The organism is Stenotrophomonas sp. ISL-67 (genome assembly GCF_018612915.1).
GTDB lineage: Bacteria > Pseudomonadota > Gammaproteobacteria > Xanthomonadales > Xanthomonadaceae > Stenotrophomonas.
In genome coordinates, this window is sequence record NZ_JAGGRL010000002.1 from 1 (window position 1) to 57,671 (window position 57,671).

General features: G+C 63.9%; 48 protein-coding genes, 1 tRNA gene and 2 pseudogenes (1 of these 51 running past the window's edge). 20 read left to right on the forward strand and 31 right to left on the reverse strand.

Annotated features, from left to right (window positions below):
- Positions 1–17: 17 nt before the first annotated feature.
- The 4 genes from J7J08_RS03645 to J7J08_RS03660 form a co-directional block, all read right to left on the reverse strand.
- Positions 18–257: a hypothetical protein gene (locus J7J08_RS03645; protein WP_214901626.1), complete on the reverse strand. Its 240-nt coding sequence runs from the start codon at positions 255–257 to the stop codon at positions 18–20.
- Positions 258–490: 233 nt separating this feature from the next.
- The gene (locus tag J7J08_RS03650; protein ID WP_214901628.1) at positions 491–814 is read right to left on the reverse strand and encodes a hypothetical protein; all 324 of its coding nucleotides are present in this window, start codon (positions 812–814) and stop codon (positions 491–493) included.
- Between the two features lie 362 nt (positions 815–1,176).
- Positions 1,177–2,904, reverse strand: coding sequence for a type IV-A pilus assembly ATPase PilB (pilB, locus tag J7J08_RS03655; protein ID WP_214901630.1), 1,728 nt, complete (start codon positions 2,902–2,904; stop codon positions 1,177–1,179).
- Positions 2,905–3,054: 150 nt separating this feature from the next.
- Entirely contained in the window at positions 3,055–3,468 is a 414-nt protein-coding gene (locus J7J08_RS03660) for a pilin (RefSeq protein WP_214901631.1), read from the reverse strand.
- A gap of 359 nt (positions 3,469–3,827) precedes the next feature.
- Here J7J08_RS03660 and J7J08_RS03665 point away from each other — a divergent pair, with 359 nt between their 5' ends.
- The 3 genes from J7J08_RS03665 to coaE are packed head-to-tail and all read left to right on the forward strand — an operon-like array spanning position 3,828 to position 6,578.
- A complete protein-coding gene (locus J7J08_RS03665) occupies positions 3,828–5,087 on the forward strand; it encodes a type II secretion system F family protein (protein WP_214901632.1) in 1,260 nt (419 codons plus the stop codon).
- 7 nt (positions 5,088–5,094) lie between these two features.
- Positions 5,095–5,958 carry an A24 family peptidase gene (locus J7J08_RS03670; RefSeq protein WP_214901633.1) on the forward strand — a complete coding sequence of 288 codons (864 nt, stop codon included), beginning with the start codon at positions 5,095–5,097 and terminating at the stop codon, positions 5,956–5,958.
- A gap of 8 nt (positions 5,959–5,966) precedes the next feature.
- Complete coding sequence (coaE, locus tag J7J08_RS03675) at positions 5,967–6,578, forward strand: dephospho-CoA kinase (protein WP_214901634.1); 612 nt, start codon at positions 5,967–5,969, stop codon at positions 6,576–6,578.
- Between the two features lie 110 nt (positions 6,579–6,688).
- Here coaE and J7J08_RS03680 read toward each other — a convergent pair whose 3' ends face one another.
- From J7J08_RS03680 to rimK, 4 genes are all read right to left on the reverse strand, one after another.
- Positions 6,689–8,053 carry a HAMP domain-containing sensor histidine kinase gene (locus tag J7J08_RS03680; protein WP_214901635.1) on the reverse strand — a complete coding sequence of 455 codons (1,365 nt, stop codon included), beginning with the start codon at positions 8,051–8,053 and terminating at the stop codon, positions 6,689–6,691.
- Positions 8,016–8,693 carry a response regulator transcription factor gene (locus J7J08_RS03685; protein WP_017356179.1) on the reverse strand — a complete coding sequence of 226 codons (678 nt, stop codon included), beginning with the start codon at positions 8,691–8,693 and terminating at the stop codon, positions 8,016–8,018. The genes J7J08_RS03680 and J7J08_RS03685 overlap by 38 nt, the downstream gene beginning before the upstream one ends.
- A 144-nt stretch (positions 8,694–8,837) precedes the next feature.
- Positions 8,838–9,311: a hypothetical protein gene (locus J7J08_RS03690; RefSeq protein WP_214901636.1), complete on the reverse strand. Its 474-nt coding sequence runs from the start codon at positions 9,309–9,311 to the stop codon at positions 8,838–8,840.
- 240 nt (positions 9,312–9,551) lie between these two features.
- The gene (rimK, locus tag J7J08_RS03695) at positions 9,552–10,457 is read right to left on the reverse strand and encodes a 30S ribosomal protein S6--L-glutamate ligase (RefSeq protein ID WP_214901638.1); all 906 of its coding nucleotides are present in this window, start codon (positions 10,455–10,457) and stop codon (positions 9,552–9,554) included.
- Between the two features lie 255 nt (positions 10,458–10,712).
- On the opposite strand from rimK, the gene J7J08_RS03700 reads away from it, so the two are divergent.
- From J7J08_RS03700 to J7J08_RS03710, 3 genes are all read left to right on the forward strand, one after another.
- Positions 10,713–11,099 carry a hypothetical protein gene (locus J7J08_RS03700; protein WP_214901640.1) on the forward strand — a complete coding sequence of 129 codons (387 nt, stop codon included), beginning with the start codon at positions 10,713–10,715 and terminating at the stop codon, positions 11,097–11,099.
- Between the two features lie 104 nt (positions 11,100–11,203).
- Positions 11,204–11,572, forward strand: a complete 369-nt coding sequence (locus J7J08_RS03705) for a hypothetical protein (protein WP_214901642.1) — start codon at positions 11,204–11,206, stop codon at positions 11,570–11,572.
- A 2-nt stretch (positions 11,573–11,574) separates the two neighbouring features.
- Positions 11,575–11,922: an RES family NAD+ phosphorylase gene (locus J7J08_RS03710; protein WP_343237696.1), complete on the forward strand. Its 348-nt coding sequence runs from the start codon at positions 11,575–11,577 to the stop codon at positions 11,920–11,922.
- Positions 11,923–11,928: 6 nt separating this feature from the next.
- Here the strand turns inward: J7J08_RS03710 and J7J08_RS03715 are convergent, their stop codons facing one another.
- The 6 genes from J7J08_RS03715 to J7J08_RS03740 all read right to left on the reverse strand — a co-directional run bounded on the left by J7J08_RS03715 (position 11,929) and on the right by J7J08_RS03740 (position 17,687).
- The gene (locus J7J08_RS03715) at positions 11,929–12,282 is read right to left on the reverse strand and encodes a nuclear transport factor 2 family protein (protein WP_214901646.1); all 354 of its coding nucleotides are present in this window, start codon (positions 12,280–12,282) and stop codon (positions 11,929–11,931) included.
- A gap of 107 nt (positions 12,283–12,389) precedes the next feature.
- Positions 12,390–13,382, reverse strand: coding sequence for a VacJ family lipoprotein (locus J7J08_RS03720; RefSeq protein ID WP_214901648.1), 993 nt, complete (start codon positions 13,380–13,382; stop codon positions 12,390–12,392).
- 3 nt (positions 13,383–13,385) lie between these two features.
- Positions 13,386–14,186, reverse strand: coding sequence for a MipA/OmpV family protein (locus tag J7J08_RS03725; RefSeq protein ID WP_214901650.1), 801 nt, complete (start codon positions 14,184–14,186; stop codon positions 13,386–13,388).
- Positions 14,187–14,413: 227 nt separating this feature from the next.
- Positions 14,414–15,388: an aspartyl/asparaginyl beta-hydroxylase domain-containing protein gene (locus J7J08_RS03730; protein WP_251006409.1), complete on the reverse strand. Its 975-nt coding sequence runs from the start codon at positions 15,386–15,388 to the stop codon at positions 14,414–14,416.
- Between the two features lie 254 nt (positions 15,389–15,642).
- A complete protein-coding gene (locus tag J7J08_RS03735; protein ID WP_214901653.1) occupies positions 15,643–17,025 on the reverse strand; it encodes an ATP-binding protein in 1,383 nt (460 codons plus the stop codon).
- Entirely contained in the window at positions 17,022–17,687 is a 666-nt protein-coding gene (locus J7J08_RS03740; protein ID WP_214901655.1) for a response regulator transcription factor, read from the reverse strand. Before J7J08_RS03740 ends, J7J08_RS03735 begins: the two co-directional genes overlap by 4 nt.
- 501 nt (positions 17,688–18,188) lie before the next feature.
- Here J7J08_RS03740 and J7J08_RS03745 point away from each other — a divergent pair.
- From J7J08_RS03745 to hxsA, 4 genes are read left to right on the forward strand one after another with little or no spacing between them, the layout of a single operon-like run.
- On the forward strand, positions 18,189–18,491 hold the full coding sequence (locus J7J08_RS03745) for a hypothetical protein (RefSeq protein ID WP_214901657.1): 303 nt from the start codon (positions 18,189–18,191) through the stop codon (positions 18,489–18,491).
- Positions 18,488–19,981 carry a His-Xaa-Ser system radical SAM maturase HxsB gene (gene hxsB / locus J7J08_RS03750; RefSeq protein ID WP_251006410.1) on the forward strand — a complete coding sequence of 498 codons (1,494 nt, stop codon included), beginning with the start codon at positions 18,488–18,490 and terminating at the stop codon, positions 19,979–19,981. Before J7J08_RS03745 ends, hxsB begins: the two co-directional genes overlap by 4 nt.
- Positions 19,968–21,158, forward strand: a complete 1,191-nt coding sequence (gene hxsC / locus J7J08_RS03755; protein WP_214901659.1) for a His-Xaa-Ser system radical SAM maturase HxsC — start codon at positions 19,968–19,970, stop codon at positions 21,156–21,158. The genes hxsB and hxsC overlap by 14 nt, the downstream gene beginning before the upstream one ends.
- On the forward strand, positions 21,158–21,889 hold the full coding sequence (gene hxsA, locus J7J08_RS03760; RefSeq protein ID WP_285230661.1) for a His-Xaa-Ser repeat protein HxsA: 732 nt from the start codon (positions 21,158–21,160) through the stop codon (positions 21,887–21,889). The genes hxsC and hxsA overlap by 1 nt, the downstream gene beginning before the upstream one ends.
- 1,238 nt (positions 21,890–23,127) lie before the next feature.
- Here the strand turns inward: hxsA and J7J08_RS03765 are convergent.
- The 6 genes and pseudogenes from J7J08_RS03765 to J7J08_RS03785 all read right to left on the reverse strand — a co-directional run bounded on the left by J7J08_RS03765 (position 23,128) and on the right by J7J08_RS03785 (position 33,279).
- On the reverse strand, positions 23,128–26,973 hold the full coding sequence (locus J7J08_RS03765; RefSeq protein ID WP_343237697.1) for an RHS repeat-associated core domain-containing protein: 3,846 nt from the start codon (positions 26,971–26,973) through the stop codon (positions 23,128–23,130).
- 49 nt (positions 26,974–27,022) lie between these two features.
- A complete protein-coding gene (locus J7J08_RS03770; protein WP_214901665.1) occupies positions 27,023–29,668 on the reverse strand; it encodes a sugar-binding protein in 2,646 nt (881 codons plus the stop codon).
- Positions 29,669–29,939: 271 nt separating this feature from the next.
- Positions 29,940–30,953 (reverse strand): annotated as a pseudogene (locus J7J08_RS03775) (IS30 family transposase).
- A 52-nt stretch (positions 30,954–31,005) separates the two neighbouring features.
- Positions 31,006–31,200, reverse strand: a pseudogene (locus J7J08_RS13340) (integrase); the annotation flags it as partial.
- Positions 31,201–31,267: 67 nt separating this feature from the next.
- Positions 31,268–31,341 (reverse strand) — tRNA-Gly (locus tag J7J08_RS03780).
- A 108-nt stretch (positions 31,342–31,449) separates the two neighbouring features.
- Complete coding sequence (locus J7J08_RS03785) at positions 31,450–33,279, reverse strand: autotransporter domain-containing protein (RefSeq protein WP_214901667.1); 1,830 nt, start codon at positions 33,277–33,279, stop codon at positions 31,450–31,452.
- Between the two features lie 203 nt (positions 33,280–33,482).
- Between J7J08_RS03785 and thiS the strand changes: the two genes are divergently transcribed.
- From thiS to J7J08_RS03805, 4 genes are all read left to right on the forward strand, one after another.
- Positions 33,483–33,692 carry a sulfur carrier protein ThiS gene (gene thiS, locus J7J08_RS03790; RefSeq protein ID WP_214901668.1) on the forward strand — a complete coding sequence of 70 codons (210 nt, stop codon included), beginning with the start codon at positions 33,483–33,485 and terminating at the stop codon, positions 33,690–33,692.
- Positions 33,693–33,893: 201 nt separating this feature from the next.
- Complete coding sequence (locus tag J7J08_RS03795) at positions 33,894–34,688, forward strand: thiazole synthase (protein WP_214901670.1); 795 nt, start codon at positions 33,894–33,896, stop codon at positions 34,686–34,688.
- Entirely contained in the window at positions 34,688–35,422 is a 735-nt protein-coding gene (gene trmB / locus J7J08_RS03800) for a tRNA (guanosine(46)-N7)-methyltransferase TrmB (protein ID WP_214901672.1), read from the forward strand. Before J7J08_RS03795 ends, trmB begins: the two co-directional genes overlap by 1 nt.
- 27 nt (positions 35,423–35,449) lie before the next feature.
- Complete coding sequence (locus tag J7J08_RS03805) at positions 35,450–37,297, forward strand: SLC13 family permease (RefSeq protein ID WP_214901674.1); 1,848 nt, start codon at positions 35,450–35,452, stop codon at positions 37,295–37,297.
- Positions 37,298–37,454: 157 nt separating this feature from the next.
- Here J7J08_RS03805 and J7J08_RS03810 read toward each other — a convergent pair whose 3' ends face one another.
- Positions 37,455–37,805 carry a Rieske 2Fe-2S domain-containing protein gene (locus J7J08_RS03810; RefSeq protein WP_214901676.1) on the reverse strand — a complete coding sequence of 117 codons (351 nt, stop codon included), beginning with the start codon at positions 37,803–37,805 and terminating at the stop codon, positions 37,455–37,457.
- Positions 37,806–37,982: 177 nt separating this feature from the next.
- On the opposite strand from J7J08_RS03810, the gene J7J08_RS03815 reads away from it, so the two are divergent.
- From J7J08_RS03815 to J7J08_RS03830, 4 genes are all read left to right on the forward strand, one after another.
- Positions 37,983–38,258: a hypothetical protein gene (locus J7J08_RS03815; protein WP_214901678.1), complete on the forward strand. Its 276-nt coding sequence runs from the start codon at positions 37,983–37,985 to the stop codon at positions 38,256–38,258.
- A gap of 55 nt (positions 38,259–38,313) precedes the next feature.
- A complete protein-coding gene (locus J7J08_RS03820) occupies positions 38,314–39,024 on the forward strand; it encodes a fumarylacetoacetate hydrolase family protein (RefSeq protein WP_214902395.1) in 711 nt (236 codons plus the stop codon).
- A gap of 60 nt (positions 39,025–39,084) precedes the next feature.
- Positions 39,085–39,489 carry a large-conductance mechanosensitive channel protein MscL gene (gene mscL / locus J7J08_RS03825; RefSeq protein ID WP_214901680.1) on the forward strand — a complete coding sequence of 135 codons (405 nt, stop codon included), beginning with the start codon at positions 39,085–39,087 and terminating at the stop codon, positions 39,487–39,489.
- A 195-nt stretch (positions 39,490–39,684) separates the two neighbouring features.
- A complete protein-coding gene (locus J7J08_RS03830) occupies positions 39,685–41,106 on the forward strand; it encodes a M20/M25/M40 family metallo-hydrolase (protein ID WP_214901682.1) in 1,422 nt (473 codons plus the stop codon).
- A 143-nt stretch (positions 41,107–41,249) separates the two neighbouring features.
- Here J7J08_RS03830 and J7J08_RS03835 read toward each other — a convergent pair whose 3' ends face one another.
- The 10 genes from J7J08_RS03835 to J7J08_RS03880 form a co-directional block, all read right to left on the reverse strand.
- Complete coding sequence (locus J7J08_RS03835) at positions 41,250–42,689, reverse strand: alanine/glycine:cation symporter family protein (protein ID WP_214901684.1); 1,440 nt, start codon at positions 42,687–42,689, stop codon at positions 41,250–41,252.
- Positions 42,689–43,681, reverse strand: coding sequence for a transporter (locus J7J08_RS03840; protein WP_214901686.1), 993 nt, complete (start codon positions 43,679–43,681; stop codon positions 42,689–42,691). The genes J7J08_RS03835 and J7J08_RS03840 overlap by 1 nt, the downstream gene beginning before the upstream one ends.
- 596 nt (positions 43,682–44,277) lie before the next feature.
- The gene (locus J7J08_RS03845; RefSeq protein WP_214901688.1) at positions 44,278–45,111 is read right to left on the reverse strand and encodes a TrmH family RNA methyltransferase; all 834 of its coding nucleotides are present in this window, start codon (positions 45,109–45,111) and stop codon (positions 44,278–44,280) included.
- A complete protein-coding gene (locus tag J7J08_RS03850; RefSeq protein WP_214901689.1) occupies positions 45,104–46,621 on the reverse strand; it encodes an alanine/glycine:cation symporter family protein in 1,518 nt (505 codons plus the stop codon). The genes J7J08_RS03845 and J7J08_RS03850 overlap by 8 nt, the downstream gene beginning before the upstream one ends.
- A gap of 179 nt (positions 46,622–46,800) precedes the next feature.
- On the reverse strand, positions 46,801–47,337 hold the full coding sequence (locus J7J08_RS03855) for a GNAT family protein (RefSeq protein WP_214901690.1): 537 nt from the start codon (positions 47,335–47,337) through the stop codon (positions 46,801–46,803).
- The gene (locus J7J08_RS03860; protein ID WP_214901691.1) at positions 47,330–50,455 is read right to left on the reverse strand and encodes an efflux RND transporter permease subunit; all 3,126 of its coding nucleotides are present in this window, start codon (positions 50,453–50,455) and stop codon (positions 47,330–47,332) included. The genes J7J08_RS03855 and J7J08_RS03860 overlap by 8 nt, the downstream gene beginning before the upstream one ends.
- The gene (locus J7J08_RS03865; protein WP_214901692.1) at positions 50,452–51,639 is read right to left on the reverse strand and encodes an efflux RND transporter periplasmic adaptor subunit; all 1,188 of its coding nucleotides are present in this window, start codon (positions 51,637–51,639) and stop codon (positions 50,452–50,454) included. The genes J7J08_RS03860 and J7J08_RS03865 overlap by 4 nt, the downstream gene beginning before the upstream one ends.
- A gap of 410 nt (positions 51,640–52,049) precedes the next feature.
- Positions 52,050–54,110: a TonB-dependent copper receptor gene (locus J7J08_RS03870; protein WP_214901693.1), complete on the reverse strand. Its 2,061-nt coding sequence runs from the start codon at positions 54,108–54,110 to the stop codon at positions 52,050–52,052.
- 75 nt (positions 54,111–54,185) lie between these two features.
- On the reverse strand, positions 54,186–54,728 hold the full coding sequence (locus J7J08_RS03875; protein ID WP_343237698.1) for a DUF2946 family protein: 543 nt from the start codon (positions 54,726–54,728) through the stop codon (positions 54,186–54,188).
- 367 nt (positions 54,729–55,095) lie between these two features.
- Positions 55,096–56,079: a LysR family transcriptional regulator gene (locus tag J7J08_RS03880; RefSeq protein WP_214901694.1), complete on the reverse strand. Its 984-nt coding sequence runs from the start codon at positions 56,077–56,079 to the stop codon at positions 55,096–55,098.
- Between the two features lie 234 nt (positions 56,080–56,313).
- Between J7J08_RS03880 and cysK the strand changes: the two genes are divergently transcribed.
- The gene (cysK, locus tag J7J08_RS03885) at positions 56,314–57,273 is read left to right on the forward strand and encodes a cysteine synthase A (protein ID WP_214901696.1); all 960 of its coding nucleotides are present in this window, start codon (positions 56,314–56,316) and stop codon (positions 57,271–57,273) included.
- Positions 57,274–57,535: 262 nt separating this feature from the next.
- Positions 57,536–57,671 carry the start of an O-acetyl-ADP-ribose deacetylase gene (locus J7J08_RS03890; protein ID WP_214901698.1) on the forward strand. It continues 461 nt past the right edge of the window, so only the first 136 of its 597 coding nucleotides appear in the window; it begins with the start codon at positions 57,536–57,538; the stop codon falls past the right edge of the window.

Below are 57,671 nucleotides of genomic sequence, written 5' to 3' on the forward strand. Positions count from 1 at the left end.
ACAAAAGCCTGGGCGATTCACAACTCCTTCATGAACCGATCAAAGGTCGCCGCCTTTCTGGTCGGCGACAGATCTACGAGATAGTAGTCCGCAGTTCCCGAAAGAATGTCAGATGCGGCGCGCCTAGCGACGTTTTTCGTCTTCTCTATTGAAGCCTGGCCGCCACTCCATTGACCCAAGGAGACGATCCAGGACGAGAACCAGTCGGTTGAGAGCAAGAAGATGACGTCATCTTTCTCATCAAAATCATGAAGCAACTCAGTATCCTCGCGGCATGCTGGGGAGATCCCCGTAGGCCGCATCAAAAACCCCCGAGGGCAGGTAGCAACCAATCGAAAGTGTTTTTTCAATCACCTTCTTGAGTGTGTTCTGTCAGCTCCGAACATTGCCGAACCTGTGTTCACCGGCCAACGCACCAACATCGAGCTTGGCCAGACAAGACGTTACGCCACTGAATGATACTTTCACGGAATAGAGGTCTGAGGAGTTTTCAGCGACCATTGAAGAGCGCACTAAACAGCGGAACAAACCCAGTGGCCAGCAGCAAAAGAACAAAGGCAGCTAAGGATCCCACGTGGAGGAGTGCAACAGTAGCGAGCAACTTTCGCGATCGCCACTCCTTCAACGCAGCAAGGCAGGCATGGAATGCATCTCGCATGACCATGAGTTCCCTCGTGAGCAGGACCGGTAGAGCAGCAAATTGCTCTTCCGCCGCAGTCTTTTCCGGCTTCCGCCTGGAGATCACAATCGCGCATGTTCGGCTGAGTGCGTTGATCGCCATGCTGTAGACCATGTAGGGGACGAGCTCCTCCATCGGCTACAACCCACATCCGCAGTCGATGACTCGAGGCGCGCCATCAAACACTGAAAATCCCTTTGGATAGGCGTAAAGAGAAGCGTCAAACCCACCTTGACCGCCCCATGAGGCTTCGGAGCGTGCTGCCCCGAGAGTCAGGGCTAAATAACTTGCCCCACCACAGCGCCTGCCGCTGCAGATCGCATAACTAAATCCTTTTAGGGCGGTAAAGTTCCGGCGCCGCATTCCGTTACGTGCGAGTGACGCTTCGCGGATGATGCCATGTGCCGGGGCAACGATATGGAACTTCCCTCACAACAAGAGGCCCCACAATGCGGGGCCCCATGTAAGTCAATTGTTCCAGGACCGGGGCCGCTGAATCAATCCTTGGTCACCCGGTTGATCTCCGCCAGGCTGGTGGTACCCGCCGCCGCCTTCACCAACGCCGACTGCCGCAGGTCGTTGACCCCCGCACGCTGCGCCGCCTCGGCAATCTGGATGGCGTTGCCGCCGGCCAACACGATGACCGAAATTTCTTCGCTCATCGGCATCACCTGGTAGATACCAGTTCGTCCTTTGTAGCCTTCCGTGCACTCATCGCAGCCCACCGGCTCATACAGGGTGATGCCCGCATCCAGCTGGGCCTGGGTAAACCCTTCGGCCAGCAGCGCGTTGACCGGCAGATCCACCGGCCGCTTGCAGTTGCTGCACAAGCGGCGCGCAAGCCGCTGCGCGATCACCAACGTCACCGAGCTGGTGATGTTGAACGGGGCAATGCCCATGTTCATCAGGCGGGCGATGGTCTGCGGGCCGTCATTGGTATGCAGCGTGGACAACACCATGTGACCGGTCTGCGCAGCCTTGATGGCGATTTCGGCGGTTTCCAGGTCGCGGATTTCGCCGACCATGATGATGTCCGGATCCTGTCGCAGGAACGAACGCAGCGCTGCGGCGAAGGTCATACCCCGCTTGACGTTCTGCTGGACCTGGTTCACGCCGGGCAGGCGGATTTCAACCGGGTCTTCCGCCGTGGAAATGTTGCGTGTTTCATCGTTGAGGATGCCCAGCGCGGTGTACAGCGACACCGTCTTACCCGAGCCCGTGGGACCGGTGACCAGCACCATGCCGTACGGCTTATGGATGGCGTCCAGGAACAGACGTTGCTGTTCGGCCTCGTAGCCAAGCTTATCGATGCCCAGCTTGGCCGCACTGCCATCCAGAATACGCAGCACGACCTTTTCGCCGAACAGGGTTGGCAGAGTGCTGACGCGGAAGTCGATCTGCTTGGTTTTGGACAGGTTGAGCTTGATGCGCCCGTCCTGCGGCACGCGCTTTTCCGCGATATCCAACTGCGACATCACCTTCAGGCGCGCGGCGATGCGTTGGCTGAGCTTGACCGGGGCCTTGGCCACGTTCTTGAGCAGGCCGTCGATGCGGAAGCGCACGCGGTAGTCGTCTTCGTAGGGCTCAAAGTGGATGTCCGATGCGCCCTTGCGGATCGCATCGACCAACACCTTATTGACGAACTTCACCACCGGGGTGTCGTCACCCTTGGCATCGACGCCCGATTCGGTCGTGCCTCCGTCCTCGTCGCCGACCGACACGTCCAGGTCGCCCATGCCGTCATCATCACCACCGAGCGAGCCGCCCAGCGTGTCATGCTTGGACTGCCACTGCTCCAGAGTGCGTTTGATCTGGTCTTCATCGACCAGAATCGGCTCAACCACCAGATTGGTGTGGAACTTAATCTCGTCCAGCGAATGGGTCGGGTCGCTAGTTCCCACGAAGAGCTTGCCGCCGCGTTTGAACAGCGGCAGCACGTGGTGCTTGCGCAGCAGTTCCTCGCTGACCAGGCTGATGGCGCTTTGCCCACTATCGAAAACAGACACATCGAGCAGCGGCATGCCAAATTCAAGTGCGTTGGCGGCGGCAAGTTGAGCCGCAGTTACCAGCTTCTTCTCCGCGAACCACTGCGGTAATGGTTGTTTGGCGGACGCAGCCTTGACCATTGCATCCCGAGCTGCGCCTTCTTCAAGAGCTCCATCTTGAACGAGACGACGGGCGATACCGGTGATTCCGACTAGGTTCGCGGTAACGGCTGTATTCATGTCGCACTCTTTCCCGAAGTTGATCTTGGCTTCTAGCTAAGCTTAGCCCGGACAGCTTGCCTGCGTCCCGATTCAAAGCTGCTTTCGAAGGGCCAAAAAACAAATACCCCGCATCGGCGGGGTATTTGCTGCAAGCATCGAACCGATGAATCAGTTACGGCACTCGGTCGGGACGAACTTGTGGTCGATGTCGGTCGAGCACACCCAGGTCAGCTGACCATTGCCCGCATCGGTGGGGGTCAGGGTGATATCGCCATCAGCACCCGGGACCGCCGAAGTTGCGGTGATGATACCTTCGTCAGCCACGGTGATGCCCGACACGTACTTGGTGGCACCCGGGAAGGTGTAACCCGAGTTCGCGGCGGTCACGTCGGCCAGATCACCCAGCGAAGAAGAGGTCTCCGACACGGCCAGCTTGGCCGGCGCAGCCATCACGATCACTTCCGACACCTTGGCGCGGGTGGTGTAGTCCTGGTAAGCCGGCAGTGCGATGGCGGCCAGGATGGCGATGATCGCGACAACGATCATCAGTTCGATAAGGGTAAAGCCCTGCTGCTTCTTCATGTGTACATCCCCTAGAGGTAGGTAATAAACGAACACCGGGACGAAGCCTGGCCGGCGGACCGGCTGAGCAAGGCAAACGCCCGTGCGGGTGGTTGATAGCAGGTTGCGTGCCAAGTGGTCCAGCAATGCTCCCCAGCATTTCCCCGGCGCAATGATGGCAGCAAACTTCAGGATTGGAACCCCCCGCACGGCAAATTGCGACATGACCGGCATTGTGACGCGTTGCGTCACCTTCTGACGGCATCGGTCCTTGACCCGGGTCACGGATTGCCGTGCAAGAGGGATGCCACTCCGGCCCGGAACCGGCTACCATTCGGCGGAGAAGCCCGCCTGGGGATGGCGCGGCCGGGGAGCCTTACATGTCTGTCAGCCGTAGTGCGATCAAGAAAGAGCCCGTGGCGCGTAGCACCATGGAGCTGCAACCGTTTGTCTGGGAGGGGACCGACAAGCGGGGTGTCAAGATGAAGGGCGAGCAGCCTGCGAAAAACGCCAACATGTTGCGTGCCGAGTTGCGCCGCCAGGGCATCATGCCCGGCATGGTCAAGCCCAAGCCCAAGCCGCTGTTCGGTGCGGCCGGCAAGGCCGTCGGCTCGAAGGACATCTCGTTCTTCAGCCGCCAGATGGCAACCATGATGAAGTCCGGCGTTCCCATTGTGAGCGCCTTGGAGATTATCGGGAGCGGGCACAAGAACCCGCGCATGAAGAAGTTGGTTGACGGCATCCGGAGCGACATTGAGGGCGGTTCATCGCTATACGAAGCGATCAGCCGTCACCCAGTGCAATTCGATGAGTTGTATCGCAACCTGGTCCGCGCGGGCGAAGGTGCTGGTGTGCTGGAAACCGTGCTGGACACGATCGCCACATACAAGGAAAACCTGGAAGCCCTCAAGGGCAAGATCAAGAAGGCCATGTTCTACCCTGCCATGGTGGTTGCGGTCGCGATCATCGTCAGTGCAATTCTGCTGATCTTCGTGGTGCCGCAGTTCGAAGAGGTGTTTGCAGGGTTTGGCGCTGAGTTGCCGGCATTCACGCAGATGATCGTGAATCTCTCAAGGTTCATGGTGTCTTACTGGTGGCTGATGGCCGCCATCCTCGTTGGGTCAATCTTCGGGCTCTTGTTCGCCTACAAGCGGTCTCCCAAGATGCAGCACACACTTGACCGCCTGATCCTCAAGGTGCCGGTCATCGGCGAGATCATGAACAACAGCGCCATCGCCCGCTTCGCCCGCACCACCGCCGTGACCTTCAAAGCCGGTGTACCGCTGGTGGAGGCCCTGGGCATCGTTGCCGGTGCCACCGGCAACAAAGTGTACGAGGAAGGCGTGCTGCGCATGCGCGACGACGTGTCGGTCGGCTACCCGGTCAACATGGCCATGAAGCAGATCAACCTGTTCCCGCACATGGTCATCCAGATGACGGCCATCGGCGAAGAGGCCGGTGCGCTCGACGCCATGCTGTTCAAAGTGGCCGAGTACTATGAGCAGGAGGTCAACAATGCCGTGGACGCCCTGAGCAGCCTGCTGGAACCGATGATCATGGTGTTCATTGGTACCATTGTCGGCGGCATGGTGATCGGCATGTACCTGCCCATCTTCAAACTCGGCGCCGTCGTCGGCTAAGGACACCATGGCATTTCTCGACCAGCATCCCGGCCTCGGCTATCCCGCCGCAGCCGCACTGGGGCTGTTGATCGGCAGCTTCCTCAACGTTGTCATCCTGCGCCTGCCCAAGCGGCTTGAATGGCAATGGAAGCGCGACGCCCGGGAGGTGTTGGAGCTGCCCGACCTCTACGAACCGCCACCGCCCGGGATCGTGGTCGAGCCGTCGCACTGCCCGCACTGCAAGCACAAGCTGTCCTGGTACGAGAACATCCCGCTGTTCAGCTGGTTGATCCAAGGCGGCAAGTGCCGCCACTGCCAGGCGCCGATCTCCATCCAGTACCCGCTGGTGGAGTTGTTGACTGGCGTACTGGTGGTGGCGAGCGTGTGGCAGTTCGGCTTCGGCTGGCAGGGCTTTGGCGCCATCGTGCTGAGCTGTTTCCTGGTGGCCTTGTCCGGCATTGACCTGCGCACCCAGCTATTACCCGACCAGCTCACCCTGCCGTTGATGTGGCTGGGCCTGATAGGCAGCATCGACAACCTGTACATGCCGGCCAAGCCCGCCCTGCTGGGCGCCATTGCCGGCTACCTGTTGCTGTGGTCGGTGTGGTGGCTGTTCAAGCAGATCACCGGCAAGGAAGGTATTGGCCACGGCGATTTCAAGCTGCTGGCCGCGCTGGGCGCCTGGTGTGGGTTGAAGGGCATCCTGCCGATCATCCTGCTGTCGTCGGTGCTTGGGGCGATCATCGGTTCGATCTGGCTGTACTCGCGGGGCCGCGACCGTGCCACCCCGATCCCGTTTGGGCCCTACCTGGCCGTTGCCGGCTGGATCGTGTTCATGTGGGGCGAACCGTTGATCAATGCGTATCTGCGGGTATCCGGCCTGCGCTGAGGGCAGCGATGAGCCAGTTCGTGATTGGATTGACCGGCGGCGTGGCCGCCGGAAAGAGCGAGGTAACCCGGCGCTTCGAGGCGCTGGGCATCACCATCGCCGATGCCGACGTGGCCGCCCGCGCCGTGGTGGCCCCCGACAGCGATGGCCTGGCCAGGATCGTGGCGCACTTTGGTTCTGGGATCCTGCTGGCCGATGGCCAGCTTGACCGCGCCACACTGCGCGAGCGCATCTTCAGCTCCGCGCAGGAGCGGCAGGCGCTGGAAGCCATTACCCACCCTGCCATTCGGGAGCTGCTGCGGCAGACCTGCGAGCAGGCGCAAAGCCCCTATGCCATTGCGGCGATTCCGCTGCTGACCGAGGCCGGCGGCCGCCAGCACTATCCGTGGTTGAACCGGATTCTGGTGGTGGATGCGCCGGTGGCCGTGCAGCACGCGCGGCTGATGCAGCGTGACGGCACCACGGCCGATTTGGCCGACCGGATGATTGCTGCGCAGGCCAGCCGTGAGGAACGCTTGGCGCTGGCCGATGACGTGGTGGTCAATGATGGGCACCCAGATCACCTGCAGGCCGAGGTGGAGCGGCTGGATCAGGCGTACCGGAAGCTGGCAGCCGCGTAGCGACACGCCATGCGTGTCCCAGGGGGTGTCCGGTCGTTCGTTTGCGCGGCCTTCGTTGGGGATCTCGAGGACACGCATGGCGTGTCGCTACGGGGCCGGTGCGCCCGGGGTTATGCCGGGGCGAAGGTCAGCGTGGCGATCACACCCCTGTCCACGCCCGGGCGCACGTTGACCTGCCAGCCATACAGATCGCACAGGCGGCTTACGATCGACAACCCAATGCCGCCGCCCTGCGAGTGGCCGGCATGGGTGCCCCGGTAACCCCGCTGGAACAGCTTGGCGGCATCTTCGGCGCTCAGGCCCGGGCCGCTGTCGATCACTTCGACCCGGTTGCCGGTGACCAGCACCCGTACCGAGCCTTCCTGCGAATACTTCACGGCGTTGCCGATCAGGTTACCCAATGCCACCGACAACGCCGATTCCGGGGCGTCGATAACCAGTTCGCGGTCGCCTTCCAGCACCAGCTCCAGCGGCTTGCCGCCCAGCTGGGCGCGGTGCGAATCGAGCAGCTGCTCGGCCACCCGGGCGACGTTGCTGCTGCCCTGCCCGCGTTCGTTGCGCGAGAGCAGCAGCAGCGAGCCGATGAGGTCGGTGCACTGCTGTTCGGCGCGCTGGATGCGTTGCAGGCGCTGCAGCACTTTCGGGTCCAGGTCCGGCCGGGTCAGCAGCAGCTCGGTGGCGCCACGGATGACGGCCAGCGGGGTGCGCAGTTCGTGGCTGACGTCGGCGTTGAATTCGCGGTCGCGCTGTACCACTTCGGTGAGCCGTGCCGAATAGTCGTCCAGCGCTTGGGCCAGCTGCCCGACCTCGTCGTCGGGGAAACGGGGTGCCAGGGGCGTGGGGTCGCTGGTACCGCCCCGGTAGGCACGCAGGCGCGCGGCCAGGTCGGAGACCGGCTTCATCACCTTGGAGGCCGACCACCAGCCCAGCACCAGCGACAGCGCGCTGAACACCAGCACCGAGACGAACAGTGCGCGGTTCAACTGCCCTTCGCCGCGCAGGCTTTCGGTCATGTCGTAGGCGAGGAAGAACCAGGCATCCGGGGTTTTGCGCACGGCAAGTTTGTAGGAGAACCGATTGCCGCGTTCGTCCACACCCCCGAGGCTGTGGATGCCATCGCTGAACTCGTACCAGTCCGGCTCCTCTTGGCGAAGCGCATCGAACTTGTCCGGCCCCACGATGCGCGCCCGCATCTGCTGCACGGGCAGATCAGGGTTTTTCTTGGGATCTTCGAAGTAACGGTGTGCGTATTCGTCGATATTGCGGTTCATCACATCTTCGACGAGTTGGTTCTCCACGCGCGCGCGCGCCCAGTTCGTGGCGAACGCAAACAGCGTGGTCAGGCAGAAGCCCAACAACACGAACGAGACGATGATGCGGCTGCGCAGCCGGCGCCGGTACGGGCCCCGGCGGCGCTCCCCCCTGCCCGCCACCGGATCAGGCTTCCGGGGCGGCGATGCGGTATCCGATGCCATGGCGGGTCTGGATCAACGGTACCTCGAACGGCTTGTCCACCACGGCACGCAGGCCGTGGATGTGCACGCGCAGCGAATCCGAGTCGGGCAGCTCTTCGCCCCATACACGGGTTTCCAGCTCCTGCCGGGTGACCACGGCGGGCGCCGCTTCCATCAGCGCCTGCAGGATCTTCAGGGCGGTGGGGTTGAGCTGCAGCAGCTTGCCCTGGCGGCGAACCTCGAGGGTATCGAGGTTGTATTCCAGGTCGCCGGTTTCCAGTACCCGCGTCTGCACGCCCTTGCCGCGGCGCGACAGGGCATTCAGACGCACTTCGACTTCCTGCAGCGCGAACGGCTTGATCAGGTAGTCGTCGGCACCGGAATCGAAGCCGGCCAGCTTGTTGTCCAGCGAATCCCGTGCGGTCAGCATGAGCACTGGGGTCTGCTTGCGCGCTTCATTGCGAAGCTTGCGGCAGACCTCGATGCCATCCATGCCCGGCAGATTGAGATCCAGCACGATCGCGTCGAACTCGTGCACCACGGCCAGGTGTAGGCCGGTCACGCCGTCGGCGGCGAAGTCCACGGTGTGGCCGCGGTCTTCGAGGTAGTCGCCCAGGTTGGCGGCGATGTCGCTGTTGTCTTCAATTACAAGAATTCGCACTGTGACCTCTGTTTCATGAGGGAGAGCCGGAACGGCACCGATACGATCCACGATCGCAGCATCTGCCTTCCCGCGCCGCCTGCTGAACGATACAGGCTGGATTCTTAACAGTAGACACCGACGCGCGCCTTGGCGGCGTCAACGTCAGCCTCCGGGAGGGGCGAAACTGTTGAAGCGCTGGTGGTCGTTCAACAGTGCACGCCCGTTGGCTTCGGCCTTGCGGCGCTGGGCCACCGTCATGCAGACATTCTGCGCCATGTTGCTGCCGGTGCTCCTTTCGCGGCGACAGACCATACGACTGTCCTCCCTGGCCTGGCCCAACACGGTGTTGACCAGCTCCTGGTCGTTGAACACGGCCGTACGGTCCTGCGGACTGAGTTCGCTGGAGAGCGTATGGCCTTCCATCTTCAGCTTGATCCGGCCAAGGGCCTGCTGCACGCGGCTTTTATCTTCCAGCGAAATTTCGCTGTAGGACTCGCTGTTGAGCGCGGCTTCGACCTTCTGGATCTGTACGGCAACGGGGGCATCGCCCGCCATCGTGACAGGTTGCTCCTTAGGCTTGGCTTCGGCCGCACCCACCATCATCAGAGCAAGGGCAATCAAGGTAACTCGACGCATACACATTTCCATCCTTCCATGAACGAACTCCAACTGTACGAGTCTGGGTGAGCCACGACAAGGGACCACCCGCAATGGAAAGACGCTTGGACGAAAAAGGCCCAGACGAATCCCGCCTGGGCCTGAAGTCATTCCCGATTACCGTTATCTGCTGAGGAGGGCAGAGCTGCGGTTCGTTGAAGCCTACGCCGGGGGCGATTAAACCGGTGTTAAAACCGGCCCACCCGCCCGAACAAAAATTCATGCCTTTGATTTTGCAGACTTTTTTGCAGCGGCGACCTGCGCAGCCACGTGCTCGATGATGCGCCCGGCCAGGTCGTCCTGGCTGATCCCCTCGATCCCTTCCAGCCCGGGGGTAGAGTTGACCTCCAGCACCAGCGGGCCGCGGCTGGAGCGGATCAGGTCCACCCCGGCCACCCCCAGCCCCAGCGCACGGGCCGAGCGCACCGCCACCTGCTGCTCGGCGCGGGTGGCCTTGGTCGCACGGGCGCTGCCGCCGGCGTGCAGGTTTGAGCGGAAATCGCCGTCCGGCGCCTGCCGCTGCATGGCGGCCACGACATGGTCGCCCACCACCAGACAGCGCAGGTCGGCGCCTTGGGCCTCGCCGATGAATTCCTGCATCAGGAAGTTGGCGTACAGCCCGCGCAGGGCCTCGACGATGCCACGCGAGGCGCTGGCCTTTTCGGTCAGGATCACCCCACGCCCCTGGGTGCCCTCGTTGAGCTTCACCACGTGCGGCGGCGGGCCGAGCATGGACAGCAGGTCAACGGTGTCATCGGGGTTGTCGCCGAACACCGTGACCGGCATGTCGATGCCCTTGGAGGCAAGTATCTGGTGTGCCCGCAATTTGTCGCGGGCGCGCAGGATGGCATCGGAGGGGTTGGGGGTAACCGCCCCCATCATCTCGAACTGGCGCAGCACGGCGGTGCCGTAGCGGGTCACCGAGGCACCGATGCGCGGAATCACCGCATCCACCCCGGTGATCGGCCGGCCCTTGTAGTGCAGAGTGAAACCGTTGGCCGCAATGCGCATGTAGCAGCGCAATGGGTCGAGTACGCGCACGGTATGCCCGCGCGAGCGCGCCGCGTCCACCAGCCGCCGCGTGGAGTACAGCTTGCTGTTGCGGGAAAGGATGGCCAGTTTCATGGCGGCTTGGATGGGGGATGGGATAGGACGCGAAGCATAGCGCGCCGCTGGTGCCTGCGGATGCGGGACGCGGCCCAATACGTCAGTACGCAGGATGTCAGGATCAATAAGCCGAACCTTCCATAAAACTACCCTACTCCATTGTTTATACCGCTTTTTTTATTGTTCAGCATGTGGTTTCATTATGGTTTAAAGATGGTGCGCCCAGCGCCTCGCTGTGCAATACTCGCCCCACCCCGCATCCTCCCCCGACCCATGCAGACAGCCCCTCTCTTCCTCAGTGTTCCCCAAGGGGATTCCCTGCATTTCGGCAAAGGCGACCACTTCGAACCAAAGAAGGTCGCCGAATTCATGCAACTGGATCGAAACGCGGTGTCCAAGATTGCGTCCGTATCGAGCGCATCCGTCCGCTGGGATGAGAACGCCCCCAGGGCGGTCAAGGAGCGCCTGGAGGAAATCGGGGCAATCGCGAACATGGTGGCGGACATTTTCCAGGGCGATGCCGCCAAGACTGCGCTGTGGTTCCGCAGCAAAAACCCATTGCTGGGCGATGTTGCCCCCAGGGACATGGTGCGACTGGGAAGGCATGACCGGCTGCGCCGATTCATTGTCACCGCCATTCAAGAGGACAAGGTAAGGTAGCGCATGCCACGCAGGCACCAGCAGCCGGTTCCCATTCGTGGTGTACCCAATGACTTCCCGGCCAGCATCCACGTCCTCGACAGGTTTCCGAGTCTGATCTCGAGGTGTGGAAGAAACGCTCCCGGGAATTGGATGCGCTTCATGATGAGCTTTACCACGGCCTGGAACCGGAACGCGCACGGCGCAAAGATCAGCTGATCGAGGCATTGAACGCCAAGCCGGCACCACCCTTGGACTTCAAGAACTGGGTGCGCATGGTGCAGTACCGCTATGCGAACGAACCGCTCTCCGCTGCCGGCAGTGTCAGGTCGATCGGTGGACGATTCAGCATTGGCAATGACTGTGATGAGTCAGGCGCCGCAGCCGTGTTCCCGGCGTTGTACATCGGCGACTCGCATGAGACCGCTTTCCGCGAGTGCTACCAGATGGCATCGGACAGGATGGAGGCGACAGGCCTCTGGCAAGATCGCTGAAGATGGGAAGGCCTGCGGATCTGCTCATACGAACGCCCGGAAAGCTCCAAGCGAATCTTCAGGAGGTGAACTGGAGAGCCTGGCCCGCACAGTTCGGCCTTCCATCGCCCAGCCAGCGCTTCGGCCTGCTTCTCAAATGGGCGGGATATGAAGGAATACTGTATCGATCGAGCAAGCAGCCGGGCTCAACCTGCATCGCCGTGCTGTCCAGCAACATCTGCAGCGAGCGCACTTTCATCGAGCTGGCGGATGGCTGTCCACCCACGATCATCCACAACAGACTTGACCTGTCGACGGCTGACACGCTGTGCGGCTGGGAACACGTCCGCCAGGCCGACCGCGCTCCGTGATAAAGGTCAGCGAATTGGCTGGATCACAAAGGCGTTGAGCTCGACCATCTTCCTGTCCCGGAACCGCCACACGTCGCTGTAGATCAGCTCGGTCGGCTGACCGCCGTCGCCATCGGCCGTGATGGTGCCCAGCGCGACAACCATGTCGTCCTCGGCCACCAGGCGGTCAACCGTGAAGCGCGGTGGCGTGGCGTAGGCGCTCTTCATCCATTGGCGAACCGCTTCTTTACCTTCCAGCGTGCCCTCGCCCACCGTCGTCCAGCGGATGTCGTCGGTGCAGTGGGAAAGGAACCCTTCATTGTCCCCCGCAACGATGGCCTCGTTGGCCTGCAGGAGGACAGACTTGTTGGAACCATGCATGCGAGTGCTCCACGAGGGGCGCAAAGCGCCGACAGCGCATGGTCACAACAATCAGGTTAACAACGCGCAAGGGGAATGAGACCGAAGTGTCAGCGGGGGGATAGATGTCACGGCCCGAAGGGCGCCCCAGCGCTCTGCTTCCTCGACAGCGACCTGACCGCCCTCCTCGCCCGCAGATCCTGATTGATCTGGCGCTGTCGCCGCTGCGCCCAGGCATCACGCACGAAGACGTAGTCATCGAGTGCATCCTCGCGAATGGGGTCCATCGGCAGCAAGCGCGCGCGCCCCTCCACCATCTGCAACGCCATCAGCTTGTCCACCACGCCCGCATTGTCAACATAGCCAAGCGGAGACATCGGCTCATCGCCAACAATGGCAATCGTGTCGCGCACCGTTCGGGGGCCGAGCAGCGGCATCACCAGGTAACGCGAATCACGCCACCCCCAAGAGGCGAGCGTCTGCCCGAAATCCTCACCCTCAGGTCGGGTCATCCCCAGCCGCGTTGCCGGATCGAACACGCCAGCAATGCCTACCGTGCTGTTCACCAGGAACCGTCCCAATGACCGGCCAGCATGGCCTGGTCGGCCCTGCAGCGCCTGGTTGATGGCGGTGGCCGGCAGGCGGAGATTGCCGAAAAAGCGAGACACCCCCGACTGCACCGGATCCGGCAACACCCTGTCGTAGCCAACGGCCACGGGATGAAGCACCGCCCGGTCGAGCACGCTGTTGAAACCATGCATCCTGCGGTTGAAGCGTTCCCAGGGATCGCGAATGACAGGTGTTCCATACAAATCCTGCGCATCCTGCTCGGCCTGCGCCGCCGTATCGGCCGGCTGCATGGGAGCGCCGCCGACGTCATCCGGCACCGCGGGCATGTGCTGCTGCTCGGATGGAACGGCCGTTGCCGAAGACGCCGCGGGCACTGTGTAAGCCGACTGTGCCGGAAGGGAGGAGGTCTTCGGCTGCGACTTGATGGCGTGACCGCTGCAGGCGCTGACCATCAGCACGATGGCAGCAATCACCACGGATTGAACAGCTCTCATCGGAGTATCCCTTGTTGGCGGGCTGGTCTGCGCCGCGTCGCTGGAAGTGTTGTTCATGGCTCAGAATCGGTAGACATAGCCGAGCCCCAGGGATGTCTGGTTCGGCTTGTCGACCAATGGGCTGGCCTCGACTGGGCTGCCGAAGCGGATGGCCCCCAGATCGAGGAACACCAGGTGATGCGGCGCAGGCGTGTAGTCCACCCGCACTCCCGCATGTACGTTGGTGGCCGCTTCGCCCTCATAAAATTGGCGTGTTGCGGTGACCTCGGAGAGGCGAACCCCGTAGTAGTAGTTGATGTACTTCGCATCAACACGCTCCACGGCGACGCGCGGCGTAACGCCAAACCTTCCAGCTGCAAAGCGTCGATCCACTTGGATCCGCGCCCGGGCGCCCTTGCTCTCTGACATCGCATCGGCCAGATACTCGCCGGTAACATTGGCAAAATGCGTCTTCCACACGATCGCACCACCGGCCCACAGACTGGCCTTGCGCTCATCCATGCCCGACAGGATCGGCGAGTCATCGGCCTCGTAGCCATCGCCTGCATAACGCGCACGCAGCCGGAGAGATAGCGCCGCCCCGCTGTAGAGTTTCACATCGAACGTAGGAACAGATGCGCTGATCCACCTGTTCTCATAGCTGATGACCGGCATGGCGAGAGTTTCAGTGTCGAAGTCGCGATAAGGCTTTTCAAGGGCGATGACCCCTGCCCCGATGCCCCAGTTCGAGCGGGTGGTTTCCGCCGCGCGCGCATCCTTGGCATAAGTGGTGAACGCGCACGATCCTGACAGAACGATGGCCGCCATCAGCGCGCGCCCCAACGGGGCTCGCAGCGCAGGGGATTCAGAGGGTTGCTGCATGGTTGTTTCCTTTCCTTGAAGCAGGGGGGGAGATGCATCCGAGGGACCGCCTGGTTGATGCGCTACCGGATCGATGCATGAGGTGCAGGTCCGCATCCGGGTGTGCGGACAGGTACGAATCCTGGGCCGCGCTGGTTAGGCGCTCTTTAGCCTTTTTAGGAATTGTTTAATTCCTGGACCCGGCGGACGCGACGGATGGCTGGCGTTCATGCACGCCATCTCGTCCGCTATTCGATGACGCTGGCGAAGAACGCCACAACCAGATAGGTCGGCAGCAGAAAGAGCGCCATCAACGCGGTGTTCAGCAGCACCTTCAGCACCGTATAGACCGGCCGGTTCGCTTGCTTCAGGTGTCCCCCCAAAGTGCGGAGCGGTGCCACGCGTGCGAACAACCAGGTAACCACCCCTTGGGGATCTTCGTCCGTGTTCGGCACCGCCATCGCCCTTGCCAGCAACGAGTACAGCCGGTTGAACGAACGCCCGAACAGGTTCATCGGCCGCTCCACGTCGCACATCAGGATCAGCCGGGGCGCATCGGAATCGTTCCGCGCGAAATGCGGATAGGTTTCGTCGAACACGAAATCGCCCCCATTGCGCCAGGACACCCGCTGTCCATCCACGCAGATGTAGCATTCATCCGACTCCGGCGTTTGCAACCCCATGTGGTAGCGCAACGAGCACGCCAATGGGTCCGAGTGCAATGTCAGTTCCGCACCGGCCGGAAGCACTGAAAACATTGCAGCGCGGATGCCCGGAACGCGGCTCAGCAACTTCACGGTGTCCGGGCAAAGCCGCACTGCCGACCCATGCGGCTCCCCGTACCACTTCAGGTAAAACTTCCTCCATCCTCGTTTGTGGAAGGTACGGAATCCCAGGTCGTGGAATCCGACCGATCCAGGCGCCGAAGCGGCCTCGAACGCACCGGATTCATGCAACGCAAGGGCTTCGCCCCGGATGCGCCGCCAGTTGCGACGCAACGCGGACACACCTTCCAGGTAGTCCGCCTCCATGACGGCATGGCGTGCGCTGCGGTGGGTAGCCATGTACAACAGGCAGTTGAACGGCGCGAATACCGGCCAGCTCTTGCGCAGGTATTGGGTGAAGCGCGTGTAGCGCACAACGCCGCGGAAACGGTAGACATAGGCAACGGCCGTACAGGCGAACAGCAGGATGATCGCGAGCATCAAGGAAGCAAGGTTCATGTTGAACCTCGATTACCAGCCGTTTCGGCCCCATCTGCCGTCTCGACGCTTCTGCTGCAGGTACATGCAATCACTGTAGGCTTGGGAGCCTTCGCGCACGCCGTACGCGGCGCATTTGCGGGCGGCCTCTGCTTCATTCCGGTATTCCTCTCTGGGGGCTGACGCGTTCCTGTAAAGAACGTCGAACATGACGAACACGATGGGTTCGCCAGCCCAGATGGTGACCGGACAGATTTAAGCGCTCGTTAGGCGCTTTAGGATTGCGTTAACCGCGCGGGAAACGTTACCCGCACCAACAGCCCACGGCCTTCCAAGCCGGTGCCTGTCTGAATAACCGCTCGATGCGATGCGACGATGCCGGCTACCAACGACAAGCCGATGCCGATGCCACGCACGGGTGTGTTGGCGACACGATGGAACCGCTCGAAAATCGCATCGCGGTCCGCGGCGGGAACACCAGGTCCATTATCGGCGACCTCCAGGAAGACCATCGGCGGATCACCCACCTGCGCCGGGGTCACGTTGCCACAGCGGATCAGAACATGCCCCCCTTCGGCGGTATAGCGCATGGCATTGTGCAGAAGGTTGCGCAGCAGGATGCCGATCTCGTCGATATCGCACATGATGGTGCATGACGCCAGGTTCAGGAAAAGCGAACGCTCGTTCTGGCTCGCATGCACCTCAAACTCCTGCGCGACATGCTGCACCAGTTGACTGAGGTCCGCCGGCGCGCGCCTTGGCGCCTTGGCACCTGCGTTGATGCGGGCCAGGTCCAGCAGCTGTTCGGACAACCTGGTGCTGTGCTGGGCAACAGTCAGCAGCTTCCTCAGGGCCTCATCTTTCTCTTTCGGGTCATCCTCCCGCAGTGCGATTTCGGCCTGCCCCTGCAGGGTTGACAAGGGTGTACGAAGTTCGTGGGCGGCATCGCCGATAAAGCGCCGTTCTCCCTCGATGGCTTCGTCAAGCTGCTGCAGCACATGGTTGAACGATTCAACCAGGGGGCTCAGTTCCTTGGGCAGTCCGTCCAGCGGCAGTGGCGTGAAGTCGAAATGCGGTCGGCGATGCATTGCCTCTCCGAGCGCACGCACGGGTTTGAGAGCACTGAGGGTGACTATCCACATCGTAATGCCCACAACCACCAGTAACAGGGTTGCCTGCACGACCTCGCCCATTGCCTTGTGGCGCATATCTGCATCCACCACGCTCTGCAGGTTGCCTACCTGGACGGTCACCCGCCCAGTGCTGTCAGAAGCCGAGTAGACGCGCCAATTCCTGCTCTCGACGTGGGTCGACAATGGACCGTCAACGAAGTCTGGTCGCAACGCGGTTCGCGGCGCGCTGGGTGTACTGGCCAGCAACCGGCTTCGATCCACCCAGACCTGGAACGCAAGCGGACCGCGGATGCGGTCGAGTCGAGGCGGCAACGTCAACGAAGGCTCGGTGCGCGAATCGAAGTGGCCGTCAGCGGGAATCGTCACCAGCAGCTGCGTTGCGATTGCCGCCAGCCGCTCGTCCCAGGTGCTGGTGCGGTTGAGCGACAACTTGGTCAACACAACCGTCACGGCGATCATCCAGAACAGCGCGGTGACCCCGATTATCACCAGCACGAACTGCGTGTTCAGGGACCTGGATTTCATGCCGTAGGCTGACCCACGACGTAGCCCAGCCCATGGACTGTCCGGATCAGATCGTCACCCAGCTTGCGCCGCAACTGATGGATGAAGACGGCGATGGTATTGCTTTCCACGCTACTGGTGGTGCCATACACAATGTCATGCAACCGGTCGCGTGTGACCACGTGCCCGGGGCGCTCGACCAGTGCAACCAATGTTCGAAATTCCTGCGCACTGAGCACGACATCGACGCCTGCTTTCGTCACTACCCGGCGGCTGCGATCGATCTGCACGTCCCCATACGTGAACACAGGCACCACCCGCCCTTGGCTGCGGCGGATGACCGAGCGGAGGCGGGCCCACAGCTCATCAAACGGGAACGGTTTGACCAGGTAGTCGTCGGCCCCCGCATCGAGTCCAGCGATCCGCTCACTCAGCTGGCCACGGGCGGTCAAGATCAGCACGGGTGTGGAATCAGCTCGTGCGCGCATGCCGCGTAGAACGGCCAGCCCGGAGTCACCGGGAAGCCCGATATCGAGCATGACCGCCGCGTAGACATGATCCTCCAGCGCGGCGCGAGCGCCCGCAGCATCGCCCACGAGGTCCACATGCCAGCCACCCTGCCGCGCGCCGCCGCGGATGGTCTCGCCCAGCATCAGGTCATCTTCGACGAGAAGCAGTTTCATCGCCTGTCCGCCCTCATCCTTCCACACGCCCTTTTCACCGGTCGCCGGAACTATGACCCATCCAGTTTAGTTTTTCTTTAAGGCCATCCAGGGCCATCGCCAGGAGGGTGATGCCGCGGACGCACAAGGTGACGCAAGCCTACGGAGGGCTGCAGGCCACTGGGGACGAAGAAATGGGCATATACGCCGGAAGGAAACCCTGCACCGTCAACCCGTTGCTGGAAGACGCCAGACATGGAGCGGGTGAAGGGAATCGAATTAGCCCGCGCCAACTAACTGATTTTCCTAGCTTATCCCTAGAAAAAGGAGATCCAAAACGGTCCCTGAGGTGATACCTACCTGCCAGGGCCCGTTGGCGGATCTTAGCGCGTTTGATGGCCGGCTTGGAGGACAGGTGTATCAAGCCCCTGGCTCCGCACGGGGTGTTGAGGGCAGGCGTCTCGAGGCTTGCCAGAGGCTCCATCGAAGAGCAAAGTCCTCCTATCCAACAGGGGATGGGCAATGGATAGCTCAGAATTTGTCGTCGACAGCGCTGTTTACACCTTTGAAGAGGTGATCCGGGCGGCCCACCGGCTTTCCGGCGCCTGCCATATCGAAGTGGGCCGCCGTCCCAATGCACACGCGGTGTTGGTCAGCGCACTGCCAGGCATGGCGGTGCCGGTGGATGCCCGGGACCGATTCTTTACTGACCTGGCCGACGAGAAGCTGCGATCCCTTATCCGTGCCGAAACCAAGGGCCTGCACGAACAGTTGGTGCATGCCGCGCTGTCTCAGGCGATGCCTGGTGCCGGGTCTGGGGCATGAAGTTCCGCCCAAGGGACGCCTTCAGAGCGACCGCCGGCTACCAGCTCTTGCCAATGCGCTTCCGCCGCCTACCCTGGGATGGCGACCGAGTGTTCGTATCCTCGATGGCCGGGGACTGGCTGACGGTGCCCGCTGCCGCGTTCAAAGCCTTCGTTTCGCATGAACTGCCCGATGACTCGCCCTATCTGGCCGACCTACAAGCCCGCCACCTCGCCGTCGTCGACGTCAGCAAAAGCTCGCTGGCCCCTTTGCTGAGCCAGTACCGAAGCCGCAAGTCGTATCTGACGGGCGGTCCGGCGCTCCATATATTCGTGGTCTCCCTGCGATGCCATCACACCTGCAGCTACTGCCAAGTCTCGAGGCAAGGCGTAAATGCTCAAGCGTTTGACCTGGCCGACTCCCCAGCAGAACTGGCGGTGGAAAGACTCTTCGATTGGCCCAGCCCTGAGCTCACGATTGAGTTCCAGGGCGGCGAACCCCTGCTGAACTTTGAGCAGGTCATGCGTATCACGCGCCTTATCGTCGCGAGGAACCAGCAAGAAGGCCGGGCCCTCCGATTCGTCTTGGCTTCCACCCTCCACGACCTGACCGAGGCACAGCTCGACTTCTTGGCCGAGCACCGCTTCAAACTGTCCACGTCCGTGGACGGTCCCGAGTGGCTCCACAACGCAAACCGTCCTCGTCCTGGTCGCGACAGCTATCGGCGGACCATTGAAGGCATTGAGCGAGGGCGACGCCGCCTGGGCGACGATGCGGTGTCCGCACTGACCACCTTGACCAAGCTGAGCCTGGCCGTCCCGGAAGAGATCATCGACGAATACCGCCAGCTCGGCCTCCACTCCATCTCGCTCCGTCCGTTGAGCCCTTATGGCTTCGCTACGAAGACAGCGAGCCGAACCGGGTATACAACCTTGGATTACCTAACGTTCTACAAGAGGGCGTTTGAGCACTTGGTGGCGGTCAACCACTCCGGCTATGCAATGGACGAGTCCTACGCCGCGCTGCTCCTGTCCCAACTGTTCACGTCGTTTGGCCATGGCTACGTGGATCTGCGCTCGCCGTCCGGTGCGGGGCTGGGGGCGGTCATCTACGACTACGATGGAAGGGTATATCCCTCTGATGAGGCGAGGATGCTGGCTGCGATGGGCGACCCGACTTGGTGCCTCGGCGATGTGAGCCAGCCGGTCAGCGCTTGGCTGGAGTCCCCAGCCATGGCCTCCGTCCTCTACGCTGGGGTCGCTGAGGCGCTACCCACCTGCTCGGACTGCGCGTATGTGCCCATGTGCGGGGCCGATCCCGTGGAGCATTACGCCAGGCAGAGGGATACCGTCGGGCACCGCCCCACCAGCGACTTCTGCCAGAGGAACATGGGGCTGTTTGATTTCCTATTGGAGCGCTTTGAGAAGGGGTCAGCAGAGGACCAGCGGCTGATGCAGCGATGGGCCATGCGCCAAGAGCCAGTTAAGGAGGCGCTTCATGTTGCCGCTTGAGAGCAAAGCCCTCATCTCGAACTCGCTCGGCCCGCGGCTTCTGAAAGTAGTCGGGCTCGGTGATTTCCCATCGGCCGTGCTGCCCTACGAGCGTATGGCGCTGGACCTGCGGGGGGCGCCCGCCGGGTTGATTGGCAGAGAGATGTTGGATCTGCCTTGGGGCGGGATCGTGCAGTCGCCGGATGCGCCGCGTGACCGTGAACGGCCCTACGTCGAGATCCTTGGAGACCAGAGGCTGGCCAAGTCAGGGGACGTCATCGAACTGGATCCTCTCCGACAGCGCGTCGCCAGCCGGTATCGGCGCGGGGACAATGGGAACGTGCTCTTTGCGACCGAACGATGCAACAGCTATTGCGTTATGTGTTCGCAGCCGCCCAGGCAGGTCCAGGACGATTGGCGGGTTAGCCAGCTTTTGGACCTAATTGACCTGATCGATGCAGACGAACCGTCCCTTGCGATAAGCGGAGGGGAACCGACCCTGCTCGGAGAAGGGCTCGTGGATGTTGTGAAACGCTGCGCGTCTGCGCTGCCCGACACCCACGTCCATATCTTGTCTAATGGACGTCTGTTGGACGGTTCGACCCTGCACAGTCGCTTTGAAGGGATCCATCCCAACCTCAGCTGGGGCATTCCTCTCTACGGCGACCACTACGGGCTCCACGACTACGTGGTCCAAAGCGAGGGGGCGTTCGCTCAGACCCTGCGGGGGCTTTATGCCCTGGAAGCGGCAAAGCAGCGCATTGAGATCAGGGTTGTGCTGGTCCGGCCTACCTTCGAGCGGCTGCCGGAGATAGCTCGATACATTCAGCGCAACCTGCCCTTTGTAGAGCACGCGGCTTTGATGGGCATCGAGCCAATCGGGTTCGCCAAGGCGCATCACGCGGACGTGTGGGCGGACCCAGCCGACTTCGGCGCCCAGCTCGCCGCAGCTGTCAGCGTGTTCGACTCGAGCGGTATCGGAGTGTCGCTCTACAACCTCCCGCTCTGCACCATCGACCGCTCCTTGTGGCCCTATGCCGCTCAGAGCATCTCGACTTGGAAGAACGACTATTTGCCCGCCTGCGCCAGCTGTTCAGTAAAGGCCAAGTGCGGCGGCTTCTTCTCTTGGGTGACGCCGGCTTGGACCAGCCGGGCAGTCGCCCCCGTCAAGGAAAGTGAAGCATGTCCAGCGCATTGATGATTGTCGGCGCGACCCTGGGGGCACTCGGGGCGGAGCCGAACCAAAAACCCCAAGACCTGTCGGCACTGTCGGAGATGGACAGCAAATACGCCACCGTCCTGAGTTCGTCGCTGAACTCGGGTCGGCACAACCTCTATGCCGGGCATCGGAGCCATAGTTCGCATCGCTCCCACAGCTCGCACCGCTCTCATTCATCCGGATCTGGCAGCTCCTACCGCTCTTACTCTCCGCCGGCCACCTACATACCTCCAGCCCCCGTTCGCAGAACCGCGCCGGCGCCTGCTCCTATCCGTGCACCGATCATACCCACGCAGCGGCAATCTCTCAGCGCACCGACCACCTCTGCGCCCACCACAAAGACTTATCGAGCCTCAGAGCGCGATCTAAGCGACTTGGGGGGTCAGCGCCTTTCGGCCGAGCCTGTCATCGATTCTCAGACTTCACTGGGGGCGGACGACGCTTCCTCCCCTGACGCCTCGCCCTTCAACAACAACTTTTGGCCAACCCCGACGGCGCAGCCCCCACGCCCGGATGCGGATGAGCTCCGGATGCTGATCATGCGCGTCCAAGCCGCCCTCTACTCCAAGGGCCTTGACCCCGGCGCCATCGATGGCGTCATGTCCCAGAAGACGCAGACCGCGCTGCGCACGTTCCAAAGGCGCTATGGCCTGCAGGTCACCGGCACCATGACGACCCCAACGCTCGACGCGCTTGGTGTTCGACTCTAGGACGATAGCCTTTGCTCGAGTTGCGCTTTGCGCTGGGCCTACTTGGACAAGTATTTGCCATCGCGCATTCATTTATGTGAGGCACCTCACGTCTGAGCTGTTGCCGAAGTGACAATTCCTGCTTGGATAGTGGTTCACCCCACTACGTCAAGGAGCGTTCATGCCGCCCCCCCAACTGAGAATCGCCTCAAAACTTTTAGGGCACCTGCTCTGGCAAGGTCCCAGTCGGGAACTGCCCGACCGGATGGAAGATGTCCAGCATGCATGGGATGTCGCCGGAGCACTTCTTCAGCTTTCCTATGCATCGGAGCCGATGGTCGCCACCTCTGTAGCGACCGTGATCACTTGGCTGGCACGCGCCCCAACTCAGTCAGAGACCTGCTGAGGCGCGTCTGCCCTACCTTTCCAACCTATTCCGGCGACATGCAGGGCCACAACTCAGTGCCTCTCAAACCAGCTCTCTTTATTGCCCTTACAACGTCGGCGCTTACGATCTTGGCGTTTGCACATCGATTCTCGACACCGAAGCGCTGAACACTGTGAAACAGAGGGGCATCAGGCGGGGAAATAGCCGCGGGGAAGAATCCGCGATCATGCCAGGGAAAGCGCTCTCTCCCACAAACCCCGCAGCGAATCCCGCCCACATCGCCCATGGATAATTCGACTGCAGGGCCAAGATCAAGTTGAACTACGTCATCTAACGTCTTTCCCTTAGGATCCTCGACAGGAAGCGCCGCAATCCCGAGTCCGGAAAGATGTTCTTCCCAGACAGACCTCTGCATAAAGCACGCTTCCTCCACCCAATTGAGCTTCAAGAATGCGTTTCGGCCCCACTTCAGCGTCCTCTTAACTCGAAAGGGGGCCACTTGGACCGCGCCTTCGCCACACTTTGAGCAGCGCCTACTTACATCGTAAGTCCGCTCACGATAGGCGAAATCATCCTCCGGCTGCGGATACCCGCTGGCATGCACCACCTTAAGCGCGCAATGAGTAGCGGCATCCACCTCCGCGGGCGTGAATTGGGTGGTGACTGTCGTCATTCCGTCCCACAAGCGAATCAGACCGCAGACCTCAGTCCAGCCAGGATCGCCTTCCACCACATGACTTACTGCAAATCCACCGACTTGCCCAGGCGGCACTGGTGGCACAACTTTCAGACCAAGCGACGCAAGCTTGGAGTCGCGTGCCTCAGACCACTCGAAAGTGAAACGATATTTAATCTTCATACAGTGATGCTATCAGAGTCCCAGTGCATCAAGAATGGCGGTATGGTTTTGGTAGATCTTCTTCGCAGTCTGCAGGATTTGCTGCTGGGTTGGTGCTTCACGACCATAGGGGAAAGCCGCACGCCACTGGTTGGTGAAAACTTGATGTTCCGCCTTAGTGACCACAACCGAAAGCATTTCTCCCTTCTTCACCCCCAACACGTCGGCGAACCTCTTTTCAATCAGGTGATGCACTTGAAGCGATGAGCCTTTGCCCACTGCTCGCCGCAGCGCCGTGTAGCTCCCGAGTCCAAACGCGCCGGCTCTAGAGAGGTTAGCGAATCCTCTACCCGTCTCCTCTACGCGAACAGCCACCAACACGAACGACGCGACCTTCACCCCACCTACCACGGGTGCACCGCCTGGCGAGTTCATCAACGGGACGACGATCCCCTCACTGACGGCATCGAAGTCGGTAAGGCTTCCCTGACCGACGAACCAGTTCCGTTCGGTAAATGCAGCCGCGATAGCATCCAGCCCCGTCGCCGCCTCCCGCGGGGCGGGAGCAGCTGCGTTCGGGTCATACACTGGAATGCTGCCAGCCGCGTATTGGGTCGTCTCCACCCGATCACCCGCGAAGCCTCCCGAGTTGCACACTCTTGAGCCGGTCACCTGATCACACGCTCCGGTCGGGTCAGAGAAGCCGAACGGGTTATTGTTCGCGTAGCGATAACGATTCAGGTTGGGGCCGCCTGATGTACTGGCTGCCAACGGGTCAGGTGAGATGAAGCGGGCCAGCATTGGGTCGTAGTAGCGACGCCCCATGTAGATGAAACCTGTATCCACGTCGCCTAAATGACCGGAGAAGCCGGGGACATTCGGATCTGGCGGTGAATCAGGCTCGCCATAGGGTGACCACAAGTGCCTAGCCAACACAGTGCCGGCTGCGTCGCTGGTCGCCACAAGGTTGTTAAGCGCATCGTGGTGGAGATAGGTCAGCTTGACGCCAGTGGGCGTGCTGCTGCGGATAGCAACCAGTTGACTTCCGAGATAAATGTAGTCGGAAGTCTCATCTCCAGTCGTGGATTCAATTAGCTCTCCGCCGACCAGATGCTGCCAAGTCCTTTCCGCGACCCCGGACGCCCGCACGCGCAATCCAGCACCATCGTAGAAGTAGTCCTCCCCACCGTCGACCGACCTGAGCTGTGCACCGATGTCGAATAGCAGCTGCTTGCCGTTCTTAAGTGAGAGATTGCCTGCTGCATCGTAAGTGAACGCTTCAACACCACTAGTGTTCTCGTCACGCAGCAGTTCCAGGCGATTTCGGGAATCGTAATGGAACGTGCGCTCTCTTGCACCCGGCAGACGCATGGATACGATGTTGTCGACCGTGTCATAGCCGAAGGTGTAGTTGCCGGAACCACCAAAGGCAGGCGCTGACGCCTGCGTTAGGCGATCCAAACGGTCATATCCCAGCGAGATGCGCCCCGGCTCTCCGCGCACGCCGTCAACGATCTGGGCAATGTTGCCTGAAGGATCGTAGCTATATCTGAGATCCACGACACCAGGTTCGAAGACTCGGCTAGTGACCTGGCGGGCATTCTCTTCAACTGAACGCTGAATGCCGTTTCCATAGGTCAGCAAAGCAATTTTACCGCTTGGGGAATGGGTTACGTTGCTAACCAACACTCCACCAGCACCATCCTGCAATCGGACAGCTTCACCAAGCCCATTCAGGCTCTGGTGAACCGAGTATCCGTCGGGGTAATCCGTTCGGACATGTTGCCCTGTGGAGTTGTATCCAAATACCAGCGTCCGCGGCTGGCCGCTTCCCACGATGCGACTTTGGCTTACGACAGACCCCAGTGAGTTATACGAACGAGCCGTGACGACCGCCACCCGGCCCTGATTGAAGACTGTCTCAGACTCAACCTCACCAGCCGCCGAATATGTCAATGTTTGATCGCCGAGCCCGTCCGGATACACGACGGAAAGCAGCCGGTTGTTTGCGTCGTAGGCGCGCTCAACACGACGCGGGTCAATCTTGGGATCACCTCTGTCGCACGACGTGGGGCTGGGCAAATCAAGCCCGCCCGCACTCCACGCAATGTTGCCGGCCTGATCGTATCCGAAGACAGTTGATCCCGTCTCGGGCTCAATCACCTTACAGAGCCGGAGGTTCTCGTCGTAGACATAGCGACGGGTGACCGTCGGAACCGGATTGTCAGGATTTCCGGGTGCAATCGGCGCGTTCCTGCCGGAAGCGCTGGCACGTGCGAGCACGTCGCCTACCACCGAGAGCACAAACTCGGCGTTCCCCAGCCCGACGCCGACGTCCAGCGCCCCACTGGCCCCCGTGCCAATTAGAGCACCGGCACCCGACCTGACCTCCGCACGAGGATCGGTGGCCGACCAGGCCAGCCTCACGTTGCAAGTAGTCGCCCCTGCAGGAATCTGGCAAGAAGCAGGAGACACGGAGAGAGAGCCAGTCGGCGCAGCAGGGACAACGAAAGACCCTGAACCTGCGATGGTGCTATTGGGCTGGCCCACAGGCGAGATGCCGTGAACATGGATCGATTGGCCCGCGCGTTGACGACGAACCTCATTGCTCAACGGGATAGAGAAGCGATGGTTGCCGGCCGCGCCGCAGGCGGTCGCCACTGCCGGCTCACTGGACTGATCCGCCTTTCCCGTTGCCAGAATGGTGCCGACCCCAAACGGACCGCCTCCGTAGACGTGCACGTCAATCGGCGCACTGATGCCCGTAGAGCAAGCCCAGCCATTGATCTCTCCGCTGCTGGTAACGGCATCAATATTTCCAACGATCCTTGAAGGCGGCCCAGTCACGGTCACTTGGACGTTCGTGCTCTCACCGCCAAACCACTCGACGTTCTCCTCGAGAAGCCTCCATTGGAAGCCGTAAACCCCAGGAAGCGATGGCGCAACAACATTGAACTCGAAGATCGCCGGTCCCTGTGGAAGCACGTTGTTCGGCATCGGGACACGAGCGACGCCCCAGCGGCTGTTGTTCTCGGGATTCCATGAGCCCAATGCATATCCATTGGACGCCGACCAAGTGGTGTTCCCACTATTTACAAACCTCAACGTAACTTTGTACGAACGCCCCGCCTCCATGGTCGTCGGAACTTCTTGGCTATACATGACGCCTCTGTTGAGGCGGCCGGTCACCGTGAATATCCCAGCGGGGCCCGTAGTTCCGAACCGCACTCCATTGCGATTCATCTGCCACTGAATCCCGTGTTCACCGTTCTCGTTGGGTGCGACGGCGTTAACAGTGAAGCCAACTGTGCCGCCGGGTGCCACATCATACGGAACAGGTATGTCGCTCACCCCGAAATCGAGCAGATCCCCTTGCGCCTGGGCAAGCCGATGACCGTCCGCTGCCCGCCAAGTGGTGTTCCCTGTATTACGAAACGTCACCGTTCCGCTAAATGGCGTGCCCCTGTCTGCCGAAACGCGCAGGTTTGAAGAAACATACTCAGCACCATCAAAGGGTGCCGGCGGCGCTTCAACCGTAATCCGAACGACTTGGGACTTTACCTGGCGCCTGAACTCATCCCCATCCACATTGCGAATGGCCACAGCTGTCAGTTGGTAGTCGTAGATGCCCGCCGAAATGCCGTTCTCAGTATGTGTGCCGGCAGCGATCCGACTGACCGCCGTTCCATTTCGGCTCAGCTTGATATCGGTCAGATACTCGGCCTTATGACCTGTTCCGATCACGCCAGTGTTGATCTGGAACTGGTAGGTGGCCGGGGCCGTGTAAACCGTCTGCACCGGCCCGGTCAGCTGCACCCAAGCCTCCGCCTGCGCCGCCTGACACACCAAGAGAACAAACAATCCCAGCAGGGCGGCCACCGCCGCGCGGACTCGTCTAGCGTTCATAGGCGTCATCCTTGACTTGCGATTAGTTGGCGGATTGGGCGACTTCGGTTGTAAGGCCAAAAGCGTTGCGGGTGATGCTGATCTTGCTTCCGTCGGGACGAATGATCTGCGCGGGCTTGTGATAGTCCGGCGAATCGAAGGCATCGAAGCGAGTGATGGTCTGATGACCCGCCGGATCTACGACCGTCGTGGTGGCGTTGCTGCCGTAAGACACAGTGGTTATCAGCAGTCCCTGCTCGCTGTCCTGCGCGGATGAGGTCTTCCGGCCCAAGGCATCGTATTCCTGCCACGTTCCCGAAGTGACGCTGCTTTCCCGCGAGGGATAGGACGTAAACGTCTGTCGGCCTTCGGTGTCGTAATCGTTCCGAACAAACCGCTGCGTGCTCGCCGGATCATTAGCATCATATTCCCGGACCAAGCGCGGCTGCCAAAGCGCGTCAAGGTAGGTTTCCTGGCGACTTGCTCCGTGACTGCTGTCCACCCGCCAGTGCCCAGGGGAGAGGCCGTATTCGTCCCCCCCCATTTGTCGGAACGAAACGACCGTGCTGGCCCACTGGTTTGCGTCCACGGGAGGCTGGATCTCCCGAGTCCTGCCCATTGGGTCGTACAAGTAGGACGTCACCCGCCCGAGAGCGTCGGCGGTGGAGGTGATCCAGCCGTTGGCGTCGGCAGTCATCCTGTTGATGCTGCCGTCAGGATTGATCACACGCTGAGGCACGCCCCGATACCAATCTTCGATTCGAGTCTGGTTCCCCTTTCCATCGGTAACCACACGAACAGTTCCATCTGGCCCATAGGCGACGCTTTGCACCAAGGCACCTGCGCGATACACAGCGCTTGGCTTCGCCATCGCGTCATACGTGTATTGAGTGGTTACCTTACCCGTCGCCGCCTCGGTAACCGACAGGACTTGGTCCTGAACCCAAGGGCTTGAGGTGTCCGCATGCCCCCTTAGCTCGGCCTTGGTCCCCGATGGACCGACGTAGGTCACTCTGGCGGCGCGAGCATTTCGGTTGAAGTCTCCATACACCGTGCGGTAGGTATCGCCGTCCTGGGCTGTTTGGTTCTCGGTGAGCGCGGAAAGCGTTCCAGCCAGGAACTGACCCGATTGAATGCCCAAGGACCTTCCCACCCTTCTAGCGAAGGGACCAGTTTCAGATCCGAAGGTGTAGGTGTACGTTTCATCTCTCACCAGCTGCCCAGCCTGGTCCAGCACCTGCCTTTGCAGCAGCTTTCGTTCGTTCAGGCCCGGATCGGCCCCATACCTCTCGCGCACTTGGGTGCCATTTGCCTTGGTCAGGCTGGACCAGCGGCCACCTCCTGGCAGCTGGAGTTTGTAGGCTCGGGTTGTGAGGATGGGAGCCAGGCCAGGGCCAGTAATCGTGCGCCGCTTCAACGACCACGCGTCGTAGTGCGCCGGCTGCAGGCCGTTGCACGGGTCCGAGCGAACAAACAGCTCCATTTCGAAGTCGAATACTCCACGGGCACCCGAAGGTGCAACCACGGACATCTGGGTGGCAGGCGGGGCACTTCCCGCCCGGATTTCGCAGCCCCCCTCATCGTCCGCGTGGCGGTAGGGCAATCTGGACCGCAAGCGTCCGCTGTGGCCATACGTCCAAGCTGAACCGTCAGGCAGGGTCACTTGGGACAGCCCCCCGTCATTCGTGTCGCTGCCGCCCACATAGGCGTAGTACCACACTCGCCCATTGGCCGTCACGGTGGTCACTCGATCCTGGGCATCGTATGCCAAGTCGATTCGACGGCCATCGCTGGATTCGATTGCGTTGAGCTTGTAGCCGCTGTAGCTGTAGGTTACCCAGTTCCCGTAGCGGTCCTCCACGCGGGACGCCAAGAGGTAGACGCGCTTTCGCCCTACCCTACGATTGGCTGCTCCGTCATTAAATTTTGCGGTGGCATAAGGCCTATCGACGCCCCAGTCGAAGAAATACTTCTTGCCGTCGGGGGTGTGCCCGACGAAGGCTTCGCCAGGGTATCCATTACGGGTGGCCGCCAAACAGGTGAACCGAGCACGGGAGGCCGTCATCCACTTGGGCGACTCAAGCTCAGGCGACGATGCGTAGGCGGGGTCATCAGGAACCAGAAGTTCCTCCCCATTACCGCCATGCCACCTCACATCGATTCCGAAGCCGATGTCCGCGTAGCCCCAGGTGTCCAAGAGGGTTGGAGCGGTGTTTACGGTACAACGCTGTGTCGTTTGCGCACCGGGTTGCCCCGTGACCCAGCCACTCCCGGTAGTCCAAACGCCGGACATGTGAGGAACAACGATCTCCCAATCGTCAAACAGCGTTAAGCCGCGCGCCTCGCTGTCGGCGACACCCCGATTGGCAGATTCCACACCGAACCGCCGGGCGACGCTCACAGGGAGGTCGAAGTTTCCGGGAATCGAAACATCTTCCGTGAAGAACTCCGTGTTCCCATCGAAGCTTGAGGTCCGGTCGCCGAACACTTCATCGGCAGAGATAGCCCCAAGGCTTTGGGCGCTCTTTACGCGCTTCTCGTATTCCTGGTAGCTGAATAGGCCATCTTGCGCGGACGCTTGAAGCCCGGCCGCCATGAGCACTAAGCCCAGAATGACCCTACGGTGATTGAAGGTCTCACTGGCAATGCGGGGTGCCTTGCCCACCCGCCCATCCTTGGCAGAGATCATGTCCGCTAAATCCTTATGTGAAGGCAGCAATAGACAACGACAGCGCGCTGACTGTTACACGCCCCCTCCCCACCCTGTCAAGCCCCACCCATTGGAGCTCAGCCAACGATTGGCTTTCAGATGCCAATCCGCAAAGAATCCCGCGCTATACAGGGCTCTCGACCGCAGCGCGGCACGATTTAGACGAAGCCAGAAGGAGCCTTGCCACCTAGCAGGCGTCGGCGCGGGCCTACCCGTACAGAGAGTCTTCCGTCCTAGTCGACCGGCGGTCTCAACTTGCAAGCGCAACACGTAAGTTGAACTGAGCGAATTCCTCTTCCAATGCTTGATTCGGCGTCTTCCAGCCAAGCGTCTGGCGTGGACGAGCGTTCATCAGGTCGGCGACGTTGTTGAGGTATTCCTGACTCGCCTTGGACAGATCCGCGCCCTTGGGCATGAACTGGCGAGCAGACCGTTGGTGTTCTCGTTGCTACCGCGCTGCCAGGGTGCGTGCGGATCAGCGAACCACAGATCAATGTTCAGGCGCTTCATCAGCTCTGGATAGCACGTCATCTCGGTACCCCGATCGTAGGTCAAGCTGCCCAACAGGAAATGAGGAAGCTTCTTCATCTGCCGCGTGAAGCCTTCCAGTGCACCTGCGCGGCGCAGCCGTCCATCTTGCACAACACCACGAAACGCGTCTTCCGTTCCACCAGCGTGCCCACGCACGAGCGATTGAATGCCCCCTTGATCAGGTCGCCTTCCCAGTGTCCTGGAACCAGACGCTGCTCCACCCCCTCGGGACGGTGAACAATGCGAAGCTCCTCCGGCACCCAGCTACGTTTGGCCGCTGTCGTGCGGCGCAAACCTCGCGTGGGCTTGTGCTGGCGCAGGGCCTCCATCAGCTCCTTCTTCAAGCCACCACGCGGGTGCGCATAAATGGCGGCGTAGATCGTTTCGTGGCTCACGCGCTGGGTTGGTCATCCGGATGCATGGATCGAAGCTTGGCAGCAATCTGCTGGGGCAACCAGCGATACAGCACAAGATCGTCACGAATACTCTGGAACAAAGCGCTTCCCTCGACGATTCTGCGCTTGCGTACGCTGCTCCTCCGCCGCAACCGATACCGCTGGGCTGCAAGCCTGGCAACGTAAGCGGACTCCTCCTGCCGACCCAGTTCACGCGACAACGTGGAAGCGCTGCGGCTGAGACGCTTGGCAATAGAGCGAATGCTGGCGCCGTTGCTGACCTCGATCTGGAGCACGGCGCGCTCCTCGGAACTCAAATGACTGTACTGCTTTCCCATGCGGACACCCTACGTGATTGCCGGGTGTTGCACTTGGAAGTTGAGTCTAAGGCGCCATCCCCATCATGGCCGCCACCAGCCGCGCTTGGTCGCCACGGCGAGCACCCAACGAACGGACGAGGTAACCCGTGCCAACGGGAGCTCGAAGGTCAATGGGGACAAAGAAGCGTGCGTAAAGCACGGCCGAACGCGAAAGCATCAGAGGCTTAGGCAAGATTGATACCTCGATTGATACCTCAAGGGGCATCGCTCGGAATCATCAATCGGTCTGAATCTTCAACCCAGTCAATCAGTTGCGAACTGAGAGGTTGAAGTGGAGCGGGTGAAGGGAATCGAACCCTCGTCAGTAGCTTGGGAAGCTACAGCTCTACCATTGAGCTACACCCGCGTGGTGCCGGGCAAGTTTATGCGCCGGGGCGGTAAAAAGGCAACGGGCGGCATTGGCCGCCCGTTGCGATGGGCACGACCAGCGGTCGTGCCCTGCCCATCTTTCAGCTTAGAAGCTGCCGCTGACCGTAGCGAACAGGCTGATGTCGCGGGCGCGCTTCTGCGCCGCGGTGGTGCTCATGCCGACATTGCTGTTCAGGCCGAACAGGCTCATGCGCGCACCCAGCACGGCGGTGGCGTAGTTCCGGTCGAACTCTAGGCCCGGCACCTTGTACGTGCCCACCTCCGGCATGGTCTGCAGCCAGGCGCTGGCCTGCTTGCCGTCTTCGAACTCGTGGTCGTAGGTGACCTGCACGTACGGCTTGATGCTGCCGCCGTCGAAGCGGGCCTGCCAGCCGATGCGGCCGACGGTGGAGTCGGCGTCCTGGTCGCCATAGCCCAGCGCGGTGGCGCTCGGGTTGGATTCGACGTAGCCATCCAGCTTGACCTGCTGCCAGATCACCGCGGCCACCGGGCCGTGGCGGAACCCGCCTTCGGTGCCGAACTCGTAACCGGCGTTCAGGGCGACGGTCAGGTTGCTGCCTTCCGGGGAGCCGGCGTGGGTGCGTTCGGCCGGGCCCAGCTGCACGCGGCGGGTGACGTCGTAGTCCAGCCAGCTGTAGCTGATCTGGCCGTTGACCCACACGTTGTCGCCGTACCAGCCCGCGAACAGGCCCAGGGTGGTGTCGGACTGGGTGAAGTCGCCCTTGCTGTTGCCGAAGTCGGCGTCCATGCGGCCGTAGCCGGCGAAGCCGCCGACGACCATGCCGTCATGGGCCCAGTCGATACCGAACAGGCCGGCCGGGGCCATGCCGTCATACAGGTCGGCGTGGTCGTAGCGCTGCATGTCGCCACGCAGGCCGCCCCACCAGCTCAGGCCATCAGCCGGGCGGCCATCAAGGTGCCCGCTGACCTGGTCGGCGCGCGCACGGCCCACGGTCTGCGCCGAATGGGTCAGGATCTGCTGGTTGCGCGGGGCTTCCAGGATGGAGAGCGTGTACTGGCCCAGCATCTGGTGGGTGGCGGTGGTCGGGTGCACGCCGTCGGCGAACACATAGTTGTTGGCCGCGTTCGGGTTGACGTAGGCGGTCGGGTTGCAGGTCAGCGACGAGGCCGTGGTGCAGGCCGGGCTGGTGACGTTGACGAACCCGTAGGTGCCCGGGCTGGCGACGATTTCCTGCAGGATGTGGAAGGTGTCGACCGGGATGACCTGCAGGCCGGCCGCCTTCAGGCCACCGAACAGCGCATCGTTATAGGCCTTGGCCAGCGCGGTGCCCTGCGCCATGCCGACGTCGCCGCCGGCACGCGCGGCCGGGGTCAGGCCGATGTCGGGCAGGGTCGGCACCACGATGTACTGCGCGCCGGCCGCCTTGAGGGTGCCCACGATGCCGACCTGGTCGGTCACGGCTGCGCCGAGGGTGGCCTGCAGCGGTGCACCGGCCTGGATGGCGAACAGGTCATTGGCGCCGCCCCACACGGTGTACAGCGCGTTGGCGTCGGCCTTGCCGCCGTTGGCGGCCAGGTACTGCGCGGTCTGGGTCTTGAGCGAGTAGACCGGAATGGCCGGGGTTCCCGGGGCCAGGGTCTGGTCGGAATCCACACCCACACGGGCGCCACCGATGGCGTAGTTGTCACCGCCCTGGCCATTGCCGTTGGCGGTGGCGTTGGTGCCGTAGTAGTCGGCCACGTACTGCGCCCACACCCAGCCCGGGTTGGTGGTGAACTGGCCGGTGACCGGTTGCACGGAGGCCGGCAGCAGCGGGCGGAAGTAACCCTGGTCGGTGAGGCTGTCGCCGATGAAGACGGTCTTCGAATAGGGCGACTGCGCCATGGCCGGCACGGCGGCCAAGGCGATGGCCACGGCCATCAGGGAACGCAGGGGACGCTTGCTGAGCTGCATGGGAAAAACTCCTTTCTGGGTGATGACGGCCGACGTACGCCGGCGCACGGTGCCATGGTTCCACTGCACCCCGGCGACATCACGCTGCGCTGCGGCATGGCCGGGGCCAGGGGCACGCAGACGTCAGCCGGGACAGGCCAGGGCGGGCATCGGTGGGGGCGCAAGGGTACGCAGAACCGTCGCCTTTGGGGGACAATCCCGCCATGAACGTCGTCAACATCGTGCTCAATGGCGATCACCGCCAGCTTCCGCAAAGTGCCACCGTCCTGGACCTGCTGCAGGCCGAACACCTGACCGAGCGTCGGGTGGCGGTGGAGGTCAACGGCGGGATCGTGACCCGCAGCCTGCATGGCAGCCATGTGCTGCGCGAAGGCGATCTCGTGGAGATCGTGCATGCGTTGGGCGGTGGCTGACGGTAGCGCCGAAGAGAACGGCAGGAGCCGTTCTCAACATCGCGCAGCGATGGCCCGAAGGGTGCCCACCAGGACGGTGGGCATAACGTTGGCCGGCCCACGGATCGCCTGGGCCGGCCAACGGCCGGCGCTAACATTCGGTGTCCGTGTCCATTCCGAAGCAACCGGACAGGAATGGTCGGGTTGGGCGATAATTCGTCCATGACTGCTCATTCTTCCCCCGATTCGCTGGTGATCGCCGGCAAGACCTACGCTTCCCGGCTGCTGACCGGGACCGGCAAGTTCAAGGACCTGGACGAAACCCGCATCGCCACCGAGGCGGCCGGGGCCCAGATCGTGACCGTGGCGATCCGCCGCACAAACATCGGGCAGAACCCGGGCGAGCCGAACCTGCTGGACGTGCTGCTGCCGGACCGCTACACCATCCTGCCCAACACCGCTGGCTGTTACACCGCTGAAGACGCCGTGCGCACCTGCCGGCTGGCGCGCGAACTGCTGGACGGCCACAACCTGACCAAGCTGGAAGTGCTGGGCGACCAGAAGACGCTGTACCCGGACGTGGTGCAGACCCTGAAGGCGGCCGAGCAGCTGGTCAAGGACGGTTTCGAGGTGATGGTCTACACCTCCGATGACCCCATCCTGGCCAAGCGCCTGGAAGAAATCGGCTGCGTGGCGGTGATGCCGCTGGCCGCGCCGATCGGCTCGGGCCTGGGCATCCAGAACAGGTACAACCTGCTGGAAATCATCGAAAGCGCCAAGGTGCCTATCATCGTCGATGCTGGCGTGGGCACGGCTTCCGACGCGGCGATCGCGATGGAGCTGGGCTGCGATGGCGTGCTGATGAACACCGCCATTGCCGGTGCGCGCAACCCGGTGCTGATGGCCAGCGCGATGCGCAAGGCCGTGGAAGCCGGGCGCGAGGCGTTCCTGGCCGGGCGCATTCCGCGCAAGCGCTACGCGAGCGCGTCCTCGCCGGTGGACGGGTTGATCGGCTGATGACCAACCCCTTCGACAGCGCTGGCGCCAAGGCGCCGCCCAAGCCCTTCACCGTTACCGAAGGCCGCCGCGAGGTGCGCAGCTTCGTGCTGCGCCAGGGCCGCTTCACTCCGGCCCAGCAGCGCGCGTTCGATGACCGCTGGCCGCGCTTCGGCCTGGACTTCAGCGGCGAGCCGCGCGATCTCAACGCCACCTTCGGGCGCGATGCGCACAAGGTGCTGGAAATCGGCTTCGGCAACGGTGCCGCGCTGCGCTTCGCCGCGCAGCAGGATCCGGGCCGCGATTACATCGGGCTGGAAGTGCACGCCCCCGGCGTGGGCCGCCTGCTCAATGCACTGGCCGACGACAATGCGGACCACGTGCGCCTGTACCACCATGATGCGGTGGAGGTGCTGGAGAAGGAAATTGCCGATGGCGCGCTGGATGAAGTGCGCATCTATTTCCCCGACCCGTGGCACAAGAAGCGCCACAACAAGCGCCGCCTGATCCAACCGGCATTCGCCGAACTGCTGGTGCGCAAGCTGCGCGTGGGGGGCCGGTTGCACTGCGCCACGGATTGGGAAGACTATGCCGAGCAGATGTGGGAGGTGCTGGACGCCACCGCCGGGCTGACCAACCGCGCCGGTCCGCGCGGCCAGGTGGAGCGTCCGCAGTGGCGGCCGCAGACCCACTTCGAGACGCGTGGCCAGAAGCTTGGCCATGGTGTGTGGGACCTGTTGTACGACCGTACCTGATCCCACCCCAAGGAACCGCACCACCCCATGGACACCACGCTGACGCTGACCACCGACATGAAGCTCGTTCTTGGGCTGGTCGGCTTCACGATGGCGATGTTCCTGTTCGAGCGCATCCGCGCCGACGTGGTGGCGCTGGTGGTGCTGGTGGTGCTGGGCGTGACCGGCCTGATCGCGCCGGAAGAGATCTTCGGCGGCTTCTCCGGCAACGCGGTGATGAGCATCATCGCCACCACCATTCTCGGTGCGGGCCTGGACCGCACCGGTGCACTGAACCGGCTGGCGGCCTGGCTGCTGCGGCGTGGGCATGGCGTTGAAACGCGGTTGTTGATGATGACCACGGCCATTGCCGGGTTGAATTCGTCCTTCATGCAGAACCCATCGGTGATGGCGCTGTACCTGCCGGTGGCCTCGCGGCTGGTGGCGCGCACCGGGCTCACCCTGCAGCGCCTGCTGCTGCCTATCGCCGCGGCGATCGTGATGGGCGGCGCACTGACCATGGTCGGCAATTCGCCGCTGATCCTGCTCAACGATCTGTTGGTCTCGGCCAACAACAACCTTCCTTCCGGCCTTGCGACGATTGAACCGCTGCGCATGTTCGCGCCGCTGCCGATCGGCCTGGCCTTGCTGGCCGCGTCGCTGCTGTACTTCCGCTACTTCGGCGACCGCAAGCTGGTGGAAGAAGAAACGCTGGCCAACGATGGGGTCACCCCGTCCCGCACCGAAAGCTACTTCGCCAAGACCTACGGGATCGAGGGCGATGTGTTCGAACTGGTGGTCAGCGCCGAAAGCCCGCTGGTGGGCATGACCCTGGGGGAAGCCGAAAACCTGCACGACGCGCCGTTGATGCTGGCGCTCAAGACCGGCAATGACACCCGGCTGTCACCACCCGCCGAAATGCGGATCTGGGTGGGCAGCGTGCTCGGGGTGATGGGCGGCCGCCAGCAGGTGAGCGATTTCGCCCAGAACCAGTTCCTGCGCATGTCCTCGCGCCTGAAACACCTGGGCGACCTGTTCAACCCCAGCCGCGCGGGCATTTCCGAGGCGGTGATTCCGCCGACCTCCGAGGTGATCGGCAAGAGCGCCTCGGACCTGCGCCTGCGCAAGCAGCGCGGGATCAGCCTGCTGGCGATCAACCGCGACAAGCAGGTGATCCGCGAAGACGTGCGCAACGTGCCGCTGCGCGCCGGTGACATGCTGGTGTTCCACAGCATCTGGACCGACCTGGCCCAGGCGGCCAAGAGCCGCGACTTCGTGGTGGTGACCGATTACCCGAAGGGCGAGCAGCGCCCGCACAAGTTCAAGATCGCGATGTCGATCTTCGCCATCACCATCCTGATCGCGCTGACCTCCAAGCTGCCGGTGGCGCTGACGCTGATGACCGGCGTGGCCGGCATGCTGCTCACCGGCGTGCTGCGCATGGATGAGGCCTACGCCTCGATCAACTGGAAAACGGTGTTCATGATGGCCGGGCTGATTCCGCTCGGCTGGGCGATGGACAGCAGCGGCGCGGCGGCCTGGGTGGCCGGCCATACCATTGACCGCCTGCCCACCGGCATTCCGGTGTGGGTGCTGGAAATCGCGCTGGCGCTGTTGACCACGGTGTTTTCGCTGGTGATCAGCCATGTGGGCGCGACGATCGTGATGGTGCCCATTGCGGTGAACCTGGCGTTGGCCGCCGGCGGCAGCCCGACCGCGTTCGCGCTGATCGTGGCGTTGTCGGCGTCCAACAACCTGATGACCGCCTCCAACCCGGTGATTTCGATGATCACCGGGCCGGCCAATTACACCCCGCGCGAGTTGTGGCGGGTGGGCGCGCCGCTGTCGTTGATCTACACCATGGTGGTGGTGGTGATGATCAATCTGATGTTCTAGGCGCGTACCGACCCACGGTCGGTAGCTACCGATGCATTCGCCGGATCCACCCGGTAGCGCCGGCCGTTGGCCGGCCCTCGGATTACACGCGATCTCGCATCGTCTGGGTTACGGTGATCCATGTACCGCCTGGGCCGGCCAACGGCCGGCGCTACCGTCAGGGTGCGAGGTAAACGTGGCCCTCGTGGACCTTCACCGCCACGCTGCGCAACCGGTCACCCTTGCATGGGCCGGCCACGCACTCGCCATCGTTCAACGCGAACGAGGCGCCATGCGCGGCGCAGACCAGGTCGCCCGCCTTGCTCTTGAGGAACTGCCCCGGCGCCCAGTCCAGCCGCCGCCCGGCGTGCGGGCAGATGTTGAGCCAGGCGCGCACGGCGTCGCCTTCGCGATAAAGCACCAACGGTTCGTGGTCGCCGTCGATGCACGCCTCTGCTTCGGCAAATCCCCCGTCGGCAATACGTTCCAGCGCGATCAGGGCAACGTCGGAAGCATCGGAAACAGACATGACAACGCGATCCATGAAAGGGCAGGCGATTGTCGCATGCCGTCATCTGGCTGGCTCCCGGATGAACACAAGTCATTGATTTCAAATAACGGATCGCGACGTTTAACGACTTTTTCACTCATTGGCAGGGCACTGCCGGGATACTGGCGGCTCGCTGACTTCAGCCAAAGAACCGTCATGTACAACCGTTTCCAGTTCAACCAGTTCCGCTCCCTGTTTGCGCCGCGCAAGCCGCGCCATCCGTTGGTGCGCGTGGCGGTGGGTCTGCTCGGCTTGGCGATCCTGGCCGCATTGGTGTTCGTGGGTGTGTTCGTGGGCGCGGCGATGATCATTGCCGGCGTGGCGTGGAAGCTGCTGGCCTCGCGCAAGCAGGCCACGCGCGCGGCCGATCCGCAGGTGGTGGAAGGCGAGTACCGCGTGGTACGCAAACAGGCGTTGCCGTTGTCGCGTTGAGATTTCGCCGGGCGTGGCCCGGCGCTACACTGCGTGAACCCTGCAACAGGACGCGCTGATGACTGATGTAATCCCGGCCCCTGAACACCCCCGCATTCCGGTCGCCGGTGGCGGTACGTTTCCGGTGCGCCGCATCTACTGTGTCGGGCGGAATTTCGCCGACCATGCGAAGGAAATGGGCGCGGCCGTGCCCGCCGCCGATGATCGCGGCCGCCCGATGTTCTTCAGCAAGCCGGCCGATGCGATCGTGGTCGGCCATGATGATGTGATCCCCTACCCGCCCGCTACCCAGGACCTGCACCACGAGGTGGAGCTGGTGGTGGCGATCGGGCGTGACGCGCCCGCCGGCGAGCTGCCGGTCGACCAGGCCGAGGCGCTGGTGTTCGGCTACGGCGTGGGGCTGGACCTGACCCGCCGCGACCTGCAGGCAGCGGCCAAGGCCAAGGGCCACCCGTGGGATTCGGCCAAGGGCTTCGACCATTCCGCGCCGGTCAGCGAACTGGTGCCGGCCGCGGAAGTCGGCGACCTTGCCGCGCTCAGCCTGTCGCTGGAAATCAACGGCGAAGTTCGCCAGCAGTCGCTGCTGGACCAGATGATCTGGAACGTGCCGGAAATCCTGCACGAGCTGTCCAGGCTGTGGGCGCTGCGTGCTGGTGACCTGGTGTTCATGGGTACACCGGCCGGGGTGGCCGCGCTCAGGCCCGGCGATCGTTTCAGCGCGCGCCTGGAGAACGTGGCCGAGCGGCACGGCATCATCGCCGGATGACGACACGCGCTGCGTTACGCTGCGGCGTCCTTTGATGTCCCCCCGCTACAGGAGAACCCGATGGGAATGCTGACTGAGTTCAAGGAATTTGCCATGCGTGGCAACGTCATCGACCTGGCGGTCGGTGTCGTCATTGGTGCTGCGTTCGGCAGGATCGTCACTGCGTTGGTGGACAAGATCATCATGCCGCCGCTGGGCTGGGCCATCGGCCGCGTGGACTTCTCCGAACTGGCGTGGACACTGGCGCCGGCCCGGCTGGGACCGGATGGGCAGGAAATTCCGGCCGTGGTGATCGGCTACGGCGATTTCCTCAACACACTGGTCCAGTTCCTCATCGTGGCGTTCGCGATCTTCATGGTGGTCAAGGTGATCAACCGCCTGGCCCGCAAGAAGCAAGCAGAGCCGGCCGCACCGGCTGAAGAAGTGCTGCTGCTGCGCGAGATCCGCGACAACCTCAAGAAGTAACCGCGCGCCTGCCGTTGGCCGGCCTTGGGAACGTTTGGATTCCCGATGGCCGGCCAACGGCCGGCGCTACCGGATACACACGAGGCTCGTCCGGTGGAAAACATCGTCCCCCCAACCATGACCTCCCGCCCATGTGCGGCGCGGACAGGCTGCTAAGCTCGGGGGCTTCCGCCCTGTTGCCCCGGAGTCCGTCCCATGCGTCGCCGCGTCCTTGCCATCGCATCTTCCCTCGCCCTGCTGGCCGCCCCGGCGTTCGCCGCGACGGGCACCACTACCCTGCCGCCGAAGTCACTGGCTACCGCCGCCGAACTGCGCGAGCAGGCCCTCAAGGACGACACCGGCTGGAAGGTGGTCGAATCGCTGACAACCGAGATCGGTCCGCGTATCGCCGGCAGTGAGGCCGATGCCCGCGCCGTCGCCTGGGCCGAAGCCAAGTTCAAGACGCTTGGCTTCGACAAGGTGTGGAAAGAGCCGGTGACCTTCCCCAAATGGGAACGCCGCAGTGAACAGGCCCAGGTGGTGGGCAAGCATGCGCAGCCGCTGAGCATCACCGCGCTGGGCGGCAGCCCGGGCGGTACGGTTGAAGCCGAAGTGGTGCGCTTCGCCGACCTGGCCGCGCTGCAGGCGGCGCCGGAAGGCTCGCTCAAGGGCAAGATCGCATTCGTTGATTACCAGATGACCGCCTACCGCGATGGCCGCGACTACGGCAAGGGTGGCGCGGTGCGCAGCAAGGGCCCGTCCGAAGCGATCCGCAAGGGTGCGGTGGGCTTTGTGATGCGCTCGGCCGGTACCGATTCGCACCGCGTGCCGCACACCGGCATCACCCGCTTCGACGACGGCCTGACCCCGGTGCCGTCGGCTGCGCTGTCGGTGCCTGATGCCAACCAGCTGGCGCGCCTGGTCGCGCTGGGGCCGACCACGGTCAAGCTCAGCCTGGATTGCGGCTGGGATGGCACGGCCACCTCCTACAACGTGATCGGTGAGATCACCGGGCGCAGCCTGCCCAAGGAAGTGGTGGTGATCGGTGGACACCTCGATTCCTGGGACCTGGGCACCGGCGCGATCGACGATGGTGCCGGCGTGGCGCTGACCATGGCGGCCGGCCACCTGATCGGCCAGCTCAAGCAGGCACCCAAGCGCACCATCCGCGTGGTGGCCTTCGCCAACGAGGAGCAGGGTCTGTATGGCGGCAAGGCGTACGCCGAGGCACATGCCAAGGACATCGTCCTGCACCAGTTGGCCGCCGAGAGCGATTTCGGTGCCGGCCGCATCTACGCGTTCAACACCGGTTCGCCGAACCCGGAAGGCTCGCGCGAGGCGACTGCCCAGATTGCCGAAGTGCTCAAGCCGCTGGGCATCGAGTACGCGCCGGACAAGGGCGGCCCGGGCCCGGACATCGGCCCGCTGGCCGCCAAGGGTGGCGCGTGGGCGTGGCTGGCGCAGGACGGAACCGACTACTTCAACCTGCACCACACCGCCGACGACACGCTGGACAAGATCGAGCCGGCCGCGCTGGCGCAGAACGTGGCGGCGTACACGGTGTTCGCCTACCTGGCCGCCGAAGCCGATGGCACGTTCGGCAGCGAAGCAAAGGCGACCACGCCACCGAACGAGTGACAGCGCAACGCGCTGTCACTCGGTAGAGCGGGCCTCTGGCTCGCTGTTGCCTGGTAGAGCGGGCCTCTGGCCCGCTGTTGCCTGGTAGAGCGGGCCTCTGGCCCGCTGCGTCTCACCGAAGAGCCGCCGTCCAACAGACGGCGCTACCTTGCCCAGATCGTATTGTCTGGCAACGTCACTGGATCGGGCCGGTACACCGGGTCCATGCCTGCACCGCGCGAGGCTTCGTAATCGCGCAGCGCGGCCAGTGCCGGCTTCTGCAACAGCAGAAGCGCGATGATGTTGAGCCAGGTCATCAGGCCCACGCCGATATCGCCCAGCGACCACGCCACCGTGGCCGTGTTCAACGCCGAATACAGCATCGCGCCGACAAAGCCGCAGCGGAACAACGCCATTACCACCGGCGAATGTCGGTTGCGCACCAGGTACACCACATTGGTCTCGGCGGTGTAGTACAGCGCCAGGATGGTGGTGAAGGCGAACGGAATGATCGCCAGCGCGATGAACGAACGCCCGAACCCCGGCAACGCCGATTCCACCGCCTGTTGCACGAAGCGCGGGCCGGCCTCCAGGCCGGGCACGTTGGCCACGATCCACTGCGAGGGCACCGCAGGGTCGTATACGTTGTACGCACCGGTGGACAGGATGAGGAACGCGGTAGCGCTGCACACCACCATGGTGTCGATGTACACCGAACATGCCTGCACCAGGCCCTGCTTGACCGGATGCGAGACCTCGGCCGCAGCGGCCGGATGCGCGCCGCTGCCCATGCCCGCCTCGTTCGACATCACGCCACGGCGCACACCCCACTGGATGGCGGTGCCGATCATGGCACCAAAGGCCGCATCCTGGCCGAAGGCGCTGCGCAGGATGATGCTGAACATCTCCGGCACCGCGTCCAGGTTCAGGGCCATCACCACCGCCGCGACCAGCAGGTACGCCAGCGCCATGAACGGCACGATCACCTGCGCGACCTGGGCAATGCGGCGGACGCCGCCGAAGATCACCATGGCCACGACAGTGCCGAGCCCAGCGGCGGTGACCCAGCCCGGAACGGCCCAGGCTTCATCCAGCGCACTGACGATGGCGTTGGACTGCGTTCCCGGCAGCAGCAGGCCACAGCCCGCCACCGTGCTGAGCGCGAACAGCACCGCGTACCAGCGCTTGCCCAGGCCTTTTTCGATGTAGTACGCCGGGCCGCCACGGTACATGCCGTTGCTGTCGCGCTGCTTGTAGATCTGCGCCAGGGTGGATTCGACGAAGGCGCTGGAGGCACCGAGGAACGCGACGATCCACATCCAGAAAATGGCACCCGGACCACCGTAGGCGATGGCCATCGCCACGCCCGCGATGTTGCCCACGCCGACACGGCTGGACAACGACAGGCTGAGCGCCTGGAACGAAGAGACGCCTGCGGCCGAACTGCGCCCCTGGAACATCAGCTTCAGCATCTCCGGCAGGCCACGCAGCTGGATGAAACGGGTACGCACGCTGAAATACAGGCCCACCAGCAGGCACAGCCCGACCAGCGCCGGGCTCCAGACGATACCCAGCAGGCGGGCGACGATGTCATCGAGGCCCATCAGAAGAACATGTCCAGGGCAACCTGCGGATTGATGTAGCTGCCGGTGTTGCGGCCCGCCACGGTGAACTCGACACCGGCGATCAGCCCGACGCTGGGGCTGAAGTGGTACTGCACCGCCGGGGCGAGGGTGACATTGCGGCTGCCGGGGCGGCGCTCGTCGAAGCGCTGCATGTTCCCGTCCGCGCCCGGTGCATAGCCGCTGAGGTGGCGGTCGCTCTGGCGGCTCACGGCGAACTCCATCACGCCCACCCACTTCGGGTTGAAGCTGTACTCACCGGCAGCGGACAGGCCGATCAGCGAACCCGGCGCGATGTTGCCACGGAAGCCATCCGGGGTGCCGTACACGCTGTGGTCGTTGATCGCCACGCGCGCCGGTGCCGGGCTGGCGCTGAGCTGGCCGCGCCAGCGCAGCGGGCGACCGTTGGGCAGCCACACCACCTGCTGCATGCCCAGCCCGAAGGTGGTGCGCTGCACGCCATCGCCCTGCGCGTTGAGCGGGTTGCCATCGATGCGGTCGTAGCTGCCGGTGGCGTAACGCTGGCTTAGCGATACCGAGATGGCCGGGCGCGTGCCGTCTTCGTTCGGCGCCTGCAGCAGGTACTGCACCATCGCCGTGGTATCGCCGGCGCGGAAGCCACGGCTACGGTCAGTGCCGGTCTCGGCACGCGAGGCGCTGAGGTTGACCTGCGCCGTCACCCGCTGGCCCAGGCCGTAGGCGATCGGCACCACGGTCAGCCAGGCTGCGCTGCGGCCGTCGCTGTCATGCCGACGGCCCTCGCCGTCGAAGTAGCGGTCGCTGTCGATCCGGATCAGGTACGGCTCGATGAAGACGTTGCCCTTGGGCAGGCCCGCCGGATTGGGGGTGATCAGCGGGCCCATGAAGTTGACGCCGTCGAGCGTGTGCTCGGCAGCCTGTGCCGCGGCGGGCAGCAGGCCGGCGATCAGGGCGAAGGAAAGCGGGCGCAGGGAACGCAGCGCATCGAATGTCATGGAATGCCTCCTGGGCGACAGAGTGATGCGGCAGGCCAATCCGCCGCACCGGCAATCTGCACAGGAAGTCATCTCGGAAAAATCGGTAAATCACGCGAATATCGCGTTCTGTGCGCGGGCGCACGCAAGAAAATGCCTATCGCGCCAAATGCATTTTTCTGCGGATATTCCGCATGAAACTTGCTTCCAGAATTCAATCCCTGGCGGCCCAATACGTCACCGGGCGCACACGCTTCCGGGTCCAATGCCCAGGCCCGAAATGTCGTACTCCACCCGTGCGCACGGCGCTGGAGTGGGGTGAAGAACCAAAAAAAAGCCCGGCCAACAGGCCGGGCTACCGGGATTCATCACACCCCACGCGGTGAGCGACACGGCCTTACCGTGATCCGGACAACGGCGCCGCACTGGGTGGGTGTCTCTCCTCACCTACGCAGTACAGTGCCGCTTTGCAGTGTGACGCAGCGCCAAGACTGCGCACCATGCGAGAAATCCGAATCGACTGTAGTCACCCTTCCATTGGGGGCGTCGATCACATCGAGTAGGGCAGCGCGCGCATGCGTTACCCCGAACAAGGCACAACGACCCACGGTCGTTGTCTACCGTTGTGCGTACCAGTGCGACAGCAACACGGCGGTGGCGGACGCAACGTTGAGGCTTTCCACCGCACCACTGCCCGGAATGGAAACCTGCAGGTCGCAGGTCTGTGCCAGCGCACGGTCCATGCCCTCGCCTTCGGCGCCCATCACATACACCAACCGCGCCGGCAACGTGCTCTTGAACAGGTCCGCGCCGCCCTCCACCAGCGTGGCCGCCAGGCCGAAGCCACTGCCACGCAGTGCCTCCATGGCCTGCGGCAGCGCCGGCAGGCGCACCAGCGGCACCGCTTCAGCGCCACCTTCGGCAACCCGTGCCGCCGCGCCGGACAGCGCCAGGGTGGCATCGGGCGGCAGCAGCAGGCCGGCTACGCCGAAGTGCGCCGCCGAACGCAGGATGGCGCCGAAGTTGTGCGGATTGCCCACCCCATCCAGCCACAGCGCCAGTGCCGGCGCGTCGGCCGGTACCGTTGCCAGCCATTCGTCCAGCTCCAGCATCGGCGCGCGCAGCACGTCGGCCACGACACCTTCGTGGTGGGTGGTGGCAGCCAGCTTGTTGAGGTCGCCCTCTTCCACCACGCGGTAGCCCACGCGATTGGCCACGCACCACTTCAGCAGCGGCTGCAGGCGCGGAATCAGCGCTTCGGCCAGGTACAGCTTGCGCAGTGCCTGCGGCCGGCGCTCGAACAATGCCTGCACGGCGTTCCAGCCGTACAGGCGCAGCTCGTCGTTGCCGCGCCCCGGCGGTGGCGGGGTGCCACCTTCACGCGGCGGCAGCGGGGTGGCCCGCGGCGGTCGCGACGACGGGCGACGGGCGTTCTTCCAGGGATCATTCACTACGGGACGGCTCCAGCTTGCGTTGACGCCAGAAATCGGCGTTCTTGATGCCCAGGGCATCGGGGTCGAAGGTCGGATCCAGGCCAAGCTTCTTCTGGCGTTCGTAATCGCGCAGCGCGATCAGGGCCGGCTTCTGCACGATCAGGATCGCAACGATGTTCAACCAGGCCATCAGGCCCACGCCGATGTCGCCCAGCGCCCACGCCATCTTAGCGTTGTGCAGGGCGCCGAACACCACCATGCCGAGGATGCCCAGGCGCAGCGCCAGCACGGTCAGCGGGCGCTTGCGGTTGTGGTTGATGTAGCTGAGGTTGGTTTCGGCCATGTAGTAATAGGCCATGATGGTGGTGAAGGCGAAGAAGAAGATCGCCATCGCCACGAAGGCCGAACCCCAACCCGGCAACACGGTTTCCACCGCTGCCTGCGCGTAGCCCGCGCCTTCGGCTACGCCCGCCAGGCCGGCAAATACCGGTTCGGCGCCGGCCACCGGCGAGTACACGTTGTAGGTGCCCGCGGCCAGGATCAGGAACGCGGTCGAGGTGCACACCATCATGGTGTCGAAGTACACCGCAAAGGCCTGCACGTAACCCTGCTTGGCGGGGTGCGAAACCTCGGACGCCGCCGCGGCGTGCGGGCCGGTGCCCTGCCCTGCTTCGTTGGCATAGATGCCGCGCTTGACGCCCCATTCCACGGCCAGGCCCATCATTGCGCCGAAGGCGGCGTGGGTGCCAAAGGCGCTGCTGAACACGGTGCGGAACATGTCCGGCACGCGATCGGCATTGAGAATCATGATGGTGATGGCCATCAGGATGAAACCTGCGGCCATGAACGGCACCACCACTTCGGCGAAGTTGGCGATGCGCTTGACGCCGCCGAAGATCACCACGCCCAGCAGCAGGGCAACTGCGATGCCGATGCCCAGCTTGAGCGCCTGCACCGATTCCATGCCCATCACCTGGCCATCCAGCGGCCCGCACAGCGCGCCGCCACGGCAGGCATTGATGATGCTGTCGGCGATGGCGTTGGCCTGCACGCCGGGCATCAGGAAGCCGGCGGCCACAATCGTGGCCATGGCGAAGGCCAGTGCGTACCACCTCAGCCCCATGGCCTTTTCGATGTAGTACGCCGGGCCGCCGCGATAGCGGCCTTCGGCATCCTTGGTCTTGTAGATCTGCGCCAGGGTGCACTCGATGTACGAGGTGGATGCGCCGAGGAAGCCCATGATCCACATCCAGAAGATCGCACCGGGACCACCGAAGGCGATCGCGGTGGCGACACCGGCGATATTGCCGATGCCCATGCGGCCGGCCATGGACATGGCCAGCGCTTGGAACGAGGACACGCCGGCGTCGGACTTCTCGCCCTGTACGGTCAGGCGGCACATCTCGAAGAATCCGCGCAGCTGCATGAAGCGCGTGCGGGCGCTGAAGTACAGGCCTGCAGCCAGGCACAGGAAAATCAGTGCCTTGCTCCAGATGATGCCATTGATGAATTCAACCACTGCTTCCACGCGCTCTCTCCAGTCGGCGGAAAATGAAGGACGTCCCGTCGGCTGGAAGGGACCGGGTCGATTCTCCATGATCGCGGCCCAGCCCGATAGGGCCGATAGGCCCGATAAGACCGGTAGGCCCTGACCGTTGGTCAGGGCAGCGGCGGCCGACCTTGCCGGCAGCGGGGCAGAGCCCCGCTCTACGTGGGCTGGCGGATCAGGGCGAAGCGCCGCAGGTCGTGCAGTTGACCGCGCTTGAACACAGCACACCGGGCGGTGCCCTCTTCCTGGAACCCATTGCCCAGCAGTACCCGGGCCGAGCCTTCGTTGAAATCCAGCACCTCGGCCTGCAGCCTGAACAGGCCCAGCTCGTCCATTACCCACGGCGCGAACAGGCCCACCACGAGGGTCATCCAGCCCTGCCCCCAGTAGGCCTGCCCCAGCCAGTAGCCCAGCTCGGCGGTGTGCCCGCGCTCGGCGGTGCCAGGTTGGGCGCCAATGCTGCCGCAGGCCGCACCGTCGATCTCGATGGCCAGGTTGAGCGTGCCTGGTGCCAGGATCCGGCCGCCCAGGAAGGCCTCGCCGTCGGCGCGGGTGTAGGGGAACGGGAAGCGGTCGCGTAGACCACGCGAGACCGCTTCATCGTTGGCATGCCGCAGCAGGGCGTCCAGATCGTCGCTGCGCCAGGGGCGCAGCACGAATCCATCACCGGTCAGCCGCGGCGCCGGATCAGGCATGACCGCCAACAGAGGGGGTTTCGGCTTCCTGCTTCTCCAGTTCGCGCGCCACCGCTTCGGGCGAGCGCGTGTACGGCGCCAGCAGCGAATAGAAGGCCGGGACCACGAACAAGGACAGGAAGGTGGACACGGTGACGCCGAAGATCACCACGATGCCGATGGTGCCGCGGCTGGCCGAACCCGGGCCGCCGGCGACCACCAGCGGGATCGCGCCGACCACGGTGGCGATGGAGGTCATCAGGATCGGTCGCAGGCGCACCATCGCCGATTCGACGATGGCGCGGTGCACGTCGCGGCCTTCGTCGCGCAGCTGGTTGGCGAACTCGACGATCAGGATGCCGTTTTTGGCGGCAAGGCCAACCAGCATGACGATGCCGATCTGGCTGAACAGGTTGATGGTGCCGCCGCTGACATACAGGCCCAACAGCGCCCCCAGCACGCCCAGCGGCACGGTGAGCATGATCACCAGCGGATGGATGAAGCTTTCGAACTGCGCGGCCAGCACCAGGTACACCACCAGCAGCGCCATGGCGAAGGTGAGCAGCACGGCGCCACCGGCGTTCTGGTACTCGCGCGATTCGCCCTTCCAGTCGATCTGGGCATGCTGCGGCAATTCCTCGCGCGCGGTCTGTTGGGCCCAGGCGATCGCCTCGCCGAGCGGGTAGCCCGGGGCCAGGCCGGCGCTGATGGTGATCGATCGCAGGCGGTTGAAGCGGTTCAGGTTGCCTGCTTCGGCCACTTCGCTGAGCGTGACCAGATTGGACAGCGGCACCAGTTCGCCGTTGCTGGCGCGCACGCGGATGGCGGCCAGGTCGTCGGGCGATGCGCGACCTTCGCGGCCGGCCTGGACCAGCACGTCGTACTCCTCGCCGTTGTCGACGAAGGTGGTGACCCGGCGCGAGCCCATCATGGTTTCCAGCGCCGAACCAATGGCGGTGACCGACACGCCCAGGTCGGCCGCACGCTGGCGGTCGATGTTCACCCGCATCTGCGGGCGGGTTTCCTTGTAGTCCGAATCCGGCCCGACCAGGCCCGGATTGTCGGCCATGCGCTCCAGCATGCGGTCGCGCCATTGGGCGATTTCCGCATATTCCGGCCCGCCCAGCACGATCTGGAACGGCTGGCCGCCACTGCGCACCAGCCCGCCTCCCACCTGGGTGCGCACACGCACGCCGCGCATGGTATCCAGGTGCTTCTGCAGCTCGGCCGCCACCTCGGGCGTAGGGGTTGAACGCTCGCGCCACGGCTGCAGGAACACACTCATGCGGCCGGTGTGCATTTCCTCGCTGGCACCGAAACCACCGGGCACGCGCGGATTGGCGCGCACGATCGGTTTTCCCTCACCGACGAAACCGGCTACGATCTTTTCCACTTCCTGCACCTGGCCAACGGTGTAGTCGTAGCCGGCACCTTCCGGGCCGTCGATCATGATCTGGAACGAGCCACGGTCTTCAGCCGGGGCCAGTTCGGAGGGCAGCAGTTTGAGCAGCAGCGCGCTGGCAGCCAGCGACAGCAGCATCACTGCGACATAGATCCAGATCTTGCCGACGTGCGCGTCGAGCACACGCCCATAGGACGCCGAGACGCGATCCAGGCTGCGGTTGATGAATCCGTGCAACCCCTTGGGCGCTTGGCCGGTGTGCGGCTTGAGCAGCTTGGACGCCATCATCGGGGTCAAGGTCAGTGATACGAACGCCGACAGCGCCACGGCAGCGGCCAGGGCCACCGCCAGTTCGCGGAACAGGCGGCCGGTGTTGCCTTCCAGGAAGCCGACCGGCAGGAACACGGCGACCAGCACGGCGGTGGTGGCGATGACCGCGAAGGCCACCTGCGCGGTACCGCGCTTGGAGGCCACCAGCGGTGGTTCGCCCAGGTCGATGCGGCGTTGCACGTTTTCGACCACCACGATTGCATCATCCACCACCAGGCCGATGCACAACACCAGCGCCAGCAGGGTCAGCAGGTTGATCGAGAAACCAAAGGCGTACAGCGCGATGAACGCGGCCACCAGGCAGACCGGCACGGTCACCGCGGGGATCAATGCGGCGCGGAAACTGCCCAGGAACAGCCAGATCACCGCCAGCACCAGCAGCATGGCTTCCACCAGCGTGGCGTACACGCGGTCCACGGCCGCTTCGATGAAGGTGGTGTTGTCGAAGGCCACGAAGATGTGGGTGCCTTCGGGCAGGGTCAGCCCGACCCGCTCGGCTTCGGCGCGTGCGGTGCGCGCCACGTCCAGTGAGTTGGCGGTGGAGGTCTTGACGATGCCCAGGCCGATACCCGGCTCTCCGTTGCTGCGGTAATAGGCGCGGCGTTCGGACGAGGCCAGTTCGATTTTGGCCACATCGCCCATACGCACCACGTAGCCATCGGCACCCTTGCCCAGTGGAATGGTGGCGAAGTCTTCGGGGTTTACGTAGTTGCGCTCTACGCGCAGGGTGAAATCGCGGTCGGCCGATTCGATGCGGCCGGCAGGCAGTTCCACGTTTTCGTTGCGCAGCGCGGTTTCCACATCGCCCACGGTCAGACCGCGCGCGGCAAGCTGGTCGCGGTCCAGCCAGATGCGCATGGCGTAGCGCTGGCGGCCGCCGATGCGGACCTGGGCCACGCCGTCCAGGCTGGAGAAGCGGTCCACCACGTAACGGTCGGCGTAGTCGCTCAGCTCCAGCGTGTTCATGCTGGAGGAGGTCATGTTGAACCAGATGATCGGGTCGGCGTCGCTCTCGACCTTGGCGATTTCCGGCGGCCGCGCCTCTTCGGGCATGCGGTCGGCGACGCGGCTGACCGCGTCGCGCACGTCGTTGGCGGCCGCTTCGATGTCGCGGTTGGAGGTGAATTCGATGCTGACCTGCGAGCGGCCGTTGGAGCTGCGCGCGTTGATGGTGTCGATGCCTTCGATGCCGGCCAGCGCATCTTCCAGCACCTGGGTGACGCGGCTTTCGATCACGGCGGCCGACGCGCCGGTGTAGTCCACCGAGACCGAGACGATCGGCGGGTCGATCGCGGGCAGCTCGCGCAGGGTCAGGCGGGTGAAGGACATGATGCCCAGCACGACCAGCAGCAGGCTCATCACCACGGCAAACACCGGCCGCTGGATGGAGACGTTGGAGAGCTTCATCCGGCGTTGCCCGCAGGTGCCACGGTGGTGGTCGCGCCAGCAGGTGCGCGCGGGCTTCCAGCCGGTGCGGGGTCGGTGGCCTTTTCAGCCGGTGCATCTGCCGGGCTTGTCGCAGGCGTCGTTGCGGGTGACGCAGGTGCCGCTGCCGGGGCGGTACTGTCGTCGACCTTCAGGCCGGGACGCAGCTTGCCGGTACCGTCGACCACGATGCGCTCGCCGGCCTTGAGGCCCTCGCGGATTTCGACCACGCCGGAACGACGCGCGCCGGTAACCACGTCGACGCGCTCGACGGTGTGGTCGGGCTTGACCCGGAACACGAACGAGTCGCGGCCGACCTGGACCACGGCGATTTCCGGGATCACCAGTGCCTGGCGTTCCGGGCGGAACATGCGCACGTCGAGCAGCATGCCCGGGCGCAGGGCGTGGTCGGCGTTGATGAAATCGGCGCGCACGGTGACGGCGCGGGTGCCGGGGTCGACGCGGGTATCGATGGTGGCCACGTCGCCTTCGAAGGTGCGGCCCGGGTAGGCAACGCTGGTGGCGCTGACCTTGTCGCCCTTGGCCAGCGAGGCCAGTTCGGCTTCGGGCACCTGGAAGTCGACGTGCATGCGTTCGATATCGTCGAGGGTGGCGATGACGGTGGTGGGGGTGACCAGGGTGCCTTCGCTGACCTGGCGGATGCCGAGCACGCCGGCGAACGGGGCGCGCACGCGGCGGTCGCCGATGTCGGACTGCATTTCGCGCACGCGCGCTTCGGCGGCATCGCGGATGGCGCGCTGGGTGTCGAGGGTGGCGCTGGCCACGAGCTGCTGGGCGGCCAGTTCACGCTGGCGCTTGTAGAGCTGGTCGGCTTCGGCAAAGGTGGCCTGGGCCTGCAGCAGGGCCGCTTCCTGGGCCTGGCCGCGCAGGGTGACCAGCGGGGTGCCGGCGGAGACCTGCTGGCCGCTGTCGAAGTGCACGGTTTCGATGATCTCGCTGACCTTGGCGGTGATGGTCACCGACTCGCGGGCCTTGGCGGTGCCCAGCGCCTGCAGGGTGTCGCTCCAGGCGGAGGTCTGCACCACCTGGGTGGTCACCGGCACGACGTCGGCCTGCCGACGGGCGGCGTCGTCCTTGCCGCTGCACCCGGCCAGGAGGACCAGGCCGAGGCCAGCAATGATGCGTGCGGTGATGCGTCCCGACATGAAGTACAACCCTTGATGTTCCACGACCGCCGAGTGTAGCGGCGCAGCCTGTCAGGTATATGTGCCAAGCGTTTACCGGGGTCTTCACATTGCCCGGTGGCAGGCGCAATGCCTTTCGTGCTGGGGCCTGCCGCGCGTGTAACGGCGTGTGTCAGCGCATGTCGGATTGCGTCTCCGCTGGAACGTGCAGGGCACTCGGCGGTAGGGTCGGTTCCCAAACGACCGCCGACCCTGCTGATCGCTGCGGTAACGCATGAACCTGGCCGAAGCAGGCAATGGCGGTGGCCATGGAAGAGCCAGAGCCTGCGCCGATCATTGTCACGCGTTACCGGGTGTTGGGGCGTTCACGGCAGTCGTTTGGGAACCGACCCTACCCCGTGCGGCGTACCGTCCAACGGTCGGTACCTACCTCAGTACCGGTAATTCGCCTTCATCCACACCGTGCGGCCAGGCTCGTTGATGCGCACCGGGTCGGCCGGGAAGCCAAAATCCGCGCTGCCGGCGAGGTTGAGGTGTTCGCTGTAGGCGCGGTCGAACAGGTTGTCGATGCCGGCGCTGAGCTGCAGTTCGTCGCTGATGCGGTAGCCGGCGTTCAACGCCAGCGTGGCGAAGCCGGCGCTTGGCCCAAGGTCACGCGCGACCACGTTGCCCTGCCCCGGCGCCACCCGGTGTTGATGGGTGACCGCGCGGGCCAGTGCACCGGCGCTCCAGCGCGCGCCTTCCCAACCGGCACTCAGGCGCGCTTCCAGCGGCGGCATCTGCGGCAGTGCGCCGCCATCGGTGCGGTTCTCGCCCCATGCGTAGGCCAGCGTTCCGCCCAGCTTCCAGCCTTGCCCGAGCGCGAACTCCGCGCCCGCTTCGGCACCGGCAATGCGCGCATCGATATTGGTCGCCTGCGTCGTGCTGCCCATCATGCCGCCGTCGCGGTAGGTGAACAGGATGTAGTCCTGGATGTGCCCGGCGTACGCCGACACCCACGCGTTCACCCGTGCATCGCGGTACTGCAGGCCGATATCGAGCTGGGTGGTCTTTTCCGGCTGCACCGCGCTGAAGGCACTGATGCTGCCGGCCGGGCCCATGTCGGGCGAGAACAGCTCCCAGTAATCGGGCATGCGCTCGCTGTGGCCGATGCCTGCGTAAGTGGTCAGCGCGCTGCTGGCATCCCGCTCGAAACGCAGGAAGCCACTGCCCAGGTCTTCGCGGCGACGCTGCCCTGCCGTCGGGTTGGGCATCGCCATCATGCCGCTGGTGGCGCGCTCATCGGTGACCTCGGCGCGGTCGATGCGCAGCCCGCTTACCCAACGTTGCGGCGTGCCCTCGCCCAGGGTGATTTCAGTGAACACGCCCTGGTTCTTCTGGCGTGCGTCGGTCGACCAGGGCGTCTGCCGGTACGTATTGCGCCCCATGCCGTTGCGGCTGCGATGACGGCTGTCCAGCGCATCGATGCCGGCCACGATGGCGATGTCCTGCCAGCGCCATTCCGATGCGATGCGGCCACCGGTGGTGCGCCTATCCACGTTCGAGGCCATCGGCATGGGCATGCTGCTGTCCGGATTCGGCTCGCGCAGGGTGTAGTTGTCCATCACATGGTCGGCATCGTTGTAGTACACGTTGGCCTGCAGCTTGTCCCATGCACCAGGCAGGTTGTCGCGCTCGAAGCGCGCGGCGTAGCTGGTGCGCTTGAACGCCGCGCCATCCATGCCACGCCCCGCATAACGCGCGAGCGCATCACCGGTGCCGGCGGAAAGCTCCAGCACCGTATCGGCATCCGGGGTCCAGCCGACGGCGACATCGCTGTTCCACTTGCGCCACTTGGACGGGACCACGTCGCCATTGCCGTCCTTGTAATCGTCGGCCTCGGAGCGGTTGCCGTTGACCCGCACATAGCCCTGCGATGCACCGGCGGTGAGGTCCAGCACCTGGTTGTTGCGGTTGCGCGAACCGACCAGCGCGCTGGCATCCAGATCGATCCCCGGTGCATCGAAACGCGGGGTGTCGCGTTCGAAGCGCACGGTGCCGGCCGAGGCGCCGGCACCCCATCGCACGCTTTGTGGGCCCTTGATGATGGTCAGCCGGTCGAAGGTTTCCGGGGCGATGTAGGACAGTGGATTGTCCATGCGCGACGGGCACGCACCGATCAGGTTGCCTTCGTTGCTGACGATGTTGAGGCGCGAACCGAACATGCCGCGCAGGACCGGATCGCCATTGGTGCCGCCGTTGCGGATGGCGGCGAAGCCGGGCACGGTCTTGAGGTAGTCGGCACCGTCGCTGGCCGGCACTGGCTGGCGCGGCAGGCGTGGGTCGGTGACCCAGTGCAGGGGTGAGGACGGTGCGCTGGCGGTGACCACGAGGGTGTCGAGGGTGCGCGCATCGTCGCGCTCGGCGGCCTGCAGGGGCAGCGCAGCCAGGGCAAGCGACAGGGAAACAGACAGGCGCGTCACTGCGCCCGCACTGCGGGAAGAAAGCGTCATGGTGGAACTCCGGAAAACGCACAGGTGCGCGGCACCATCACGGCGTCGCGCAGCAGGAAAATGAAGGAGGCGGTTTCAGGCGTGAAGCGGCGGGCCACGCGCGGCGTGGGCAGGCCAGCGCAGCGAACGCGGCGCGGCGACGGTGCGCAGCACCGCAGGAGCGATCACCGGCAGGGCCGGCAACAACAGGATCAGGACGGCCAGCCACGGCATCAGCCGCGAGGCCATCATGCAGTACTCGCACGCCTCGCCATGGCCGGCGTGCGGGTCGAGCGGGGGCGCGGCGGGGGCGCGTGTGGCGTCCGTAACGTCGGCGGTGCTGGAGGCCATCGGCATGTGGTGCATGCCCTGATGCATGCTCTGATGCATGCTCTGATGCATGCCCTGATGCATGTCCTGATGGTTCGTGCCCTCGTGCTGCATGCCGGCGTCATCCACCCGGGGCAACGTCTCGACCACCGCCGCAGGCATCACGTGCGCCATGCCGCCCGGCATCACCATCACCGGGTCGCCCTGCGCCTGCTGCCAGCGACTGAGCAGCGGCGCCAGCGCCATCAGCAGCGTCGCCACGAAGGCGAGCTGCAGCAGGACGGCATACGGGCGGCGACGGCGGTTCACCGCTCCATGGTACCGCCCAGGCTCCCCCCGGAGGCCGCAGTAGTCCGTGCGACCAACCGTCGCAGAGGGCCGGCCAACGTTATGCCCACCGTCCTGGCGGGCACCCTTCGGGCCGTCGCTACGCGACGTTGAGAACGGCTCCGGCCGTTCTCTTCGGCGCTACCGGCGGTAGCTGTTGGTCAATTGGGGGATCCCGATGGGCCCATGGTTGATTGATCCCGATCCCAATGGGCCCGTAACAATTCGTAGCCCCGGCCGTTGGCCGGACACCGCGCGCAGCGCGGCACAAGCATCCGAAGGCGGTGAATTGCCGGCGGCCACCATCTGACCAACGTTCAACCCCAACCGAAGCCGCCCGCGGACACCCTTAAACCGTAATCGTCTGCGTCAACGATTCCCACGTCGGCGGCAACGGCCAATCCGCCTCCTGGTTGCCGTCAATCACCCGGCGCAGGTCACGGGTGTCGATCTGCGGGGCCAGCACGTGCACCAGTTCCAGCGCGTAATCGCGCAGCACCCGGTCGCGCGGCAGCACCGCCCAGGCGATGCATTCGTCGATCGGGGCCGGCGCCGGCCAGGAGCGCAGGTCTTCATCCCCGGCGTTGACCGCCATTTCGGCCAGCAGGCCCACGCCCAGCCCGGTGCGCACATAGGTCTTGATGAGGTCCGCGTCCAGCGCGGTCAGCGCGATGTCCGGGGTCAGCCCGGACGCGGCGAAGGCGCGCTGCAGCGAAGAACTCCCCCGGGTGGAAGATTCGTAGCTGATCAACGGCTGGGACGACAGCGCCTGCAGGTCCGGCGCCGCACCGGGGCGGTCGAGCGGGTGGCCGCGCGGCACCAGCACCAGCCGGCGCCAGCGGTACAGCGGAATGGCAATGCCGGCGGTGGGTTCGGCGCCCGCGGTGCTGATGATGGCGATGTCCGCATCGCCCTGGCTGAGCAGGTCCAGCGCATCGCTTTCGGCGGCCTGCTGCAGGTGCACGCTGACCTGCGGGTAGGCCTGCTTGATGCGCGCCACCGCCGGCGGCAGCACGAACCGCGCCTGGGTGTGGGTGGTGGTCAGGATCAGCTGGCCCTGGCTCTCGCGGCGCTGGTTGGCCGCGTAGGTGCGGATGTTGTTGGCTTCGCCCAGCACCGCACGGGCGCGGCCGATGACTTCCACGCCGGCCGGGGTCACCGCTTCCAGGCTGCGGCCCTTGCGCACGAACAGCAGGAAGCCCAGTTCATCTTCCAGCTGCTTGAGCTGCTTGGACAGGCCGGGCTGGGTGGCGTGCACCCGGGAGGCCGCCAGCGTGATGTTGAGCTCGGCGTCGGCGATGGCGACCAGGTAACGGAGTTGGGTCAGCGTCATGGGCGTGCGCGCAGCAGGAAGGAAGGGGCAAGCCGACTGTAAGGCAGTTGCCGTCACCAGCTTATAACCAAATGTTGTTTATGAAGGTAATCAGGTCATTTCGCGTCCTCATATGCTGGCGCTACGGTCTGGCGGAACCCGTTGCTGCCGACGCGCGACACCACCTGCGCGGTACCCCCTCCCCGGCTGCGGCTGTGTCCGTGGCCTGTCATCGACCTTCCGTGGAGCATTCCCATGGCCCTGTACAACTCGATCCTGGATACCATCGGCAACACCCCGGTCGTGCGCCTGAACCGCATTGCCCCCGACCACGTCACCCTGTACGCGAAGGTGGAATCGTTCAATCCCGGCGGCTCGGTCAAAGACCGCCTGGCACTGGCGATCATTCTGGATGCCGAAGCCCGTGGCGTGCTCAAGCCCGGCGACACCATCGTGGAGGCGACCTCGGGCAACACCGGCGTGGCGCTGGCCATGGTGGCCGCCGCGCGCGGCTACAAGTTCGTGGCCACCATGGTGGAGACCTTCTCCATCGAGCGCCGCAAGCTGATGCGTGCCTATGGCGCCAAGGTGATCCTGACCCCGGCAGCTGAGCGCGGTTCGGGCATGGTCAAGCGCGCCCGTGAACTGGCCGAGGAACACGGCTGGTTCCTGGCCAGCCAGTTCACCAACCCGGCCAACCCGGCCTACCACCGCAACACCACGGCGGCCGAGATCCTGCGCGATTTCGCCGGCACGCGGCTGGACTACTTCGTGACCGGCTGGGGCACCGGCGGCACCCTCACCGGCGTGGGCGAGGTGCTGAAAGTAGCGCGCCCGGAAACCCGCATCATCGCCACCGAGCCGGAAGGCGCAGCGCTGCTGGGCGGCGCGGAGTGGAAGCCGCACAAGATCCAGGGCTGGACCCCGGACTTCGTGCCGGACGTGCTCAACCGCGAGGTCTACGATGAGCTGCTGAGCATCGACGACACCCGCGCGATCGACACCGCGCGCCGGCTGGCGGCCGAGGAAGGCATCTTCGTCGGTATCTCGGCCGGTGCCACGGTTGCCAGCGCGCTGGATGTGGCTGCCAAGGCGGCGCCCGGCAGCGTGCTGCTGGCGATGCTGCCCGACACCGGCGAGCGCTACTTCTCCACGCCGCTGTTTGCCGATATCAATGAAGGCTCGGACGACGACTGGCTGGCCGGTACGCCCTGAACGAACGCCATGGCCGCGATGCAGCGGGGCAGAGCCCCGCTCTACCGCCCTCCGACGCCCCCCCCTGCGGTGGGCGTCTGCGTTTTGAACGCTCCCTTCATCCGCCGTGAAGCCGGCTCGCCGCAAGGTAGGAATGTCGGTCGGTGCCCGCCGGGTCGCACGGCCTGAGACGACGATGACGCAGTCTGGACACCCTGGCCGCTAGCGTGTGAGGCGGCAGTCATCCCGTTGTATGGACCCGGTATAGGAAGGAGCGGCACGCATGAAGATCGAAGTGTGGCAGGGCGACATCACGACCCTGGCGGTGGATGCGATCGTCAATGCGGCCAACGAGTCCCTGCTCGGCGGTGGCGGCGTGGACGGTGCGATCCATCGCGCCGCCGGGCCGCAGTTGCTGG

Coding starts and splice junctions, on each gene's coding strand:
- rimK (WP_214901638.1), bottom strand. CDS start 10,457: ATGAAACTGGCCATCCTTTCCCGCAACAGCAAGCTGTACTCCACGCGG.
- hxsC (WP_214901659.1), top strand. CDS start 19,968: ATGTTGCCGCTTGAGAGCAAAGCCCTCATCTCGAACTCGCTCGGCCCG.
- thiS (WP_214901668.1), top strand. CDS start 33,483: ATGAACGTCGTCAACATCGTGCTCAATGGCGATCACCGCCAGCTTCCG.
- J7J08_RS03700 (WP_214901640.1), top strand. CDS start 10,713: ATGCAGACAGCCCCTCTCTTCCTCAGTGTTCCCCAAGGGGATTCCCTG.
- J7J08_RS03650 (WP_214901628.1), bottom strand. CDS start 814: ATGGAGGAGCTCGTCCCCTACATGGTCTACAGCATGGCGATCAACGCA.
- hxsA (WP_285230661.1), top strand. CDS start 21,158: ATGATTGTCGGCGCGACCCTGGGGGCACTCGGGGCGGAGCCGAACCAA.
- mscL (WP_214901680.1), top strand. CDS start 39,085: ATGGGAATGCTGACTGAGTTCAAGGAATTTGCCATGCGTGGCAACGTC.
- J7J08_RS03770 (WP_214901665.1), bottom strand. CDS start 29,668: ATGATCTCTGCCAAGGATGGGCGGGTGGGCAAGGCACCCCGCATTGCC.
- J7J08_RS03830 (WP_214901682.1), top strand. CDS start 39,685: ATGCGTCGCCGCGTCCTTGCCATCGCATCTTCCCTCGCCCTGCTGGCC.
- J7J08_RS03670 (WP_214901633.1), top strand. CDS start 5,095: ATGGCATTTCTCGACCAGCATCCCGGCCTCGGCTATCCCGCCGCAGCC.
- J7J08_RS03795 (WP_214901670.1), top strand. CDS start 33,894: ATGACTGCTCATTCTTCCCCCGATTCGCTGGTGATCGCCGGCAAGACC.
- J7J08_RS03855 (WP_214901690.1), bottom strand. CDS start 47,337: ATGCCTGATCCGGCGCCGCGGCTGACCGGTGATGGATTCGTGCTGCGC.
- J7J08_RS03730 (WP_251006409.1), bottom strand. CDS start 15,388: ATGAACCTTGCTTCCTTGATGCTCGCGATCATCCTGCTGTTCGCCTGT.
- J7J08_RS03865 (WP_214901692.1), bottom strand. CDS start 51,639: ATGTCGGGACGCATCACCGCACGCATCATTGCTGGCCTCGGCCTGGTC.
- J7J08_RS03715 (WP_214901646.1), bottom strand. CDS start 12,282: ATGCATGGTTCCAACAAGTCTGTCCTCCTGCAGGCCAACGAGGCCATC.
- J7J08_RS03880 (WP_214901694.1), bottom strand. CDS start 56,079: ATGACGCTGACCCAACTCCGTTACCTGGTCGCCATCGCCGACGCCGAG.
- J7J08_RS03835 (WP_214901684.1), bottom strand. CDS start 42,689: ATGGGCCTCGATGACATCGTCGCCCGCCTGCTGGGTATCGTCTGGAGC.
- J7J08_RS03680 (WP_214901635.1), bottom strand. CDS start 8,053: ATGGCATCGGATACCGCATCGCCGCCCCGGAAGCCTGATCCGGTGGCG.
- trmB (WP_214901672.1), top strand. CDS start 34,688: ATGACCAACCCCTTCGACAGCGCTGGCGCCAAGGCGCCGCCCAAGCCC.
- J7J08_RS03785 (WP_214901667.1), bottom strand. CDS start 33,279: ATGCAGCTCAGCAAGCGTCCCCTGCGTTCCCTGATGGCCGTGGCCATC.
- coaE (WP_214901634.1), top strand. CDS start 5,967: ATGAGCCAGTTCGTGATTGGATTGACCGGCGGCGTGGCCGCCGGAAAG.
- J7J08_RS03815 (WP_214901678.1), top strand. CDS start 37,983: ATGTACAACCGTTTCCAGTTCAACCAGTTCCGCTCCCTGTTTGCGCCG.
- J7J08_RS03745 (WP_214901657.1), top strand. CDS start 18,189: ATGGATAGCTCAGAATTTGTCGTCGACAGCGCTGTTTACACCTTTGAA.
- J7J08_RS03735 (WP_214901653.1), bottom strand. CDS start 17,025: ATGAAATCCAGGTCCCTGAACACGCAGTTCGTGCTGGTGATAATCGGG.
- J7J08_RS03805 (WP_214901674.1), top strand. CDS start 35,450: ATGGACACCACGCTGACGCTGACCACCGACATGAAGCTCGTTCTTGGG.
- J7J08_RS03720 (WP_214901648.1), bottom strand. CDS start 13,382: ATGAACAACACTTCCAGCGACGCGGCGCAGACCAGCCCGCCAACAAGG.
- J7J08_RS03690 (WP_214901636.1), bottom strand. CDS start 9,311: ATGCGTCGAGTTACCTTGATTGCCCTTGCTCTGATGATGGTGGGTGCG.
- hxsB (WP_251006410.1), top strand. CDS start 18,488: ATGAAGTTCCGCCCAAGGGACGCCTTCAGAGCGACCGCCGGCTACCAG.
- J7J08_RS03870 (WP_214901693.1), bottom strand. CDS start 54,110: ATGACGCTTTCTTCCCGCAGTGCGGGCGCAGTGACGCGCCTGTCTGTT.
- cysK (WP_214901696.1), top strand. CDS start 56,314: ATGGCCCTGTACAACTCGATCCTGGATACCATCGGCAACACCCCGGTC.
- J7J08_RS03660 (WP_214901631.1), bottom strand. CDS start 3,468: ATGAAGAAGCAGCAGGGCTTTACCCTTATCGAACTGATGATCGTTGTC.
- J7J08_RS03725 (WP_214901650.1), bottom strand. CDS start 14,186: ATGCAGCAACCCTCTGAATCCCCTGCGCTGCGAGCCCCGTTGGGGCGC.
- J7J08_RS03665 (WP_214901632.1), top strand. CDS start 3,828: ATGTCTGTCAGCCGTAGTGCGATCAAGAAAGAGCCCGTGGCGCGTAGC.
- J7J08_RS03840 (WP_214901686.1), bottom strand. CDS start 43,681: ATGACATTCGATGCGCTGCGTTCCCTGCGCCCGCTTTCCTTCGCCCTG.
- J7J08_RS03740 (WP_214901655.1), bottom strand. CDS start 17,687: ATGAAACTGCTTCTCGTCGAAGATGACCTGATGCTGGGCGAGACCATC.
- J7J08_RS03710 (WP_343237696.1), top strand. CDS start 11,575: ATGGGAAGGCCTGCGGATCTGCTCATACGAACGCCCGGAAAGCTCCAA.
- pilB (WP_214901630.1), bottom strand. CDS start 2,904: ATGAATACAGCCGTTACCGCGAACCTAGTCGGAATCACCGGTATCGCC.
- J7J08_RS03810 (WP_214901676.1), bottom strand. CDS start 37,805: ATGTCTGTTTCCGATGCTTCCGACGTTGCCCTGATCGCGCTGGAACGT.
- J7J08_RS03860 (WP_214901691.1), bottom strand. CDS start 50,455: ATGAAGCTCTCCAACGTCTCCATCCAGCGGCCGGTGTTTGCCGTGGTG.